This window comes from Mesorhizobium sp. M1006 (assembly GCF_040318825.1).
Taxonomy (GTDB): Bacteria; Pseudomonadota; Alphaproteobacteria; order Rhizobiales; family Rhizobiaceae; genus Mesorhizobium.
The window spans coordinates 1-55,403 of sequence record NZ_JAMYMZ010000028.1 but is presented as its reverse complement, the minus strand read 5'-3'; the positions used below and the strand labels follow the sequence as shown (position 1 = coordinate 55,403).

The window sequence follows — 55,403 nt, the reverse complement described above, 5'->3', positions numbered from 1 at the left end:
CAATCCAGTGCACTGGCGGCCATGGTCGCCCGCCGCTCTGGCCGAAGCAAAGGTGCTGCAGCGTCCGATCCTGCTCTCTGTCGGCTACGCCGCGTGCCATTGGTGCCACGTCATGGCGCATGAGAGCTTCGAGAACGACGACGTCGCCGCCGTCATGAACCGTCTCTTCGTCAATATCAAGGTCGACCGCGAGGAGCGCCCCGACATCGACCAGATCTACATGGCGGCGCTGTCCTCGATGGGCGAGCAGGGCGGCTGGCCGCTGACCATGTTCCTGACGCCGGAGGGCAAGCCGTTCTGGGGCGGCACTTACTTTCCGCGCGAAGCCCGCTACGGCCGGCCGGGTTTCGTCCAGGTGCTGGAGGCGGTTGACAAGGCTTGGCGGGAGAAGAAAGAAAGCGTTAACCAGAGTGCCGACGGGCTGACCACGCATGTCGAGACGCGGCTGGCGGGCAGCCATGCCAAGGCCGTGCTCGACCGCGGCATGCTGGCGAACCTCGCCAATGGCATTGACGGCATGATCGACCGCGATTTGGGCGGTCTGCGCGGCGCGCCGAAATTCCCCAACGCGCCGTTCATGCAGAGCCTCTGGCTGACCTGGCTGCGCGACGGCACCGCATCGCACCGCGACGCCGTTCTCCTCAGCCTCGAAAAGATGCTGGCCGGTGGCATCTATGACCATATTGGCGGCGGACTCAGCCGCTACTCGACCGACGCCGAATGGCTGGTCCCGCATTTCGAAAAAATGCTCTACGACAATGCCCAGCTCATCCGCTTGTGCAATTGGGCCTATGCGTCAACCGGCGAGGAATTGTTCCGGCTGCGAATCGAAGAGACCATTGCCTGGCTGTTGCGCGAAATGCGAGTCGAGGGCGATGCCTTCGCCGCCAGCCTTGATGCCGATAGCGAGGGCGAGGAGGGGTTGTTCTACACCTGGAGCAGGGATGAACTCGAGGCAGCCCCTGGCGACGATTCAGCATTGTTTTTCAAATACTTCACGCTTGCCGATCCGCATGGTTGGGAAGGCAAGCCGATCATTTGCCAGACTGATGCTCAACAGGCGCAGAGCGTCGTCGATCGTGACCTTCTGGTTCCGCTCAAGCAAAGGCTGCTGGCAGCGAGGGAACAGCGCGTGCGGCCCGGGCGTGACGGCAAGGCCCTGACCGACTGGAACGGCTTGATGATCGCAGCCCTTGCCGAGGCCGGACGGTCGCTTGGCCGATCCGACTGGATCGAAGCGGCGGCAACGGCCTTTGCCGCGATTGCGGCTGCCGGACGTGACGGCCGCCTGCCGCATTCGATGCTCGGCGCAAAGAAGCTGTTTCCGGCTCTGTCGAGCGACTATGCCGCCATGGCCAACGCCGCCATCTCACTGTTCGAGGCGACCGGCAATCCCGACTACATCGATCGCGCCGGGAACTTCATTGAGCAACTCGATCTTTGGCACCGGGACAGCGACAAGACCGGCTATTATCTGACCGCGTCCGACAGCGCGGATGTGCCGATCCGCATCCGCGGCGATGTCGACGAAGCCATTCCTTCCGCTACCGGCCAGATCATCGAAGCCCTGGTCCGATTGTCGTCGCTTTCGGGCGATCTCGATCTCTGGGAAAAAGCCTGGACAGTCGCAGAGCACGCGGGCGGGCGGGCGGAGCACCAGGGCTATGGCCAGGCGGGTATAGTCAATGCCTGTGCCTTGGCGCTTGAACCGCTGAAGCTAGTGATCGTGGATAGACCGGAGACTCTAAGGCTTGTTCCGGTTGCGAATCGAAATCCAGACCCGCGCCGGGTGGACGTCGTCGTGCCTGTTGGCTCGGCGACAAATCTGCCAGCCTTGCCAGGCGGCGTCCTGCCGCCAACGACCGAGCCCGGCGCCTGGCTCTGCACGGGGCAGGTCTGCCTGCCGGTGATAACCGACGCTGAGGAACTCGAGCGGCAGTTGCGCCGTCGATAGGTCGAGGTGCACAGAACCGGAACGCCGGCGGGACAGCGCCTTGCCCCCTTTACGTATTCATCGAATCGAAGAAATCCGCGTTGGTCTTGGTCTGCTTGAGCTTGTCGATAAGGAACTCGATGGCGTCGGTCGTTCCCATCGGCGCCAGGATGCGGCGCAGCACGAAGATCTTCTGCAGGTCCTGGCGCGGAACCAGCAGGTCCTCCTTGCGGGTGCCGGATTTGAGGATGTCCATGGCCGGATAGATGCGCTTGTCCGCCACCTTGCGGTCGAGCACGATTTCCGAATTGCCGGTGCCCTTGAACTCTTCGAAGATGACCTCGTCCATGCGGCTGCCGGTATCGATCAACGCCGTCGCGATGATGGTCAGCGAGCCGCCTTCCTCGATGTTGCGGGCAGCACCGAAGAAGCGCTTCGGCCGCTGCAGCGCGTTGGCGTCGACACCACCGGTCAGCACCTTGCCGGATGACGGCACGACGGTGTTGTAGGCGCGGCCGAGGCGGGTGATCGAATCCAGCAGGATGACGACGTCACGGCCGTGCTCGACCAGGCGCTTGGCCTTCTCGATGACCATTTCGGCAACCTGGACGTGGCGCACCGCCGGCTCGTCGAAGGTCGAGGATACCACCTCGCCCTTCACCGAGCGCTGCATGTCGGTGACTTCCTCCGGCCGCTCGTCGATCAGAAGCACGATCAAATAGCATTCCGGATGGTTGGTGGTGATCGAATGGGCGATGTTCTGCAACAGCACCGTCTTGCCGGTGCGCGGCTGCGCCACGATCAGGGCGCGCTGGCCCTTGCCGAGCGGCGCCACCAGGTCGATGACGCGCGCCGAAATGTCCTTCGAGGTCGGAACCTCCATCTCCATCTTCAGCCGCGAGGTCGGATAAAGCGGGGTCAGATTGTCGAAATGGATCTTGTGGCGGATTTTTTCCGGGTCGTCGAAATTGATCGTGTTGACCTTGAGCAGCGCGAAATAGCGCTCGCCCTCTTTCGGGCTGCGGATCGGCCCTTCGACCGTATCGCCGGTCTTCAGCGAGAACCGCCGGATCTGCGACGGTGAAATATAGATGTCGTCGGGACCCGGCAGATAATTGGCATTGGCGGAGCGCAGGAAACCAAAACCGTCCTGCAGCACTTCGACGACGCCGTCGCCGATGATCTCGATATCCTGGGTCGCCAGCCTCTTCAAGATCGCGAACATCAGCTCCTGCTTGCGCATGACGCTGGCGTTCTCGACCTCGAGCGATTCCGCATAAGCGATCAGCTCTGGCGGTTTCTTGTTCTTGAACTCTGTGAGTTTCATTTCTTGCATCATTAGACGGACTCTGAGTAAGCTTTGGGAAAAATATCGGCGGGATGCGACAAATGCCGGGCGCGGCCGAAGCGATAAATGGGCGGCGCATGACGGGAAGGAAGACCCGTCTTTTATCGTCGGTCGGTTGAAAGAGCAAGCCGCCTTTTGCGGGCAACCGAAGACGTCAGAACGGTTTCACGATTACCAGGACGACGATGACGATCATCAGCAATGTAGGGATCTCATTGACGATCCGCCAGTGCCTTGCCGATTTTTCATTGCGGTCTTCGGCAAATTTGCGGACGGCGCCGGCGAGATAGCCATGCACGGCCGACAGGCCAACCACCGCAGCGATCTTGGCATGCAGCCAGCCGCCTTGAAAACCAAAGCCTTTCCAGGCGAGCCAAAGGCCGAATGCCCAGGTGATCACCATTGCCGGATTGATGATGCCGCGCAGCAGGCGGCGCTCCATCACCTTGAAAGTCTCCGACTGGACGGAGCCTTTTTCGGCATCGGCATGATAGACCAGCAAGCGCGGCAAATAGAGCATGCCAGCCATCCAGGAGATGACGGCAATCACATGGATCGCCTTCGCCCAGGGATAGAAATCATCGGGCCCGAAGAAAAACAGCAGCCCGGCCAGCACCAGGAAAATGGCGATCGCGATTGCCGCGCGGCGCATCGCGCCCTTACCGGTGTTGGTGCCGTTCGCATTGTCCGCGCCCATCATCGTCACGATGCGCTCCGCACCAGCTTGACCATCCGCTCGACATGCGCCAGCGGCGTCTCGGGCGTGATGCCGTGGCCGAGATTGAAGATCAGCGGCCCGTCGCCCAGCGCCTTCAGGATCGCCCCCACGCCGTCGTCAAGCGCCTTGCCGCCGGCTACAAGCCGCAGCGGATCGAGATTGCCCTGCACGGCGCCGTCACGCTGCAATTCCTTCGCGCTCGACAAGGGCACGGTCCAATCGAGGCCCAGCCCGGTCACGCCGGTCTTCTGGCGATAGCTTCGATAGTGATCTCCCGCGCCCTTGGGAAAGCCGATGATCGGAACATTGGGATGGACAGCCTTCACTTGCCGGACGATCGAGGCCACCGGCTCGACGCAGAACAATTCGAAAGACGCTTCGTCGAGCACGCCTGACCACGAATCGAAGATCTGCACCACGTCGGCGCCGGCCGCGATCTGGCGGATCAGATAGGCAGCCGAATGATCGGCGAGCACCTTCAGCAGCCGAAGAAAGGCCGCCGGCTCGCGATAGGCGAACAGCCTGGCCGGCGCCTGGTCGGGCGTACCGTGGCCGGCAATCATGTAGGTCGCCACCGTCCAGGGCGCACCGCAGAAGCCGATCAGCGTCGTTTCATCAGGCAGTCTGGCGCGCAACCGCCGCACCGTCTCGTAGACCGGCTCGAGATTCACGTGAAACGTTTCGCCGTCGAGAGCCGCAATTTCCGCAGCCGTGATCGGCGTCAGCAGCGGGCCGCGTCCTTCCTCGAAGCGCACGTCGCGGCCGAGCGCATGCGGCACGACAAGAATATCGGAAAACAGGATCGATGCATCGAAGCCGAAGCGTTCGATCGGCTGCAGCGTCACTTCGACGGCGAGATCCGGGTCGTAGCAAAGATCGAGGAAGGATCCGGCCCGTCTCCTCGTCTCCCGGTATTCCGGCAGATAGCGGCCGGCCTGGCGCATCATCCAGAGCGGTGGCGGAAACGCCCCCTTGCCTCTCAACACGTCCAGCACGATCCGGTCTTGAGGCATTGAGCGCTCGCCTTTCCAGGCTTCCCTATAATTAAATATTCTATTTTTAGGAATCTTATGATTCTAAGAGTCTGTTGGTTGTGGTGGTTGTCTGCTGTCCCGCTTTGCCCTCGAAAAGACCAGCCAGCATATTGTCGCGCGCTTCTCCAACGGGATTGCAGGACTTTGTGGAAAACCGCGAATTTACGACTGGAGTCAATGCGTTGCCGCCAGGCCAGGGAAATTGCCCCTGTGGATGAAGCGAAGGCAAAAAGCTCCGTCCCCGGACTTGTCCCCAACCGCCCGGAGAAGCCGACAGCACATCGAATTGTGGACAAACCGCCATCTGATACAGTCGCTTTGCGGTGGCCGAGTTTCCCGCCCGGCTTATCCACATCGGCCCACAGCCTGGAATGTATCCTGTGAACAAACCGCAGAGCTTCTTTCACCTTCACCTGATTTCCGACGCCACCGGCGAAACGCTGCTGGCCGCCGGCCGCGCGGCTTCCGCGCAATACAAGGACGCGCGCGCCATCGAACATATCTACCCGCTCATCCGCACCGAAAAGCAGGTGACGAAGGTGTTCGAGGATATCGAGGAGGAGCCGGGCATCATCCTCTATACGGTGGTCGACCAGAAGCTTGCCCGCGGCATCGACGAACGCTGCGCGGCCATGGGCCTGCCTTGCGTCTCGGTGCTGGAACCGGTGCTGACGGTGTTCCAGTCCTATCTCGGCACGCCGGCCGGCCGCCGCGTCGGTGCCCAGCATGTGCTGGACGCCGAATATTTCCGCCGCATCGACGCGCTCAACTTCACCATGGAGCATGACGATGGCCAGCTGCCGGCCAATATGGATGATGCCGACATCGTGCTCGTCGGCATCTCCCGCACCTCGAAGACGCCGACCAGCATCTATCTCGCCAATCGCGGCATCAAGACCGCCAACATCCCGATCGTGCTCGGCGTTCCGGTGCCCGAAAGCCTGGTCAATGCCACGAGGCCGCTGATCGTTGGCCTGGTCGCCACCGCCGAACGGATCTCGCAGGTCCGGCAGAACCGCATTCTCGGCACCAGCGCCTACGAACCGACCGACTATGTCGACCGCGCCGCGATCGCCGAAGAGCTCGCCTATGCCCGCCAGATATGCACGCGGCACGGCTGGCCGATGATCGACGTCAGTCGCCGTTCGATCGAGGAGACGGCGGCGGCCATCGTTGCCCTGCGCGGCAAGACGCGGTAGGGCGTGTGATATTCAGGTGATGCCGGCCTGCAAACGGCGGTTTCCTGCGCTTCCGGTGCTCACGTACGAAAAGTACGCTCCGCTCCGGTTCTCGGAAGCCACCGTTTTCGGCTCGGCCTGACCTGAATCTCGACACACCCTAGTGTCAGGAACCGGGTGAAAAAATGGCTGAAAAAATCATCCTTGCCTCGGGCAGCCCGTTCCGCAAGGCGCTGCTCGTCAATGCCGGCGTCACTGTCGAAGCGGTTCCGGCCTCTGTCGATGAGCGCGCGCTCGAGGCGCCGCTGCAGAATACTGGCGTGTCGCCGGAGGACGTCGCCCTGGTGCTCGCTGAAGCCAAGGCCACCGACGTCAGTGAGCGCAAGCCCGGCGCCCTGGTGCTCGGCTGCGACCAGACGCTGTCGCTCGGCGACGAGCTGTTCCACAAGCCGGCCGACATGGAAGGAGCGCGCCGTCATCTGCTGGCGCTGTCGGGCAAGACGCATCATCTCAACAGCGCCGTCGTGCTCGGCCGTGACGGCCAGGTTCTATGGCGGCATGTCGGCATCGCCAGCCTGACCATGCGCAAGCTCGATCCGGCCTTCATCGGCCGCCATCTGGCGCGCGTCGGCGCCAAGGCGTTGTCCAGCGTCGGCGCTTACCAGATCGAAGGCGAAGGCATCCAGCTGTTCGAAAAAATCGAAGGCGACTATTTTACTATTGTCGGCTTGCCACTTTTGCCGGTGCTGGCCAAGCTGCGTGAGTTCGGGGCGATCGATGGCTGAGGCCCCAAAAAAAGCCTTCGTCACCGGCCACCCGATCGCGCATTCCAGGTCTCCGAAGATCCACGGCCACTGGCTGGTGAAATACGGCATCGACGGCGTCTACGAGGCCATCGACGTTGCACCGGAGGCCTTTGCCGAATTCCTGCAGGCGCTGCAGGCACAAGGCTATCGCGGCGGCAACGTCACCATCCCGCACAAGGAAGCCGCCTTCGCACTGGCGGCGCGACGCGACGCCGACGCCGAACAGATCGGTGCGGTCAATACGCTGTGGTTCGAGAATGGCGAATTGTGCGGCGGCAACACCGATGCCCATGGCTTTGCCGCCAATCTGGACGAATATGCACCGGGCTGGGCGGCCAACGGCCCCGCCGTGGTGCTCGGTGCCGGCGGCGCCGCTCGCGCGGTCATCCATGCGCTGAAGCAGCGCGGCGTCAGCGACATCCGCATCGTCAACCGGACGCTTGCGAGGGCGCAGGAGCTGCGCGACCGCTTCGGTGCCGGCGTTTCCGCCCACAACCTCGCGGCGACCGGCGAATTGCTCGAAGATGCCGGCCTGCTGGTCAACACGACAGCGCTCGGCATGCATGGCAATGAAGGCCTGTCCGCGGATCCAGGCAGACTGCCGGACCGCGCCATCGTCACCGACATTGTCTACGTGCCGCTGGAGACGCCGCTGCTTGCTACCGCCAAAGCGCGCGGCCTGAGAACCGTCGATGGGCTCGGCATGCTGCTGCACCAGGCGGTGCCCGGCTTCGAGCGCTGGTTCGGCATCAGGCCAGAAGTCACCGCCGAACTGCGGCAAATAATTATTGCCGATATCGGCGCGATAAAATGATCGTGCTCGGCCTCACCGGATCGATCGGCATGGGCAAATCGACCGCGGCCAAGATGTTCGCCGAAGCCGGCGTGCCGGTCCATGATTCCGACGAGGCTGTGCATCGGCTTTATGCCGGCAAGGCCGCGCCCTTGGTCGAGGCGGCCTTTCCCGGCACCACCAGATCCGGTGCGGTCGACCGCGCGGCACTGGCGGAGCGGGTGCTCGGCGACGCCGCCGCGCTGAAACGGCTGGAAGCGATCATCCATCCGCTGGTCCGTGCCGATGCCGATGCCTTCCTGGCTGAACATCGTGCCGCCGGCGCGCCGCTTGCCGTGCTCGATATACCGCTGCTGTTCGAGACCGGCGGCCGCAACCGCGTCGACAAGGTCGTGGTCGTCACCGCGCCGCCCGAAGTCCAGCGCGCCCGCGTGCTGGCGCGGCCGGGTATGAACGAGGAGAAACTGGCGTCGATCCTGGCCAGGCAGGTTCCTGACGCCGAAAAGCGCCGGCGCGCCGACTTTGTCATCGACACCGGTCAGGGCTTTGACGCCACTCGCGCGGCCGTCAAGGCCATCATCGCCGAACTAGTCGTGGATAAGGCAGCCAGACCTGGTTAGGAGGCTTGCAGCCCGCATTACTTGTTGCCATTTTGTTCCTGGCGTGATTCGGCTAGAATGATGCCGGCACCAGTGGACTGATTCGATGCGTGAGATCATCTTCGATACGGAAACCACCGGCCTCGACACGCGCGAGGACCGCGTCATCGAGCTTGGCGGCGTCGAGCTGGTCAACCGCTTCCCGACCGGCCGAACCTTCCACAAATACATCAACCCGCAAGGCCGCCAGATCCATCACGAGGCGCAGGCCGTGCACGGCATCAGCGCCGCCGATCTTCAGGGCAAGCCGACTTTCATGGAGATCGCCGAGGAGTTTCTGGCCTTCATCGACGGCGCCAAACTGGTCGCGCACAATGCCGGCTTCGACATCGGCTTCCTCAATCTCGAATTCGGCCGGCTTGGCCATCCGGCCATCGATCCGGGACGGATCGTCGACACGCTGGCGCTGGCGCGCCGCAAGCATCCGATGGGCCCCAATTCGCTCGACGCGCTCTGCCGCCGCTACGGCATCGACAACGGCCGCCGCACCAGGCACGGCGCGCTGCTCGATTCGGAATTGCTGGCCGAGGTCTATATCGAGCTCATCGGCGGCAAGCAGGCAAGCCTTATCCTCGACAGCATCCTGACTCCGGCGGGCGGCAGGCAGGATGTCGACGACATCGATATTTCGATCGGTGTGCGGCCGATCGCCTTGCCGTCGCGCCTGACCGATGCCGAGCGCGCAGCACACGCAGGCATGGTTGGCAGCCTCGGCGAAAAAGCGCTGTGGCTGCGCGTCCCCCCGGAAGCGAGTTCCGCGGCACAGTGATTTTGACCGGAGTGATCCTTCGCGCCCCCCTCTGTCCTGCCGGACATCTCCCCCTCAGGGGGGTGTTTGGACCGGAGACATCGCGAACAGGTGTGCGAGGACATCGCGAACAGTTTGGCGCGCTTTGCGCCGGGAGGTTCGGGATGCCATTCGAGGACACGAGCGCGATGTCTCCGGTCCAAACAGGGGGGGAGATTGGCAGACCCAGCGTCTCGCTCATTCCTGCGGCGATGAAGGATTGGCGAAGGCTGACGTGAAGTCCGATCTCCCCCCTTGTACTGCCCCGCCGGCGTCTCAAACAAAAAACCCGGCTTCGCGCCGGGTTTTTCAAACGCTGCGAGCCAACCAGCCTCAGCTCACCTTGACCTTGGCGGCGGCAGCTTGGTCCTCGGTCAGCTTCTGCTGGAACATCTGCGCGAAATCGATCGGGTCTAGCATCAGCGGCGGGAAGCCGCCGTTGCGTGTTGCCTCGGCGATGATCTGCCGGGCGAACGGGAACAGCAGCCGCGGGCATTCGATGAACAGGATCGGCAGCATGTGCTCCTGCGGGAAGCCGCTGATGGAGAAGACGCCGCCATAGACCAGCTCGACGTTGAACAGCACTTCCTGGTCGAACGACGCTTTTGCGTTCAGCGTCAAATTGACGTCGAACTGCTTGTCCGAAAGCGGGTTGGCGTTCACGTTGACATTGATGGCGATGCCCGGAGCCTTGTCGCGGCCGCGCAACGAGTTCGGTGCGCCGGGGCTTTCGAAGGACAGGTCCTTCACATATTGCGCAAGCACGTTGAGCGAAGGCTGCGCCGCATTTCCATTACCGTTGGCTGCGCCGGTCGGCGCGTCGTCGTTGCTGGCCATAAGCTGTGGTCCTTTTGCCTGGGCAGCGTTGCTGACCGGATTGAAATTCGGGCGTTCGCTATCATGGCCGGCCCGACAAGACAAGTTTGCAAAAGACACCGGTTGCCTTGCAGCTACTCGTCCTTGAGGCGGCGCCAGGGAGAACCCGGTCCGCGCGTATGGTCGTCGGCCCGCGAATAGTCGCCTTCGTCGAGATCGATGGTCTTGCCGCGTTGCCTTGCCCGCAAACCACTGCTGAAATCGGTTGCCAGCACGATGCGGCCTTTCAGCATCCGCCAGGCAAGATCGCGCACCGGCGGCAGGAACAGCAGAAGGCCGAAAATATCCGAGATGAAGCCGGGGATGATCAAAAGGATCGCTGCCAGCACGATCATGGCGCCATGCGCAAGCTGGCCGCTCGGATCACGCCCGGCATCCATTTCGGCACGGACCCTGGCCATGACGCCAAAACCCTGGTGCCGCAGCAGCAGGGCGCCGGCGACACTCGAGGCCATCACCAAGCCGACTGTCGCCAGCGCGCCGACCTGGCGGCCGACAATAACGAAACCCGCTATCTCCAGCAGCGGAAGCGCGAGAATGAACAGGGGAAGCAGCGAGATACGCAAATCTTGACCGATCGTTTCGATGTTTTGCCGGCCGGCGAGCAATCGCCGCTGGCACCAGAGCTGTTAGATAGGTATGGCTGCCTTTGATTTGAATGATTGCGCCATGCGTTCTATATGCTTTGGATACTGAACGCTATGTGATCGCGGCCCTTGCTTGGCCGCTGGTCCGGCCAAAGCAGGGATTGATTGGCGCAAGATATGGGCTTCTTCGACTTCGGCACGATTTTCTTTCTGATTGCGGCGGTGGTGATCTTCTTCCAGCTGCGCAACGTGCTTGGCCGACGCACGGGCAACGAGCGCCCACCCTTCGATCCATATACGGCAGCGCGCAAAAACGACAAGGATGCCGCCCAGAAACCCGAGAACGTGGTCTCGCTGCCGCGCAAGCGCCTGGCGGGAGAGCCGGCGGCCGATGCCTATGTGGCGATCGATGCCTTTGCCAAGCCGGACACCGATCTCAACCGGGGCCTGCGGGCGATCAAGGACAATGATCCGACCTTCGACCCGAAGACCTTCGTCGACGGCGCCAAGATGGGGTACGAGATGATCGTCATGGCCTACGCCGATGGCGACCGCAAAACGCTGAAGAACCTTTTGTCGCGCGAGGTCTATGACGGCTTCGTCGCGGCCATCGGCGACCGTGAGGCGAAAGCCGAAAAGATCCAGTCCTCCTTCGTCGGCATCGACAAGGCCGACATCGTTTCGGCCGAGATGAAGGGCAGCGAGGCCCACATCACGCTGCGCATTGTCAGCGAACTGATTTCGGCGACCCGCGACAAGGCCGGCGCCGTCATCGACGGCGATCCCGAAACCGTCGCCGAGGTCAAGGATGTCTGGACCTTCGCTCGTGACGCGCGCTCGCGCGATCCGAACTGGAAGCTCGTCGCCACCGAAGAAGAAGACTGAACTGGACGGCGGCGGAGGCTGTCGTGTCGCTTTCTCGAGCCTTCAGCGAAAAATCCTTTGGCGAATTGCCGGGCTGGGGTGAGGACGACCATCTCCCTGCCTTTGACGCCTTTCGCCGCTCAGCCTTTCATATCCTGAGCAAACCCTACCGCTCCGGCGCGCTCGGCGTCGACTACAATGGCTTTGCCGACGCCTATGCCGAAGCGCGCACCGTTTCGCCGGCGAATCGGTCGCAGGCTCGAAGCTTTTTCGAGCGCCATTTCGTTCCGGCCCGTATCGATGCCGAAGATGGTGGTCCCGGCCTGGTCACCGGCTTTTATGAGCCGGAGGTCGAAGCCTCGCCGGTACGCACGCAACGGTTTTCGGTGCCGTTGCTGGCGCGCCCGGCCGACCTAGTCGACATCGACGACGGCAATCGTCCTTCAGCCTTGGATCCTTATCTCGCCTTTGCTCGTGCGGCGCCGAACGGCCCGGTCGAATATTTCGACCGCGGCGAGATCGAACGCGGCTCGCTTGCCGGAAAAAGGCTGGAAATCGCTTGGCTCGCCGACAAGGTCGACGCCTTCTTCATTCACGTGCAGGGCGCGGCACGCCTCAAGATGACCGACGGCAGGCTTCGCCGCATCACCTATGCCGCCAAATCCGGCCAGCGCTTTACCGGACCGGGCAAGATCTTGAGCGAGGAAGGCGAGATCCCGCGGGAGAAAGTGACGATGCAGTCGATCCGTGCCTGGTTCAAGGCGCATCCGGAACGCGTCGACGAGATCCTTTGGCGCAACCGCTCCTACATCTTCTTCCGCGAGATGGGCGTCGACGACCCAGAGCTCGGCCCGATCGCTGCCGCCAAGGTGGCGCTGACACCCGGCCGCTCGATCGCCGTCGACCGACTGCTGCACACGTTCGGCACGCCCTTCCATATCGATGCGCCGTCGCTGACCGCTTTCGACGGAAAACCGTTCCGGCGGCTGATGATCGCGCAGGACACCGGCTCGGCGATCACCGGGCCGGCCCGCGGCGATCTGTTTGCCGGGTCGGGCGATGCTGCCGGCGAGATCGCCGGCGTTATCCGCAACGCCGCAGATTTTTATGCGCTGATCCCCCGGCCGCTGGTTTCAGGAGCAGGCCGATGACCCGGCGCATCGACAGGCTGAGCGAGGACGACCGGGTGCTGTGGAACCTGGTGGCGCACACGGCAAAACCGCTGAAGGGCAGAACCGCCGTCGAAATTCCGCACGTCGGGCCGGAGATCGACGAGACCAGGCAGGCGCCGCCGCCGGCACAGGTCGCGGGCAATGCTGCCACGGCCGCAAAGCCGAAGGCGCAGCACGTCTCCCACGCACTCGACGAACCGACGCTGGACAAGCTGTCGAAGGGCCGGCTGCCGATCGAGGGCCGCGTCGACCTGCATGGCCTGACCCAGGACGAAGCCTATTCGCTGCTGTTTTCCTTTCTGCACCGGGCGCATGCCGGCGGCATCCGCTACGTCCTGGTGATCACCGGCAAGGGCTCTTCGTCGGGCGGCGATGGCGTCTTGCGGCGCGCCGTGCCGTCATGGCTGTCGACACCGGCCTTCCGGCCCCTCGTCTCCAGCCACGACCATGCCGCCCGCAAACATGGCGGCTCGGGTGCGCTCTATATCCGCTTGCGGCGGGCGCGCTCATGAGGACACGCCGATCAGGGACGCACCTATGAGGATGCACCCATGAAGGTGCGCTTGTGACCCCATTCGGCGAAAAGCTTCGCGTGCTGCGAAACGAGCGCGGCGTCAGCCAGAAGGACATGGCCAAGGCGATCGGCGTCAGCGCAGCCTATCTCTCGGCGCTGGAACACGGCCGCCGCGGTGCGCCGAGCTGGACGCTGATCCAGAAGATCATCGGCTATTTCAACATCATCTGGGACGACGCCGAGGAACTGGCGCGGCTGGCCGAAACCTCGCATCCGCGTGTCAAGCTCGACACGTCGGGCCTTAGCCCGGCGGCGACCGAGCTTGCCAACCTTCTGGCCGACAACATCGAAAAGCTTGACGAAGCCGAGCTTCGCCGCATCATTGCGTCGCTCCGCGCCGCACTGGCACGACCGAAATGAGCTGCCTTGTTACTGGACAGAGCCGACCAGCACCTGCTGGCCGCCGCGGATCGACACCCAGCGGCCGGTATTGTCGATCGCCTGCCGCTTGAGGAAACGATAGCCGGTCTGGTCCCAGGAACGGACCTGGTCGGTCAGATTGTCAAGGATGTAGTCGCCCTTGTCGGTGCGCACCGTCAGCACGGCGTGGCCTTCGCCATCCGGCTTGCGCACGACGGTCATCAGCAGATCGGAAAACGAGACGCCCAGCCGGTTCAGCTCACGGCGCTTTTCCAGGACATAGTCCTCGCAATCGCCGACGCCCTTGTCGGGATAGGCCCAGACCTCGTCCTTGCCGTAGATGTCGAAGTCGCTCTCCGGCTTGACGGCGGCGTTGACCCTTGTCGTGACGCTGAGCAGCTTGCGCCACAGCGAGCCGGTCAGACTGGCGGGCGACAGATCCTTCGGGCGGATCGAACATTCGGACGCGTAGCTCTTGCAGAAATCATAATGGCCGATCGGCTGCGAGGTCGGGCCACCTGTTATCATCGGGCTGGCTGCCGAGGCCGAACCGGCCCAACCTGCCGCCACAGTAAGTCCGGCCAGCGCACACAGGCGCAGCGTTCTCGCCATTGGTGAGGAAATCATTGTCCCCGCTTGTCCCTTGTTGTTAACGAAACGTTAAGGGGTATTTACAGTCCGTGTCAATTATGAGGATGGATTGATTTTTGCGGCATGGTTACCCGCGTGGCGCCAACGCGACTATTGTGCAACAGGTCGACCGGCCGCACGGCCCCGCCAACCGATGATTTTGGCATTGACCGACCTGATGCGGATTGACGGGCATCATCACTGGTCGCCTATTTCTTGCCGGTCCTGACCAGCTTGGGCTTGACCGCAACACGGTTCTGACGGCCGTAGCTGGTAATGAAGTCGACGATGCGCGGCACGATTTCGGAGCGGAAGCGCGAGCCGTTGAACACACCATAATGGCCGACCGCCGGCTGCATGTAATGGGCGTGCCTGTCGGCCGGGATGTTGATGCACAGGTCGTGCGCAGCCTTGGTCTGGCCGAGGCCGGAGATGTCGTCGTTCTCGCCCTCGACCGTGAACAGGGCGACATTGCGGATCGCCGAAGGGTCGACCGCCACGCCGCGATGCGTCATCGTGCCCTTGGGCAAGGCCTGGCGGACAAACACGGTGTCGACGGTCTGCAGGTAGAATTCCGCCGTCAGATCCATCACCGCCAGATATTCGTCGTAGAACTCGCGGTGCTTCTCGGCATTGTCGCCGTCATGCTTCACCAGATGCATGAAGAAGTCCTTGTGGGCGATGATGTGGCGGTCGAGGTTCATGCTCATGAACCCCGAAAGCTGCAGGAAGCCGGGATAGACCTCGCGGCCGAAGCCCGGCACCGGCCAGGGCGCGCGCATGATGACGTTGTCGCGGAACCAGTCGATGCCCTTTTCCTGCGCCAGCAGATTGACCGCCGTCGGATTGCGGCGCGTGTCGATCGGCCCGCCCATCAGCGTCATCGTCGAGGGCACGAACGGATCACCCTTGGCTTCCATCAGTGCCGCCGCCGCCAGCACCGGCACCGAAGGCTGGCACACCGCCATCACATGGGTGTCGGGACCCAGCGCATGCAGCATGTCGACGATGTAGTCGATATAGTCGTCAAGATCGAAGCTGCCGTCGGCAAGCGGCACCATGCGGGCGTCGACCCAGTCGGTGATATGCACGTCGGCATAGGGCAGCATCGCCTCAACCGTGCCGCGCAGCAGCGTCGCGTAGTGGCCAGACATCGGCGCGACGATCAACAGTTTCGGATCCGGTCGGCGCCCAGCAGGAACCGCCCGCTCGAAACGGACCAGGTTGCAGAACGGCCGCGACCAGACGGTATGTTCGCTGACCTCGACGGTTTTCCAGTCGACCACGGTCTTGGTCAGGCCGAATTGCGGCTTGCCGTAGCGGCGCGTCGTGCGCTCGAACAGTTCGGCCGTTGCCGCAACCGAGCGACCCCAGGACGTGTGTGAGACCGGGTTGAGCGGATTGGAGTAGAACAGGCGCACCGCATCGGCATAGAGGCGCGCCGGCTGCAAGGCGGCGTGGTTCAGTTCGTAGAGCTGGTAGAACATCGAGAACCCCGCTGCCGACTGCGATCGAAGGGCCGACGAGCAGCGCCGAGCCTTGAATGCCTTGCGGGGAAGTTAGCAACAATCTGCTGCGATGCAATACGTCAACTTGCGTGATTTAGGCTCGTTCTTTCGTCCAAGGCGTTGAGAATCCGCCTGGAACGGCAACAGCCGGCTCAATGTGCACCTGCGAAGGCCAGGCAGGCAGCACGGCTATTGGGGACGAGCGTCGGAGGCGGTGTCCGGCCGTGGCGGCCGTTAGACCCGTGCCATGCAGACAGCGGTGTGACCCGAGCTGATGAAGCCAAGCTGACTGGCGGCGCCCTTCGACAGATCGAGCATCCGCCCCTTGATGAACGGGCCGCGGTCGTTGATGCGCACGACGACACTGCGGCCATTGTTGCGATTGGTCACCTTCAGCTTGGTGCCGAACGGCAGGCTGCGATGCGCGGCGGTCAGCGCCGACGGGTTCATGCGTTCGCCGGAAGCGGTTCTGGAATGCAGTGAGTACCAGGACGCACGGCCGCACTGAGCGGCGGCGCTGGCAGTGGATGCGCCGACCATCAGGCCAGCCGCGATCGTGGCCGCGACAAGCGCGGTCTGGTTGCTTTTGTTCATGTGTTGGGGACTGGCTCCGTTGACAGACCCGCAGCGGTTAGGGACGAATGAGGCAGCAAATGCGGCAATGATCTGTCGGTTCCATGGCAATGTTACACGTTTGGAGTCGACGCGAAACAATTTGTCAGAGATTTCCCGCAGCGCGGCACAGCTTCCTTGATGATCTTTCCACCGATCTCCGCATGTCTTGCGCAGGATCAGAGGTTAGCATCTAAGTAGAAGTTGGCGTGATTGGGCTGCTTCTTTTAGCTGTTCCATTTCGGCCGGAATGCGGCTGATGATCGACTTGGAGAGGAGTTCTAGCGATGAGATTGATCAAAAATCTGCTGGCCTTGATTGTGCTCGCCATCGGCGTGCTGTGGTCATTGCAAGGCATCGGTTGGGTCCAGGGCAGCTTCATGACCGGCCAGTCGCAATGGCTCTATGCCGGCATCGTGACCGTGCTGGTCGGCCTGGTCGGTCTCGCCTGGGCAAACCGTTCGCGCGGTTGAGCAGGCGTCCATGCTCAGGCGCCCGCCGGAGCAGCACACAGCGGACCCGTGGCGGCCGCTCACCGCGACCAGTACTGCCAGCCCCAGTAGAAACTTTCGTCGCGCGGCGGCAGGCGGTTGCGCTCGGCATCCAGCTGGACCGGCGTCGGCGTTTTGCGTTCGCCGTCAGGCGGCTGTTTGTCTCCGGCCTTGATCAGGCGGAGCCAATGGCCGAAATGCGCAAACAGTACAGCGGTGGAATGGGGCATCGTCACGTCTCCGGTCCGGTTACTCCCGCCCCGCCCACGGGACGAGAACCCGCTCGATCCTGCGGATGATGAATTCGAGCACGAAGGCAATGGCAGCGATCACCAGTATGCCCATCACCACCACGTCGGTGACGAGGAACTGGGCAGCGGACTGGATCATGAATCCGAGCCCGCGCGTCGCGGCCACCAGCTCGGCGGCGACCAGCGTCGACCAGCCGGCGCCAAGCGCGATGCGCAGCCCCGTCAGGATCGAGGGCAGCGCGCTGGGCAGGATGACGTGCCTGATCACCTGGCGCTGCGTGGCGCCAAGCGAGCGCGCTGCACTGATGCGCTCCTGCGAGACGCCGCGAACACCCGATGCCGTCGACAGCGCAACCGGCGCCAGCATGGCAATGGCAATTACCAGGATCTTGGATGGCTCGCCAATGCCGAACCAGATAATGATCAGCGGCAGATAGGCGAGCGGCGGGATCGGCCGCAGGAATTCGAGCAGCGGATCGAAGATGCCGCGCCCGATCGTGCTGATGCCGATAGCCAGCCCGATGGGAACGCCGACGAAAACGGCCGCGACCAGCGCCGCAAACACCCGCCACAGGCTGGCGGCGATATGCTGGAGCAGCGTTGCGTCGACAAAGCCGTCACGGGCGACGACGACAAATTTGTTCCAGACTGCCACAGGCGACGGCAGGAAAACCGGCGACACCAATTGCAGGCGGGCCGATGCCGTCCACGCCGCCAGCATCATCAGAATGGTGATCGCGCTAACCACGCGGGCCGAAACGCGGCTGCGTCTCGGCCGCGGCCGCGACCATGGCACCGACAGCGCGTCGGCTCCGTCGTCGACCTTGCGCTGCGGCCGCTCGGCATAGGAGGTAACGGTCATGCTGCCTCCCCTTCGAAGATCGCGTCGGTCAGCTCGCCGCGCGCTGCGGCGAAGGCGGGATCGGCCTTGATGCTGCGAATGGCCTCGCCGGCTGCATAGCGCCGGCTGAAGCCGGTCTCGAAGCTCCACACCACCCGGCCAGGGCCGGGAGCGAGCACAATGATACGGGTTGCCAGCACCAGGGCTTCCTCGATGCCGTGCGTGACCATCAGCACGCCGACCTGGCTCGCCGTCCACAGATCGAGCAGCGTTGTCTGCATGCGTTCGCGTGTCAGCGCATCGAGCGCGCCCAGCGGCTCGTCGAGCAGCAGGAATTGCGGCTCGGCCGCCAGCGCCCGGGCCAGGCCGACCCGCTGGCGCATGCCGCCGGAAAGCTCCCAGATGCGCTTGTCGCCGGCGCCGTCGAGTTTCACCAGCGCCAGAAGGTCGTCGGCAGTCCGCGCCCGTTCCGCGGCCCTGACACCGCGCAGCCTGAGCGCAAAGGCGACATTTTCCCGCGCGGTCAGCCACGGAAACAGCGCGTCGTTCTGGAACACGACGGCGCGGTCAGAGCCTGGCGCCGTGATCGGCCGGCCGCCAATCGTGGCGCGTCCGCGCACAGGCTCGACCAGGCCCGCAGCGACGTTGAGCAACGAGGTCTTGCCGCAGCCGGAGCGGCCGACCAGGACAACGAAGTCATCCTTGGCGATCTCAATCGACACATTTTCGACCGCCGGCGCCGGCTGACCGTCATAGTGGACCGAGACCTTGTCGAGCACGAGATGCGTCATGGGAACCTCGCCGATATTCCGAATCTGTCTGCCCCGAAGCCGCTCCTCGCAAGCGGTTCGGGGCAGGGAGCACGCGGCGTCAGGGAAGGAGAACCGCGCGCGTTGGCGTCAGTTCGAGGCAAGTGCTTCGCTGACATATTTCGACGACACGTATTCCGAATAATCCGGCAGCACGGCGTCGATCTTGCCCTGCTCCTTGAGGAAGGCCGATGTCGCCTCGACCGCTTTGACCGTGCCGCCACCGAGGAACTTGTCCGAGGCTTGCTCCTCGAGCGTCGGGAAGACATAGCCCCTCAATAGTTGCGGCACGTCCTCCAGCTTGGCCCCGGTGATCGTGGCGATCTTCGCCGCTTGCGGCGACGTCACCGACCAGGCGTCCGGCTTGGCCAGGAACTCGGCATAGGCCGCGCCCGTCACCTTGACGAAGTCGCGCACCGCTTCCGGGTTCCTTTCGGCGAAATCGGTGCGCACGATCCAGGCGTCGAAGGTCGGCGCGCCCCAGGCGGCGACCTGCGAGGAATCCAGCACGACCTTGCCCGAAGTCTTGATCTGACCGAGTGCCGGATCCCAGACATAGGCGGCGTCGATGTCGCCGCGCGCCCATGCCGCCGCGATCTCCGGTGGCCGCAAATTGAGAATATCGATCGACTTCGGGTCGACACCCTCATGCTTCAGCGCGGCAAGCAGGCTGTAATGCGTCGTCGAAACGAAGGGCACCGCCACCTTCCTGCCGGCAAGGTCGGCGGCCTTCTCGATGCCGGCGCCGTTGCGGGCGACAAGGGCCTCGGATTCGCCGATCAGCCCGACAATGAAGATTGTCTGGATTGGAAGCTCGCGGCTCGCCGCCGCCGCCAGCGGGCTCGAACCGACATAGCCAATGTCGACCGATCCGGAAGCGATGGCGGCGATCACGTCGGCGCCGGAATCGAATTTCCGCCAGTCGATTGCCGCCTTGGTCGCGCTCTCATAGGCGCCGTCGGCCTGCGGCACCTTCGAGGGCTCGACGACCGTCTGGTAGCCGATAGTGATCTTGAGGTCCTGCGCATCGGCTGGGCCGAGAAAGGCGGCGCCAGCCAAGGCCGCCGAGGACAAGAGAACGATACGTCGCGAAATGGTGGACATGAAACGCTCCTTGGAAACGAGGAAAACCCGGATTGCGTTTCATAGTCATCTAACTCTATCGTTCTTGTAGAGTTAAATCCTTCCAATCGGTGCGGTCTTGTTAGAAAAATTCATCTGGCTATGGCAGTTCGCGCGCTTCTGGGTGACGGCTCGGGTGAGAACTATCGTCCTTGCCCGGGAACCTCTTCCACGTCGTCCTTGCGCGCAACAAGGATTTTCCCGTTTTCGCCCCTGCATCGGCAAATCCATACTGTGGATAGCCAAGAAATTGGAAACAAGTTCCCTGTGTTCGCGGTTAAGTCTAGTATCCTTATCGACATTGAAGGATTGGAGAGGACGATGAGCGACGCCACCCTCCTTGTTGCCGCGCGCGGCATGCTTTGGCCTTCAAATTCAGGGGCAGAAGCTGCTGTTGGTATTCTCGCCGATCGGGACATTCCTGCCGCCGGCCAGTTTGCCGGTGTGTCATTCGCGGTGGCTCCTGTGCTCGCAAGAGCACAAGCCCCGGCCAAAATGGCCATTGCGGCGTGAAAACGAAGCAAAATCAACGTTTCTCGGCTTGTATATCATGTCACTAGAATTTATCTGTAGTGACAGCTTGGACGCGGCGGGGAGGCACGCCAGGCGTTTCGCAACCGGTGGCCTTGCGCCATCGCATGACAGAGAAACGTGCGGGTTATGCTCACGAAAAAAGGTAAATACGGCCTCAAGGCGCTCGTCCATCTGGCGCGCCTGCCGGTTGGACAGCTCGCCTTCGTCAACGACATCGCCACAGGAAACAATATTCCGAAGAAGTTCCTCGATGCCATCCTTGGCGAATTGCGCAATGCCGGTTTCGTTCAGAGCCGCAAGGGCAAGGAAGGCGGCTACCGGCTGGCACGCCCAGCGGACGAGATCAAGGTCGGCCACGTCGTGCGCGTGCTCGACGGGCCGCTTGCCCCCATTCCTTGCGCCAGCCGCACCCAGTATCAGCGCTGCGAAGACTGCAACGAGGCGACATGCCAAGTCCGACACCTGATGCTGGAGGTCCGGCAGGCCATCGCCGAGGTGCTGGATCAGCGCAGCCTCGCGGAAATGCGCGACATCGCCGGCGACGAGGATTTTTCGGCGGCGTTGAAAATCCAGGCCTGAACCAATCTCTCCTGAGCCGGCGACGATCGCCAGGACAGCTGGTGTGCGCATGACCGGGCGCGCTACGCCAAGTTCGATCATCATTGTCGGCGGCGGCGCCAGCGGTGTCGTGCTTGCCGCTCATCTGCTGAAGTCGCCCAATCCCGATCTACGTGTCAGCCTGATCGAAAAACGCCCGCATTTTGGGCAAGGCATGGCCTATTCAACGCTGCTGTCGGCGCATGTGCTGAATGTCAGCGCGTCGGGCATGAGCGCCTATGCCGACGATCCCGGCAATTTCTCGCGCTGGCTGCTTGAACGCGGCCTGGCAACGCCGGAACAGGCGCCGGTCTATGCGCCGCGCAGCGTCTACGCCCGCTATCTCAAGGAGTTGCTCGACGAGCTCGAGGCGCGTGAGCAGCAGACGGGCCGGCTGCGCTTGATCCGCGAGGAGAGCCTGTCGATCTCGCCGACCGCGTCAGGCGTCGAAGTGGCGCTGGCCAACGGCACCAGCGTGGTTGCGCATCTTGCCGTGCTCGCCACCGGCCACGACGAAGAGCCGGGGGCGGGGCAGGGGCATGCGATCAGGATGGGATCCGAGGCGGACACTGCGCTCGACCCCGAAGCCCGAGTCCTGGTGCTGGGCACCGGCTTGAGCATGGTCGATGCCTTCCTGTCGCTCGAGCAGCGCGGCCACCGCGGCGCGATCGTCGCGGTGTCGCGGCGCGGCCTGCTGCCTTCGCCGCATCGCAAGGGCAATCCGATCAAGCTCGACGTTGCCGACATTCCGCTCGGCACCCAGCTTTCCTATTTCGTCGGCTGGTTCCGCGACCTGATCCGGGAAAACCAGAAGGCCGGCATCGACTGGCGCGACGTCGTCGACGGTCTGAGACCCTTCAACCAGAAGATCTGGCAGAACTGGCCGTCCTCGGCCAAGCGCCGCTTCGTCGAGCACACCAAGGCCTGGTGGGACATCCACCGCCATCGCATGGCGCCGGAAGTCTACGCCCGCGTTGCCGAGGCGGTGCAAGCGGGCCGCATCCGCCTTGTCGCCGGCCGCGTCGTCGAGATCGCCGCCGGCGACGGCTTCAGCCTACAGGTCCAGTCGCGCCACACGCAGCAGCTCGAAAGGTTCGACGTCACCCGCATCTATGATTGCACAGGCATCGCCAGGGACATCTCGACCACCTCGAACAGCGTGGTGCGGTCGCTGGTCGAGCGTGGACTGGCACGGCCGGATCCGCTGCGCCTCGGCCTCGACGTGACCGCGAACTGCGAGGTCATCGCCGGCGACGGCACGGTATTCGCCAATATCCTCGCCGTCGGGCCACTGACGCGCGGCACCTTCTTCGAAATCGACGCCATTCCCGATATTCGCGTGCAGTGCGCGCGGCTGAGCAAGCGCTTGCTCGGATGAGGCCGCCTCTGTCTTGACGCGATCTCGGATGCAAGACCGCTGTCGCCGGGTGAAAAGATCTCGACCGCATAGCCGCGTTCGGTGAAGGCGAACCAGGGGTGCGGGAGCTCGCTCCACCAGAGCCGACCAGCAGCCTGTGGTGGTCGAGACAGCCAGGCGATGACGCCACACGTTTCGGCCGTCTCGCATCGACCGGATTGATGTCGCGCACGCTCGTCTTCGTTCTCCTCCATGGATTTTGTAGTCGGCGAGGCCGTGAGCCGCGACCCTGGCCAGATGGCCGGGCAAATTCTGCTTTCGTCGTCACCGTGCCTTGCCTACCATGGCGCATGACCCAACGCGGAAGACTCTACGGCTGTCCGGTCGAGTTCGCGCTCGACGCGCTCGGGGGCAAATGGAAGACGGTGATCCTGGCGCGCATCAAGGAACAGCCGATGCGCTATTCCGACCTGCGCCGGCTGATTCCCTCACTCTCGGACAAGATGCTGACGCAGCGCCTGGCCGAGCTTGTCGAGATCGGCTTCGTCACGCTCCAGACGTCGCCCGACGGCAAGGGGCGCTACGCCTTGACCGGGCGCGGTGAAGATCTCGCCGCCGCGCTCCAGGCGCTCTACGACTGGGGTAGCGTGCACGGTCGCGCCGAAGGCGTGCGCTTTCGCACCGACAGCGCAGCCACCACCTAGATCAATTCCGGGAAAGCGCGGAGCGGTTTTCCGTCCGCAATTGCGTGAAACCGTGAATGGCTCCAGCAAGCCGATTGCCCTCAACCCGCGCCGGCAAGGGCGCTGCAGAAGCTTGCGACGTTGGTGACGACGGCTTCGCCGAGGAAGCGTAGCGTCGCCATCGAGCGGTCGCGCGCTTCGCGGTTGCCGAAGCCACAGGCATCCTCGATTACCACGGAGACAAAGCCATTGTCGGTCGCCTGGCGAACGGTCGGCTCGATGCCGATCTCCATGGCGATGCCAGCGAGCGCTATCGTGCGCACGCCGCAATCGCGCAAGGCAAAGCCGAGCGCGGTGGAATCGAAGGCCGACATCGTGAGCTTGTCGAATACCGCCTCGTCCGCGCGGGGGTCCAGCTCGGGCACGATCCGCGTCGCTTCGGCGTCGCGCGGGAACCACGGCTCGACCGTGTCGGGGCTGTCGCGCCGCTGCCAGGCCATGGCGGTGCGCAGCTGCGTCGCGCCCATCCATTTGCGCGGCAGCGACAGGTGGCGCGTGAACGCCACCCGCATTCCGGCCCCGCGCGCCGCTTCCAGCACCGTGCCGGTACGCTCGACGATGGTCGCGGCGCCGGCCACCTGCCGGCAGATGCCGACCTGCATGTCGTAGACCACCAGCGCCGTGCGGCGCGGATCGCACCACTCAGCCAGGCTGGCCGGGATTTCGATCCCGTCGCTCGACCGGATCATGCCGCAGTCCGGTCCCATGGCTTGGCGATATCGACCGTCGGATCGAACAGGAATTCCAGCGGCAATGGCGCGTCGAAGGCGATGAAGTGCCATTCTAGCAGCCCGGCCTTGGACAGCGGGAAGTCCTCGGTGTAGCGCCGCGCTTCCGCGACGCTGTCGAGCTCGAAGACGATGATGACGCCGCCAATATCGGCGCGCGCATAATTCTCGCGCACGATCCCCGCCTTCCAGAGCCGCCAGACATTCGACACTTCGTCGCGCAGATAAGGCCGCAAATCGTCGAGCGTGACGCCGGGCTTGAAATTGTCATAGGCAAGAATCTTCATCGGCCGTTCCTTGTATTGCTGTTCGCCCAGCGCCGGGTAGCATGGCCGAATCGGCGGCCGCAACGAACGAGATGGTGCGTTGAAACGCCCGCACGATTGCCGTTGATCCTATGGGCGGCCGCGGGATAATTTTTGCTGAAGAGGAGGAAAAAGTGCGGTGACCATCGAAAGGCTGAACCCCGAGGGCATGCACAGCAATCCGGCCTATTCACAAGGCGTGTCGCTGCCGGCATCCGCGCGCATCGTGCTGGTCGGCGGCCAGAATGGCGTCGACGCGCAAGGCCGGATCGTCGCCAGGGACGATCTCCCTGCGCAGACCGCTCAGGCGCTTTCCAACCTGGCAAAGGTGCTGGAAGCCGGTGGGGCAAAGCCTGAAGACCTCGTCAGCCTCTCGGTCTATATCGCCGGCGACCTGGACATAGGGCCGGCCTTCGGCGCCTGGATGGCGTTCTGGGCAAACCGTGGCGCGCCGCCGATCATCAAGGTGCTGCGCGTCGCCGGCCTCGGCAATCCGGATTTTCTGATCGAGATCGAAGCCCAGGCCGCGATCGCCTGAACCCTAAGCGGGTTCTGCAAATCTTTTGCCCCTGCCTGCAGGCCGACGAAGCTTTCGCGAAATTCCATTCCCCTGCTGGCGGCCGGATTGGCACGATCTATCTTCTTTCCAACTGCAAACGGCTGGAAAAGACGGTAGGTTGCCGTCTTCCAGGGCGGTTGCTCATTCTGGCAACGGAGCATCTGACATGAGCAAGCACAAGATCGTGGCATCGGACGATGCATCGTCCCGCCTGCGCCCGCCTTATGCCTCGGTTCTCGACCTGATCGGGCAGACGCCGGTCGTCGAGCTGACCAAATTCGACATCGGCAAGTGCCGGCTGTTCATCAAGCTCGAAAGCCAGAATCCCGGCGGCTCGATCAAGGACCGCATCGCGCTGTCGATGATTGCCGCCGCCGAAAAACAGGGCAAACTGAAGCGCGGCGGGACGATTGTGGAGGCGACCGCCGGCAACACCGGTCTTGGTCTCGCCCAGGTCGGCATCCCCAAGGGCTACCGCATCATCCTGGTCGTCCCCGACAAGATGTCGCGCGAAAAGATCCAGCATTTGCGGGCGCTCGGCGCGGAGGTGCGGATGACGCGTTCCGATGTCGGCAAGGGTCATGCCGAATATTATCAGGACATGGCCGAAAAGATCGCCGCCGAGCTGCCCGGCGCCTTCTATGCCAACCAGTTTGCCAACCCGGCCAATCCGCTGGCTCATGAAACCACGACCGGACCGGAAATCTTCCAACAGCTCGAAGGCGACGTCGATGCGGTTGTCGTCGGCGTCGGGTCCGGCGGCACGCTGACCGGGCTCGGCCGCTACTTTGCGAAAGTCTCGCCAAAGACCGAGATGATTTTGGCCGATCCGGTCGGCTCGGTGCTGGCGCCGTTGATCAAGACCGGCAAGATGATAGAGGCCGGGAGCTGGACCGTCGAAGGCATCGGCGAGGATTTCGTCCCGCCCAATGCCGATCTGTCGCTGGTCAGGAAGGCCTATTCCATCCCCGACAAGCAGAGCATGCTGGCGGTGCGCGACCTGCTTTCGAAGGAAGGCATCCTCGCCGGCTCGTCGTCCGGCACGTTGCTTTCGGCAGCGCTCCGCTATTGCCGCGAGCAGACCGTGCCGAAGCGCGTCGTCACCTTCGTCTGCGACAGCGGCAACAAGTACCTGTCGAAAGTGTTCGACGACTTCTGGCTGGCCGAGCAGGGCCTTGCCGAGCAGGAGCAGCATGGTGATTTGCGCGATCTGGTGATGCGTTCGCACCGCACCGGTGACACCGTGTATGTCGGTCCGGACGAAAGCCTGCTCAACGCCTATGGCCGTATGCGCCGCTCGGACGTCTCGCAGCTGCCGGTGCTGGACGAGGGCAAGCTCGTCGGCATCATCGACGAAAGCGATATCCTCGCCAAGGTCGAAGGCCCCTATGACAGCCGCTGGGACCGCTTCAAGGCTCCGGTCAGTACGGCCATGACCTCTACCCTGCACACGCTGCAAGCCAGCCAGACGCTGGACGCGTTGCTGCCGGTGTTTGATCGCAACGAGGTCGCCATCGTCTTCGACGGCGACGAATTCATCGGGCTGATAACACGCATTGACCTGATCAACCATCTGAGGCGCGCCCGATGACCGTCAAAGCCACCGTATCGGGCAAAAACCGCCTCGCCTTTTCGACGCGCACCATCCATGGCGGCCAGAGCCACGACCCGACGACGGGCGCGGTGATGGTACCGATCTATGCCACTTCGACCTACGGTCAGCAGAGCCCGGGCGTGCACAAGGGCTTTGAATATGCCCGCAGCCAGAACCCGACCCGCTTCGCCTTCGAACGCGCTGTGGCCGATCTCGAAAGCGGCACAGCCGCCTTCGCCTTCGCTTCGGGGCTGGCAGCGATCGCCACTATTTTCGAACTGCTCGATTCCGGCGCCCACATCGTCGCCACCGACGACATCTATGGCGGCACGTTTCGGCTGCTCGAGCGGGTGCGCAAGCGCTCCGCCAACCTCCAGGTCGACTTCGTTGACTTCACCGATCTTGCCGCGGTCGAGGCGGCGATCCGCCCGGAAACCAAAATGCTCTGGGTCGAGACGCCGACCAACCCGCTGCTGCGTGTCGTCGACCTCGAAGGCGTCGCAGCACTTGCCAGGCGCAAAGGCGTGCTCTCAGTCGCCGACAACACTTTCTGCAGCCCCTATCTGCAGCGGCCGCTGGAGCTCGGCATCGACATCGTGGTCCATTCGACGACAAAATACCTCAACGGCCATTCCGACATGGTCGGCGGCGTCGCCGTGGTCGGCGACAACAAGGATCTCGCTGACCGGCTGAAATTTCTGCAGAACGCCATCGGCGCCATTTCCGGGCCGTTCGACAGTTTCCTGGCGCTGCGCGGACTGAAGACGCTGGCGCTGAGGATGGAGCGTCATTCGTCGAACGGCCAGAAGATCGCGCACTGGCTGGAAAGCCGTCCCGACATCCGCCGTGTCATCTATCCCGGCCTGCCCAGCCACCCGCAGCACGCCATCGCCAGGCGGCAGATGCACGCCTTCGGCGGCATGATCACGGTCGAGCTCGACCGCGACCTCGCCGGCACCAAACGCTTCCTCGAACATACGCAACTGTTCACGCTGGCCGAAAGCCTCGGCGGCGTCGAAAGCCTGATCGAGCACCCGGCGCTGATGACGCACGGCTCGATCCCGGCGAAAAAACGCGCCGAGATCGGGATTTCGGATTCGCTGGTAAGGCTGTCGGCCGGGATCGAGGATGGCGACGATCTGATCGCGGATCTGGATCAGGCGCTGGCGAGCTGAGCCCGCCAACAAGAACCTGCGAGACGTCGGCAGGACAGTGCCCCCCTCTGCCCTACCAGGCATCTCGGCCACGAGGGGGGAATTTGGCCGTCATCTTGCGCTGAAACACGCACGGGACGGCGAAGCTGCCGATCTCCCCGCTTGTGGGGGAGATGTCCGGCAGGACAGAGGGGGCGTGAAGGATCGCGAACGAGCGGCGCTTATTCTGCATCCATATCCATGTGTCTTACATTCTATTCCGTTGACCTTGGCGCCATCTGGCAGAATTGTAGCTTCCTGATCCACCTTGCTGCCTGGCTCCGGAAGCTATGAACAACCGACAACGCAACCAACCGACGGCAAGCGATACCCCGCTCACCTTCGCCATCCTGGTCTTCCCAGGCTTTCCGATGATGGCGTTCAGCTCGGTGATCGAGCCGCTGCGCGCGGCGAACGTGCTGGCCAAGCGGGACTGGTACCGCTGGATCATCGTCGGCGCCGCCGAAGGCCCCGTCGAGGCCTCGAATGGCGTCGTCATTCAGCCCGGCTTTTCCGCCCATGACGCGCCGAAGGTCGATCGCATCGTCGTCTGCTCAGGCGGTGACGCCGATCATCTCGTCGCCGAGGATGCCGTGAGCTGGATCCGCAAAAGCCTGCGCGGCGGTGCCCATATCGGCGCGGTGGCGGATGCCGCCTTCTTCCTGGCTCGGGCCGGCCTGCTCGACGGTCATGCCTGCACCTTGCACTGGACCAGCCAGGCTGCCTTCACCGAAGCGTTTCCGGACATCGAGCTGAGGCGCGATCTCTATGTCATCGACCGCAAGCGCTTCACTTCGGCCGGTGGCGTCGGCAGCCTCGACATGATGCTGGAGATCATCACCGGCGATTATGGCGCCGAACTGGCCGCCGGCGTCGCCGAATGGTTTGTGCACAGCCCGCTACGCTCCAGCGTCGACCGCAAGCTGATGCCGCTCAGGCTGCGGACCGGCGTGCAGAACGAACTGGTGCTGTCGGCCATCGCCATCATGGAGGATGCGGTGGAGGAGCGGCTCGGCATGGCGGAACTGGCGGGGCGACTTGGTATCTCCTCCGATAAGCTCGAACGCAATTTCCGCTCCGAACTCAGTATCTCGCCCAACGGCTATTACCGCCGCCTGCGGCTGAAGCGTGCCGCCGACCTCCTGGCGCATTCGACGCTGATGGTGCGCGACGTGGCGCTGGCCTGCGGCTTCGCCTCGATGTCGAGTTTTGCGCGGGCGTTTCGGGAGGAGCATGGCCATGCGCCGAAGGTGATGCGGAGGCATTAGGTATTTCGGACGTTGGCGGGACAGCGCCCGGGACAGCGCCCCCTCTGTCCTGCCGGACATCTCCCCCACGAGGGGGGAGATTGGCAGCTTCGATGCTCCGCTCCTCCTGCGACGGTGGAAATTCACGAAAGCGGCGATGACGAGCCGATCTCCCCCCTTGAGGCAGGGCTATCGCAGATGGAAAGCCGAGGCTTTCGCTCTACGACGTACCCCCACCCCTAACCCCTCCCCACAAGGGGGAGGGAGACTTCCGTTGGCGCTGACCTCGGCAAATTGCCTGCCTTTCGGCGCCAAAAGGGGAAGTAAGGGCGGGCGGCAGCGTTCCCTCCCCCTTGTGGGGAGGGTTAGGGTGGGGGTCCATCTTCGTAAGAATCCAAATGCGATTGCCCTGCCCCTTGAGGGGGGATGTCCGGCAGGACAGAGGGGGGCGCCGTAGAACGCTACGGAACGACTTCAAGCGGTATTTCGCACAACATCTGCGGTATCTCGCACAGCCTCTACGCGGCGCATGGCCCATCCTCGCCGCTTCCAGGAGGCACCCATGAGCATCGTCGTTTTTGACCCCGACAGCACCGAGGATGTCGACTTTAGGGATCGCATGCGCCATCCGGCGGCGGCGGATCCGGCCGGCGGTATGTGGCTGTCGGACACCGAGCCGTCCTTCATCGACGCCGACGCGCTGCGCAAGGGCCGGCTTGCCAGGCTGCGCGCCTGGATGCGCGAGGCCGGCTATGGCGGCGTCGTTTTGTTCGATCCCTACAACCAGCGCTACGCCACCGGTTCGCGCAACATGTTCGGCTATTTCCTGCGCAACTCGACGCGCTATTTCTTCATACCCACCGAAGGGCCGATCGTGCTGTTCGAATATCCGCAGAGCTACCATGTCTCGATGGTGCTCGACACGATCGACGAGGCGCGTCCGTCCAAGCTGGTCTGGTCGTCGGTGTCAGGCCGCGACGACGAGACCGCCGGCCCGTTCGCCGATGAGATCGCCGAATTGCTCAAGGTGCATGGCGGCGGCTCGATGAAGCTCGGCCTTGACCGCTGCAGTCATCTGCAGGCACTGGCGCTCGAAAAGCGCGGCTGCGAGGTGCGGGATTGCCAGGGCGAGATTTTGGCGGTGCGCGCGGTCAAGACGCCCGAGGAAGTAAAATGCCTGCAGGTGTCGATGGCTGGTGCCGAGGCTGCGGTCTATGCCGTGCGCGAGGCGATCAAACCTGGCGTTTCCGAAAACGAGCTGTTCGCCATCATGTATGGTGAGGTCATCCGGCAAGGCGGCGAGTTCATCGAGACCCGGCTGCTGACCTCGGGCCAGCGCACCAATCCGTGGTTCAACGAGGCGAGCGGCCGCAAGATCAGGCCGGGCGAACTCTTGGCGCTCGATACCGATACGATCGGCTGCTACGGCTATTATTCGGACTTTTCGCGCACCTTCCGTTGCGGACCGGGCAAGCCGACGGATTATCAGAAGTCGCTCTACCGCATGGCGCACGACCAGGTTCAGCACAATATCGGGGTCGTCAAGCCGGGCATGGCGTTTCGCGAGATTGCCGAAAGGGCCTGGAAGATACCGGACCGCTTCGTCGACCAGCGTTATACCTCGGTCATGCACGGCGTCGGCATGCATGGCGAAACGCCGTTCATAGCGCACGCCATGGACTACGAGACCTATGGCCGCGACGGTTTCATCGTGCCCGGCATGGTGGTCAGCGTCGAAAGCTATATCGGCGAGAAGGGCGGCCGCGAGGGCGTCAAGCTGGAAGACGAGATCCTGATCACCGAGACCGGCACCGAGCTCCTGTCGCGCTTCCCCTATGAGGATGATTTCCTTGACAGACACGTTTGAGTGCTGACAGGCAGTTTTGCATGAAAAGCCCGATCTCGATCAAGCGCGGCAAGGCGGCGGCGGTGTTTATCGATCTCCAGGAGGAGCATCGGCGGGACAAGCGCTATCTGGTCGAAGGCTATGGCGATATCCTCGCCAACGTCCAGCGCCTGCAGACAGCAGCACGGGCCAATCATGTGCCTTTGTATCACTGGGCCTATATCGTCGATCTCGCCACGGCGCGGCCGTTCCACCCGGTCGAGGCCAGCGGCAAGTCGGCATTTTCCGACAAGGACGATCCGCTGACTGCGATCTGCGCGGAAGTAGGCCCGGCGACAGGCGAGATGATGTTGGTCAAGACCGATGCCAGCGCCTTCCGCGCGGGGCCTGCCGCCGAGCGGCTGAAGGCCGATGGCATCGAGTGGCTGGTCGTTGCCGGCGTCTGGACCGAGGCCTGCATCGATGCCACCGTCAAGGATGCGGTGGCGCTCGGGTTTCGAGTGCTGCTGGTCAAGGATGCCTGCGGCAGTGGCAGCACGGCGATGCACCAGACGGCCATCCTCAACCTTGCCAACCGGCTCTATGGCGGTGCCGTCCCCACCACCGACGGCGCCTGCCGGCTGCTGGCAGGCGAGACGGTCGAAGCCTGGCAGGTCGAGGGCTCGGTGCCGCTGCGCTTCAGCTATGAAAATGCTGCCCGGCTCTACGCCGAGCTCTGAGCGGGATCGCGCAGCGATGATCACCGAGGCCGAGCGACCCGGAACGAGAGGGCGCGGAAAATACCAGACGCTGCTCGATCCGGAGCTGTGGGCCTATATCGATCGGGTCAACGAGTGGTATCCGCCCGAAATCGTCTACATGCCGATCGACAGGCAGCGGGCGGTCTATGATGCCATGTGCCGGGCGTTTCGCGAGCCCTATCCACCCGGCGTCAAGGCCAGCGACAGCGCGGTTCCTGCCGGCGACCGTGCGATCCCGGTCCGGCGTTACCAGATGGCGGGCACGGCGCCGCAGGCGATGGTTGTCTATTATCACGGCGGCGGCTTCGTCCTTGGCGGCCTCGACAGCCATGACGACATCTGCGCCGAGATATGCGCCGGCACCGGCTTTGCCGTGCTGTCCGCCGATTACCGGCTGGCGCCCGAGCATCTGCATCCGGCCGCCTTCGACGATGCGCTGGCCGTATTCGAATGGGCGACGGCGACGGCCGGCCTGCCGATAGTGCTCTGCGGCGAAAGCGCCGGCGGCAATCTGGCCGCTGCGGTGGCACAGGCGACACACCGCCATCCTCGCCATGCGATCGGCCAGGTGCTGATCTATCCCGAGCTCGGCGGCCCGGAACCAGTTGGCAAAGAGAGCGCCGGCTCCTGTGTCGAGCACGCCGAAGCGCCGCTGCTGACGTTGCGCGATATCGAATTCTATCGCAACGTGCGCTCCGCAAAGGCACAGTCGCCCGACGATCCGACCTTTTCGCCACTCCGAGGCAGCAATTTCTCCGGCCTGCCGCCGACCTTCATCATCACGGCCGAGTGCGATCCGCTGTCCTCCGACGGCGAGGCCTATCGCGACTGCATCCTCGCCGCCGGCGGCCGCGCCTGGTGGCGCGAGGAGCCGCGTCTGGTGCACAGTTTCCTGCGCGCCCGCAAAACCGTTCCGCGCGCCGGTGAAGCCTTCGCCCGCATCATTGCGGCCATCGCCGCGCTTGGCAAAGGCGACTGGCCTTACTGAGGTTGCGAAGGCCCCCTCATCCGGCCGCTTCGCGTCCACCTTCTCCCCGCTGGCGAGAAGAGCCTGGCATCAACGCAGGCGACCTCCTCTCCCCCCGGGGGCGAGGTCGGATTGCCCCGAACTGCCCTTCGCAATTCGGTTGGCGATCCGGGTGAGGGGGACCTTCCGCTTGCGGAACAGCGCACAAGAACTGCGGAAGTCCGAACACTCCCCCACGGGCGCTCGCCCTATCATCCCCGAGGCAATGGCGCTCCGGCGATCGCATCCGTCCCCCGCGTTTGGCGATCGGCAGAGGTGCCCAACAACAGGGGAATGACGACAATGAAGTTCATGCTGACCGATCGAAAACTGCATCCGCAGGCCGAGCCCGTCGCCGATGGCTTCAAGAAAGGCCAGATGAACCGGCGCGAATATCTCGCCACCATGGCTGCGCTCGGTGTCAGCGCTGCCGGCGCGCTGGCGCTTGGCGGGCTTGCTCCGTCACCGGCCAGGGCCGAGGAGGCGAAGCGCGGCGGCGTCTTGCGCGTTGCCATGAATGTCAAGGGCTGGAAGGATCCGCGCACCTTCGACGGCGTCGAGATGTCCAACGTCGCCCGCCAGTGCAACGAATATTTGGTGCGCTGGAAGCGCGACTTCACCTTCGAGCCATGGCTGCTCGAGAGCTGGGAGACCAGCGACGACGCCCGCGTCCTGACCCTGCATATCCGCAAGGGCATCACCTGGTCGAACGGCGACACCTTCAACGCCGACGACGTGATCCACAATCTGACGCGCTGGTGTGATGCGTCCGTCGCCGGCAATTCAGTCGCCGCGCGCATGGGCGCACTGGTCAACGCCGATACCAAGAAGCCCGTCGACGGCGGCATCGAGCGCGTCGACGACGTCACCGTGCGGCTCAATTTGCCGAAGCCCGACATTTCGCTGATCGCCGGCATGGCCGACTACCCGACGCTGATCATGCACCGCAGCTATGAAGGCGACGGCGATCCGCTGAAGGCATTGGCGATCACCACCGGGCCTTGCGAACTCGTGGCATGGGACGCCGAGGTCGGCGCCGAAGTCCGCCGCAAAGACAAGCCATGGTGGAAGGGCGAGTTCTACCTCGACGGCATCAAATGGGTGGACTACGGCTCCGACCCCAATGCGATGCTGTCGGCCTTCGAATCGGGCGAGATCGACACCGATCACGAAACCGCCTCCGACACGGTTGCGCAGACCGACTCCATGGGCCTGAGCAATTCGGAAATCGCCACCGGCTCGACCATCGTCGCGCGGTTCAATATCGGCAATCCGCCCTATGACGACATCAAGGTGCGCCGCGCCGCCCAGCTCGCCGTCGACAACGCCGCCGTGCTGAAGATCGGCATGGACAACCGCGGCAAGCCTGCCGAGAACCATCATGTCGGGCCGATGCATCCCGAATATGCCGATATCGGCCCGGCCGTCCGCAACATTGATCAAGCCAAGGCCCTGCTCGCCGGGGCCGGCAAGGCCGACCACGAATACGAACTCATCTCGGTCGACGTGGACTGGCAGAAGAGCTCCGGCGACGCCATCGCTGCGCAGATGCGCGAGGCCGGGCTGAAGATCAAGCGCACCGTGCTGCCGGCCGCGACCTTCTGGAACGACTGGAGCAAATATCCTTTCTCCTGCACGGAATGGCTCGGCCGGCCGCTCGGCGTCCAGGTGCTGGCGCTCGCTTATAAGTCTGGCGCCGCGTGGAACGAGACCGCCTACGCCGATCCGGAATTCGACAGTCTGCTCGACAAGGCGCTGGCGATGCCCGATCCCGGCGCCCGCAAGGAGCTCATGGCCAAGATCGAACAGAATCTGCGCGATTCCGGCGTCATCATCCAGCCCTACTGGCGCTCGGTCTACCGCACCTACCGCAAGGGCGTGCATGGCTGCGAGCAGCACCAATCGCTCGAGCAGCATTTCGAGAAGGTCTGGCTCGAGGCGTAGCCTTGCAGACGACCAATTGTCGGGGCCAGCGCCGCTCTTTCTTCCTTCTCCCCTTGTGGGAGAAGGTGGATTGGCGCGCAGCGCCAAGACGGTTGAGGGGTGCGGACGGAGTGCCGTCAGTATCAAGCTGGAACACCCCTCATCCGGCCGCTTCGCGTCCACCTTCTCCCACAAGGGGAGAAGGAAGAGCCACGCCAGGCCTTGAAATCTCCAGTCCAAGCCGCACGGTCTCCCGCACCAGCAGGTCCAGATCGTCGCGCCGGGTGCGGTGGTTGTTGATCGCCACCCTGAGGCTATGCTGGCCATGCACCGTCGTGTCGGAAATGGCGGCGATGCCTTCTTCCTGCAGCCTCAGCATGATCTCGGTATTGAGCGCTTTCAGGCGCTCCCCGCCCAGTCCGTCCGCGCGGTAGCGAAAGCACACGATGTTGATGCTCACCGGCGCTACCAGTTCGAGTGCCGGTTCGGCCGCGATCAGCGCGCCGAGATAATGCCCTTGCGCGATGTTCTGGTCGATCAGCCGGCTCCCAAAATCGCGCAAGCTGTGTGCGCTGCTCGCCTATCTGGCGCTGGCGCCGCATCCGGTCGGCCGCAGCCGCCTCTGCGAGCTTTTGTGGGATGTGCCGCCCCCACTGTGCCTCTATTTGGCACTCCGCAGCGTTGAAAAGTCGGGCAAAGGGCACGTTTCTTTCGGCCCTCGCAAGGGTTGGCTGGGTTCGACAAAATACCACAATAGATCGCGATTGGGGTGGGTTCGTCGCGCCCTTTTTGTAGAGCTGGCGCAAAATTCACAACAGCATAGAATATTGCTTGTACTAACTCGGCTTAATGAGAACAAACCTAAGGAAGCATTCCTGAATCTTGCTGCTGGTCACATTTCAGTATCTGCTAAGATAGCCCGTGCTGATTCCGAATTATTAAGCATTTGCAAAATTCAATCCTGCGATATTGGGATTTGTCCTTGTCATAGGCTGACTTGGATGCATTTCTTGGAAGCACAGCCGCGTCAGCGGATCGTTGAAACATGCTTGGGCGGACGGGGCACTAAGCATGGAGAGGAATATTGACACTCGCTAATGCGGCGGCCCCGGCCGGGAGCGTTCGACCCGACGCAAGAGACTACGGCAACCGTCGGCTAAGTCGTCGAATGCATCGCCCACAGCCTGGCTCTCGTTTGATGGCCGGCGAAGCTTTGCCCTCCTCCGATTGGCGCCAGCCTTCGCGGCAAAAGCGGGGATCGCCGCCTGCAATGGCCTTCCGAAATGGACGATGTCCGCCGCCAGCCAGTCGGAGGAATGAATCATGAAATTCGTAATCTATGCGGCCTTGGCCACTGCTTTGATGGCGATCGCCGGTTGTACCACCGACGACTACGGCGGTTGTCGCGGAAAGGGCTGCCTGGCTGATCGGCCCCATAAAGGTGGCCGACAGATTGACTATCGGCCGCAGTTCGACAGGAACGGCAATCCCAACTTCGATACCAGGGGCCGTTACATCGGCTGCCATGGGCTCGGATGTAAAGTCGACGATCCTGATGACGGGGATCAAAGTATCGACGACAGACCGCAGTACGACAGAGAAGGCAATCCCAACTTCGATACGCAAGGCAACTACCAAGGCTGCCGCGGCATCGGCTGCGAGGTCGATACACCGGACGATGACAATTCATCCGACGATGACGATTCCGATTAACGGACTCGGGGGCGAACAAGGAGGAAGCCAATCATGTCTGAATTCAGCGGCCTGGTCCGGCGACATGCCAAAATCGTTATGGTCGGCCTTGCGGGGTTGGGAATGGCGCTGACGTCCGCTTTCGCTGCGAATAACGCCTGTGACGGTATAAAGGTCGAAGTGACGAAGGCGCGCAAGCAGGAATATGCCCCTCTCGTCGTCTCGGCGATGACCAATAAGTTCAAGCCCGCTCAGGCAAAGTTCTTCACGATCATGGAGAGCGGCAGCTGGAGCGCCGCCTACGTCTCCACGCCGGTGAGCGACGACGGCGTGATGTTCTTCCAGACAGTCGACGGAAAGAAGCAGTTTCGCGACGTGTGGGGCGGCTATGCCGAGCCGTCGGAAAAACCTGAACTGGTATCCTGGGCGAAGAAGCTCGGAGCGCCGCAAGACCTGGCAAAGTGTTTTGCCGAGGAAGTTACGGAACGACGGTGATGATCGCTGGAAATTGCCGCTGACCGTTGGTGCAGGGGGAGAATGATTGGTGAGCGCTCCGGGGCGCCGGGGCTCTGAGATCGACTCCAATCATCAGCTGCAGGATGTGCAAAATGCAAACCGTTCGAAAATCCAGACTGATAATGCAGCTCGCCCGTGCATTGGCAACTTCAGTGAAAATGACGGCTGTTGTGAGTGTAGCTGTCCCGCACACGATCAATGTTGCGTATGCCAGCAAATATGATCTGCCGAAACCCTATGTTTCCCGGGCTCTTAACGCGGTTCTGATACCGATCAATCACGCCTCTCGGCACCGCTACCAGATCCCGCCCAAGCTTCGCGGCGTGTATGTCCTGGCCGTTGCACCCCACGGTGTTGCCGCGCGGCAAGGCATCCGACCGGGTGACGTGCTTGCCACAGTGCGGCATCAGCCGATTTCGACGCCGCGCGATGTCGATAGGTTCGTTTGGGCCGCCCTTGCCGCGAGTGCCACCAGTTTCCTGTTTGGCGTGAACCGCGGGACAGAAGTCACAGACGTCGTCGAGGTCAACACCAACATCACCGTCAACAACTTCAACACCAACATCTCGGTCAACAATATCTCCCAATGGACGAGTGTCGACAATCGAGAGGAATGGACGCAGATCGTCGATGAGTATGACGAGGAGATGGAGACGGGCCTCAATGACACAAGCTATCGCGGGGACGACTCGCAGCCTGGGGACGCCAGTCAGGACGCAGAAACGTCTCCTCCCGATGCCGATGACAAAAGTTCCGATGATCAGGACGATCCGAGCGATCAGAACGACGACACTGACGACGATAGTACGGATAACGATGCGTCGGATGACAGCACTGACAACAATAGTTCCGACGATCAGGACGATTCGAGCGATCAGAATGACGATGCAGACCCAACGGACGGTGGTGATGGCGACAACAACACCGACACTGACGACAACAGCTCGGATGACGATGCGACGGATGACAGTACCGACGACGCTGCCGGATCGAACGACGACGATGCCAACTAGCAGCCGACCGGGCCGGCAGTTCTAAACAGAGGTCAACCGATGAAAACCGCGACGCTGACCATTGCCATGGTCCTGGCCATGCCGGCTTTCGTTTTTGCCCAGGACAAGTGCTACGACGCCGCCAAGGATCAGGCCGCCGCGAACGAGTGCGCCGATGCCGCGTCCAAGAAATCCGACAACAAGCTCAACGAGCTTTACAAGCAGATTGAAACCCGCGTGAAGGATGATGTGGATACCAAGACGCTTTTTGTTCAAGCACAGCGCGATTGGGTCAAATTTCGCGACGCGGAGTGCAGTTTCCAGACCGTGGGAGCGGCCGGAGGAAGTGTAATGCCAATGCTCGTCGCGCAGTGCATGGACAGCCTGACGCAATCCCGTGTCAAAGACTTCGAGGATTACCTGAAATGCCAGGAAGGCGATCCGAGCTGCCCCGTTCCGGCAGCGAACACATCACATGCTGCACCTGCGGTGGCCGAAGAGACCGTCCCTGTCCAGGCTGCCGGACCGATACTTATTCCATTGCAACACGTCAGGGAATACGGAACCGACGGTGGTTATCACAAACTCGGGATCATGGTGGGCATCAATAGTGCCAAGCCTCGTCTGTTCGAATTCGACACCGGGTCGGATGAGTTCAACGCGGAGATCGATTCGAGCGTCCCTGGCGTAAAGCCGGTGCCCGGCAGCAAGCCCGCAATGTACGCCTATGGTGACGGCACCTATGGCGATTGGGTACAACAGGTACGGTTCGACAGCCTGTCTTTTTACGATCCGGATGATGCGTGGGAGCCTGTCGTAACCTTCGACGGCGGCTTTAGCGCTGCTCGGGTGGTGGATTACGTCTACACCAAGGGTTTCGGCGACCTCGAGGATGTGAAATTGATGCAGAAGCCCGTTGGTCAATACGGCGATACGCCAGTCTACGCGGATCTTAATGCGCGCGAGAGAATGCAGAAAGGCGAACCCGGTGGTTCGACGACGTTTTACGGCATCTTTGGAGCCGCCGATTTTATCTTTCCAGGAGACCAGACCAGTGCCCCCGGCGGTCAAACCCGAAGCGGCTATGTGGTCTCTGCCAATGCAAATCTTGGAAAAAGGAAGACGACACCGGGCTGCGGTCCGTGCCTGACGCTGAATTTGTCCCCCAGTCTGAGATCCCAGTTTACGGCCCTGACGCCGTGGGGCGAAGGGGATTTTCAGGCTTACCAGAGACGATTCCCGCGATCAGGCGCGAATGCATCCAATGAGTACGAGGGGTCTTACCGTTATACGATTTCTTTTGACCATAAGGGAAAGAAGCAATCGGTTGATTTCAGCGGACCCGTCTTATTGGATACAGGAACAGCGACATTTGTTCATATTACGAATGAAGATACTTTAAATAAGCTCAAGTCGAAAGGTTTTAAAATTGATAAATACAGTTCTGGCATAATAAACTTCAAGTTTTTTGGATTTGACGATAGTTTCAACAACAGGGAATACAGCGATGTCGTTATCGATCGCCAAAGCGATGAGGAGAGAGGCCATGGAATTTGGGTCGGCCTACCCTTCTTTCAGTCCAATTCCGTGATGTATGATCTGGAGAACAAAACAACCGCCTATTCACCCTATTTTGTCAGCGCTGCCGACTTTACGACAGACGCGGCTGTCAAGGATCAAGTGCAGCTCAACCGAGTGAACGGCGAAATGGGCAGCGACGGATGGCTCGGATTGGCCGGGAACATCTTCGGCGCCGGCGACTTCACGATCGAGAAGGACGCGGACGTGCGCATGACCGGGGCCAATACCTACACGGGCACAACCCACATCGCGGCCGATGGCTATCTTACTCTGGCCGGGCCGGGCAGCATCGAGCATTCCTCGCGCGTCATAGTCGACGGTGTGCTCAACATCGATCAGAAAGGAAACCACCTGAAGCCCTGGGGAGTGGCGCACTCCCTGAACGATACGGCCATTCGCAACCTTGGCGGTAAAGGCGAGGTCTATCTGGGCGCGGGCAGACTGATCCTGACAGCAGCCGACGGGCAATTTGATGGAACCATCGCGGACTTTGATGACGCCGGCGACAGCGGCGGCCTCGTTGTTGCCGGTGGCAAGCTGACGCTGAGCGGCAAGAACAAATATTCGGGCATGACGGAAGTGGTGGCGGGAGCGGAGTTGCACGTGACCGGCTCTTTGACCGGTGACGTTTCCGTCTCGGGACTGCTTGTCGTTGACGGAGAGGTCTCCGGCGAAGTCATGGTCAAGGAGGGCGGCACGCTGACCGGCTCAGGAAAGGTCGGCAACGTCACGGTCGCCGAAGGTGGCAAAGCTGATCCAATGAAAACCAGATAATCGGGCCATGGGCCGATCGTGGCAATAACGGACAGCTGACGAGAACATAGGGCGGGGCTGAGCAACTTAAGAGCTTGACTGCAATCGGAAAGGGAAATCGATGAAAATAGCGATATTGACTGCTGCCGTGGTTCTGGCTGCGCCGACATTCGCCCTTGCCAAGGACAAGTGCGCCGATGCCAAGGATCAGGCCACCATGAATCAGTGCTTCGGTGCCGAGTTCCAGAAATCCGACAAGAAGCTCAATGAGCTTTACAAGCAGATCGAAGCCCGCCTGAAGGACGATGCGGATACCAAGAAGCTTCTTGTTCAGGCACAGCGGGATTGGGGCAAGTTTCGCGACGCGGAGTGCAGTTTTCAGACTGCTGGATCGGCCGGAGGAAGCGTAATACCGATGCTCATCGCGCAATGCATGGACGGCCTGACGCAATCCCGTGTCAAAGCCTTCGAGGGTTACCTGAATTGCAAGGAAGGCGATCTGAGTTGCCCCGTTCCGGCCGCGAACTGACACGTGCTGCAACTTATTTGATCATGATGAAGCCGGCGGCGAGCATGACGTCGCTGCCAGATATGAACAATGCGAGGGGCATCATCACTGCGTGGGGACTTGAAGGAGGTGGATTGTGAAACGCTGCGGATCATCGCTCGCAATGGCGATTGCGGCATCTGTGCTGCTGGCATCTGCCGTGCCGGCAACAGCCCAGGATGACATGGGCTTCGACGTCAACGTCACGCTGTCCAAGAAAGCAGCCGCCAAGCTCGCGGCTGAAAAGGAGGGAATCGTCGTCTTCGCCTCCTATTACGGCGACCCCAAGCCGAGCGCCGCGAAGCACGCCAACGAAGTCGGCCTGATCGATCTCACACCGCACGACGAAGAGGTGGAGATACCGGGCACAGGCGGCCACGCCCGCATCAGCGGCGCCAAGGTCGACGCAAAGCGTCTCGACTGGCTTGCCGGCCCTCCCGATGTCAACGTCAACGTTGCGTCGGCGCGCAAGAGCAGCTCGGTCAATCTGCTCGGCTGCGATTTCATCGACGGTCCACTCAGCAACGTCCAAAGGGCGCCCGTGACGCTTCATTGCGGATTGATCGAAGAACATGTGGACACGAAGTTGAAGCCATAAGGCTCGCAAAAGTCATGCGCGCCCCCGCGCCAACGGATCGGCGGCACGACCTGACCTACTTCAGGGAGGAGATATTCATGCGCCCACTGTTCGCTATCTGTGTCTGCCTGGCTATCATGTCCTTGTCTGCAGCCGCCCATGCCGAGCGCCGTTGTGGCTGGTACTCCAGCCCGACCCCCGGCAACCTCGTCCTGACCGACAGTGACGGGGATTGGTGGATCCAGATGCAGGGACGCCCGGATCCCAAGGGCATCGACAATGTGCCGGCCTTTGACGAGCGGCAATTCGTCGAGACCAATGTGCCTGGTTCGGGTCACGGCTACGGATGTGCGTGCATGAACGTCGTAACCAACGCCAAGCAACAGAAGATCACCAGAGTGATCTCGGGCCAAATCCTTCCGCTGCTGCGCTGTCGCAACGACAGATCGCTGCCTAACCCGGACGGATAATTGTTGGATATCTTGTGGATACCATGGCTGACGGTAGGCAGCTTAGAGCATTGGATCAAGAAAAAGCCCGGCAAACCGGGCTTTTTCTTGGGTCTCTGAAACCGCATCAATCGGTTCGAAACGGGAATTTGGTGCCCAGAAGAGGACTCGAACCTCCACTCCTTGCGGAACACGGACCTGAACCGTGCGCGTCTACCAATTCCGCCATCTGGGCTGGTGCGCGCTCATTAAGCGGGCGAGGGATGAGTGTCAACGCGCTTTTTTGAAAGCCGCGTTCCTTCTCCGGCTCAATGCTCCAGCACTTCCTTCGACGCCACCGTGGAATCGGCGTTGAGCGTGTAGATGATCGGCACACCGGTGCCGAGCTCGAGCTTGACGATCTCCTCGCCCGATTTGCCGTCCAGCGCCATGATCAGCGCGCGCAGCGAATTGCCGTGCGCCGCCACCAGCACGGTGCCGCCGCGCAGCACATGCGGTTGCAGATCGTGCAGGTAATAGGGCCAGACGCGCGCGCCGGTGTCCTTCAGGCTTTCACCGCCGGGCGGCGGCACGTCATAGGAGCGGCGCCAGACATGCACCTGCTCCTCGCCCCATTTCTTGCGCGCATCATCCTTGTTGAGGCCGGAGAGATCGCCATAGTCGCGCTCGTTCAGCGCCTGGTCGCGAATGGTCTCGAGGTCGCTCTGGCCAACGGCGTCGAGAATATGCTGGCAGGTCTTCTGCGCCCGGATCAGCGACGACGTGAAGGCGATGTCGAACTTCATGCCGCGCGCCCTGAGCTTGGCGCCGGCCGACTTGGCCTCGGCATGGCCCAGTTCGGTCAGGTCGACGTCGCGCCAGCCGGTAAATAGGTTCTTCAGGTTCCATTCGCTCTGGCCGTGGCGCACGAGCACGAGAGTTCTCGACATATTTGCTCCTTCAAATCTTGTGGATCAGCCAAATCTTGTGGATCAGCCAAATCTGTGGATCAGCTTGTCAGGCCGAGCACGTCCCGCATCGAATAGAGGCCCGGCTTGCGGCGGCGCGCCCACAGGGCTGCCTTGACCGCGCCGCGGGCAAAGATCGCCCGGTCCTCGGCATGATGGGCAAGCGTGATGCGCTCGCCGGTACCGGCCAGCACCACACTGTGGTCGCCGACCACCGAGCCGCCGCGCAAGCTGGCGAAACCGATCGAGCCTGCCTTGCGCACGCCGGTATGGCCGTCGCGCACGCGAACATCGTTGCCGGCAAGTGCTACGCCGCGCCCGGCAGCGGCGGCCTCGCCGAGCAGCAGCGCCGTGCCCGACGGAGCATCGACCTTGTGCCGGTGGTGCATTTCCAGGATCTCGATGTCGAAATCGTCGGCATCGAGCGCGCGCGCCGCCTGCTCAACCAGCACCGCCAGCAGATTGACGCCGAGGCTCATATTGCCTGACTTGACCACCGTCGCGTGCCGCGCCGCCGCCGCGATCCTGGCATTGTCTTCAGCCGAGCAGCCGGTGGTGCCGATGATATGGACGATGCGCGCCTGCGCCGCATAGCCGGCGAATTCGACGGTCGCTGCCGGCGTGGTGAAATCGAGCACGCCGTCGGCCTTGGCGAAGGCCGGCAGCGGATCGTCGCCGATCGCCACGCCGAGCCTGCCGACGCCGGCCAGCTCGCCGGCATCCTTGCCGAGATGTGGCGAACCGGCCGGCGCGATGGCGCCGGCGACACGCGCGCCCGGTATCGTGTGGATGGCGCGGATCAGCGCCTGGCCCATGCGGCCAGCCGCGCCCACCACCACCAGGCCCATTTCACTCACGGTCGGCGTGTCGCTCATGAATGTCTCCCGACCGCCTTTTTCGCGTGATCATTTTGCGCCGCAGTCTGGATTGGCTTGGCGTCATCGACAAGCCCCAGCCCTTTCCTGCCTTGCACCCGATGGAACCGCGCATAGACGCTGTGCGGGTCGGCCATCAGCGAGGCATGCGTGCCCTGTTCGACCAGCCGGCCCTGCTCCAGCACGATGATATGGTCGGCATTGACCACCGTCGACAGCCGGTGCGCGATGACAATGGTGGTGCGCCCTTCCATGACATGGGTCAGCGCTTCCTGGACGCGGGCCTCGGCCTCGTTGTCGAGCGCCGAGGTCGCTTCGTCGAGCAGCAGGATCGGCGCCTGCCGAACGATGGCGCGTGCAATCGATACGCGCTGGCGCTGGCCGCCCGACAGCGTCACGCCATTCTCGCCGACCGGCGTGTCGTAGCCTTGCGGCTGCTGACGAATGAAATCGTGTGCCGCGGCCTGTTGGGCGGCGCGTTCAATCTCTGCGTCGGTGGCGCTCAGCCTGCCGTAGCGGATGTTGTCGCGGATGGTGCCTTCTAACAGATAGGGCTGCTGCGATACATAGGCGATCGAGCCGCGCAGCGAATGCTTGGTGACCTTTGAAATGTCCTGGCCGTCGATTTCGATCCTGCCCGACTCGACATCGTAGAAGCGCTGCAGCAGCGCAACCAGCGTCGTCTTGCCGGCGCCCGAGGCTCCGACGATGGCGGTCACCTTGCCGGCGGCGGCGACAAAGGTCAGATCCTGCAGGACCGGCGCCTCTTCGACATAGCGGAAGGACACGTTGTTGAAGCGCACTTCGCCAGAGGTGAATTTCGCCTCGGCGGCTGCCGGCACGTCACCTTGCTGCGGCTCGAGGTCGAGAAGCTCGTAGATCATGCGCGCATTGACCAGCGACTTTTCCATGCCAACCTGCATACGCGCCAGCCGCCTGGCCGGATCATAGGCAAGCAGCAGGGCGGTGATGAAGGCAAACACCGCGCCCGGCGGCTGGCCGCCGACGGTCGCCCGGTAGCCGGAATAGGCGATGACGCCGGCGACGGCGAAGCCGGCCAGCATTTCGGAGATAGGCGTCAGCCGTTCCGAGACGCGGGCGATCTTGTTTGCCCGCTGCTCGGCGCCCGCGACGAGGCCGCCGATGCGGCGCGACAGCTCGTCTTCCAGGGTGAAGGCCTTGACGATGGCGATGCCTTGCGTCGCTTCCTGCATGGCGCCGATCAGCCGCGAGTTGATCTGCACCGATTCACGGGTGATGCGACGCACCCGGCGCATCAGATAGGTGACACTGTAGATCAAGGGCGGGCCGATCAGCAGCGACATCGCCGAGAGCATCGGGTCCTGCCAGATCATGACGCCGACTAGCGCGACAAGCGATACCGCATCGCGCGCCAGCGATGTCAGCGTCATCGACAGGAGATCGCGGATGCCGTTGACGTTCTCGTTGATCTGCGCGGCGAGCCGGCCCGAGCGGGTGTCATTGAAGAAGCCGACGCCGAGCTTCATCAGATGGTCGAAGATGCGGCGTTGATAGCGCGCCACCAGATTGTTGCCGATTTTGGCCAGCGTCACTGCCTGGCCGTAGCTGGCCAGGCCGCGCAGCATAAAGGCGGCCAGGATCGACACGCTGATCAGCGCGATAAGATCGCCGCGCCGTTGGTAGAAGATCTGATCGATGACATCCTTCATGATCCAGGCTGTGAAGGCGGTCGTCGCCGCGATCGTCACCAGGCACAGCACGGCAAGAGCATAGTACCAGCGATAATCGCGGCTGTTCTCGGCGATGATGCGGCGGATCACCGCCACGATCTCGCTGGGACGGACTTTCCCTTTGGTTGGTGCTGGAATTGTCACGTTGGAGCGCTTTGTGGTTTCGGTTCGGCCGGACTGCAATTCGGCAACCTCTTAACGCCCCGATGGCGGCTTGCCTATGGCCGGGGACGGCGAAACTTCGTCGCGGCGCAGCTTGTGTCCTAAACCCGCCAGCGCCGCCCCGCCGTCTGCACGCCGAACAGCGACGGATTTCTGGCATAGGCGGCCAGCCCTAAAAGCGCCGCAAGCGGATGGGTGATGACGTAGACCGGCATGCCGCGCATCAGGGCGCTGTGCGGCGCCTTGTCCTCGAAGGCGGCGCGGAAATTGCCGGTGCGCAGCGCCGGCAGGATTTTTTGCGCGATGCCGCCGGTGAGAAACACGCCGCCGCGGCTCATGAACACCAGAGCGAGATCGCCGGCGGTGCGCCCCAGGCAAGTGACGAAGATCGACAGCGCCTCTTCGGCCACCGGATCGTTCTTTGCCAGCGCCGCGGCGGTGACCTCGGCAGGCGTTGTAAAGGGCGACGGCTTGCCGTCCGCCTTGGCCACCGCCCGGTAGGCATTGACCAGGCCGCGTCCGGACAGGATCTGTTCGCCGGAGATGCGGCCCTCGAGCTTCTCGATATGCGGAAACACCTGGAAATCGCGCGGCGAGCGCGGGCCGATATCCATATGGCCGCCCTCACCGGGTACCGGTATCCAGTGATGCAGCGCATAAACCAGCCCGGCGACACCGAGCCCGGTTCCCGGGCCGAGCACCACCCGCCCGGAATTCGGTTCCGGCTCGTCGCCGCCGATCTTCTCCATATGCTCTTCGCCGAGCGCGACGACAGCCAGCGCCTGTGCCTCGAAGTCGTTGAGCACCACGACGTCGCTGAGACCGAGACTGGCGAACATCTGTCTCGGCTTGACGATCCATGGGCAATTTGTAAGCGGGATCTCGTCGCTTTCGACAGGACCGGCTACCGCCAGCACAGCTGAATTCGGCCGGACCGACGAGCGGTCGAGCACGGCCGACTGGATCGCCTCGTCAATCGTATTGAAGTTGGCGGTCTGGACGATGGTCGGCTCGCCGGCCTCGGAATTCGCGTCTAGTACGATCGAGAAGCGCGCATTGGTGCCGCCTATATCGCCGATCAGGATCGGAAATCGCAACAGAGTGTCGTCGTCGCTTACGCCTGGCATGCTCTCGTCCGTTCCCGACGCGTATCGCCGTTCTCTCGTTGACTAGCGCATGACCGCAAAAAGGGAAATCGGTTTTCGAAGTGGAGATGCACGGATGCAGACGGCGAACACGCTGCCCGCATCAGTGCCCCGGTCGTGGCCGCGGCAGCGGAATGCCGATCTCGGGCGTCGCCACAAAGGCGTTCGCCGAGGCCGGAAGCGCTGCCGCGCCGGCTGCGACCGTCGGCGGCGGCGAAGACTCTGCCGCGGGAGCAGGTACGGCCGCGATCGGCACGCCGTCGCCATAGTAGGTGACTGCTTCCGCCGACGGCGGAGCTGGCGCGTCGAGCACGAACTGGCATTGCCTGGGCAGGTTCGCCATGGTCATCAGGTCGCGTGCCTTCGGCTTGTCCGGGTTCTTGTTGGGGCGCCACGGCTCCTCGGTGAACCACCAGGCCAGCGCCTGGTCGCAGCCATCGCCTGGCGCCGTCGCTTCCTGTGCCTTGCAGTCGGGTGATCCAGCCTGGCAGCCGATGCGAATGTGGAAGTGGTAGTCGTGGCCCCAGAACGGCCTGACCTTGCGCAACCAGCTACGGTCGCCTTTGACCGTGTCGCAGAGCTTCTTCTTGATCCCGGGATTGACCAAGATGCGCTCGACTTCGGGATAGCTCGCGGCGCGCTTCAACAACCGCGTGTGCATCGGCGTCCACAGCCCGTCCTTCACCAAATGGGTCTTTTCATCGACCATCAAGGTAGCGCTGATGTTTTCGCGCTCTTCGGCCGAGAGCTTACGGTCGGGCATCGGCGTCAGCCAGATGTCGGCGTCGAGGCCGATCTGGTGCGAGGCATGGCCGGTCAGCATCGGACCGCCGCGCGGTTGCGAGATGTCGCCGATCAGCAAGCCAGGCCAGCCGTCGGCAGCGGCATCGCGCGACAGTTTCTCGATCAGCGCGATCATTGCCGGATGGCCCCAGCGACGATTGCGCGACGGTCGCATCACCTCCCAGTGCCGGCCGTCCATGGGTAGGGCGACGCCGCCGGAAAAACAGCCTTTGGAATAAAAGCCGATCGATTGCGCTGCTGCGAGTGCCGGCAGCTTTTTGGCGCCGAACAGGTCCTTTGCCCGTTGCTCGGCGCTCCCTGGCTGCGTTGCAAGCGCCGCCAAGCCGGCGATGGCCAGTACTGCCGTCAGCAGCAGCGTTTTGCCCGGCAAGGCTCGCGCTAACGTCTTCCCCAAGCTGGACCCCTCCGCGATTTGAACCGCATCATACCATAGCCCGCGCAACGTATCGATCATGACCGTTTCATCGGGCTGCGCGCCTCGCCGTCGCGCCAGTCGCCGCTCGCCCACATGGCATCGAGCGCCGAGCGATAGTCGGGAAAGCGAAAGCCATAACCGGCCGCCTTGATTGCCGCATTGGCGACACGCTTGTTCTCGCTGTAGAAAGACCGCGCCATGGGCGAAAGTTGGGCGGTCTCGAACGGAATTTCGGGCGGCGGCTCGATGCCCATCAATTGGGCGGCATAGGCGACGACGTCCTGCGGCGGCGCCGGCAGGTCGTCGGTGACGTTGAAGATGCCGCCGCGATTGCCCTCGGCGAGATGCCAGAGCGCACCGGCAATATCGTCGCAATGGATGCGGTTGAACACCTGGCCCGGCTTGACCAGCCGCCGCGCAGTGCCGTTTTCCAGGTTGACCAGGGCGTTGCGGCCCGGCCCGTAAATGCCGGAAAGCCGCAGGATCGCCACCGGCCGGTGGATGTCATGGCCCAATTGTAGCCAATCCTGCTCGGCTGCAACACGCATCACCGACCGCTTCGACAACGGCCGGCATTCGGCGGCCTCGTCCACCCAATTGCCGCCACGGTCGCCATAGACGCCGACGGTGGAGAGATAGGCGATCCATTCGAGCTCCGGCATGTTGGCCGCGATCTCCTCGCGTGCCGCGCCCAGCATCGGGTCGCCGGCCTTGTCCGGCGCGACCGAGACGACGAGATGGGTTGTCTTCCCAAGGGCATCGCCGATTTCGGAGGTCAGCGTGCCATCGAAACGCAGCGGCACGATACCGGCTTGCCGCAGCGCCGCGAATTTTTCCAGCGACCGTGTTGTACCGAAGATCGTTGTGTCGGCATCCCTGTTGGCGCGGGCGAAGGCCCTGCCCGAATAACCGGCGCCGAAGATGAAAATCTGCTTTTTTGTCATGTATGCGCCTCGATCGGCTTTGGCAGGGCCAGAAGCCATTCGCCTCTCACCGCCTCTTCATGTTCTGCTTGCAAAGCGGCTGCGGCACGTTCGGCGAACTCCCGACCCGGCACCAGCCGCGACAGCGCCCATACCGCAGCTCCGCGAACCAGGGGCGAGGCGTCGTCGAGCAGCGCGCGAACGGCGCCGGCCAGCGACAAGTCCTGGGAATTGCCGGCCGCTATCAGCACGTTTCGGATAAAACGGTCGCGGCCGATGCGCTTGATCGGCGAGCCCGAAAAAAGCGTGCGGAAGGCAGTGTCGTCGAGACGCAGCAGCTCGGCGAGCGGCGGTTCGCGCAAGTCCGCGCGGGCGGCAAGCTTTGCCTCCGAAGCGGCTTGGGCGAACTTGTTCCACGGGCAGGCGGCCAGGCAGTCGTCGCAGCCATAGATGCGATTGCCGATCTTTTCCCGGAACTCATGCGGGATCGGTCCTTTGTTCTCGATGGTGAGGTATGAAATGCAGCGCCGCGCATCGAGCCGGTAAGGCGCCGGAAAGGCGTCCGTCGGGCAGGCGTCGAGGCAGGCCCGGCAGGAGCCGCAATGATCGTTCTCAGGCGCGTCCGGCACCAGCTCGGCCGTCGTGAAGATGGTGCCGAGGAACAGCCAGGAGCCATGCGCGCGGCTGACCAGGTTGGTGTGCTTGCCTTGCCAGCCGAGGCCGGCCGCCTCGGCCAGCGGCTTTTCCATCACCGGCGCGGTGTCGACAAACACTTTCACGTCCCCGCCGGCGCGCGCCACGATCTTGCCGGCGATCTCCTTCAGCCGGCCTTTCATCACGTCATGATAGTCGCGGTTCTGCGCATAGGCCGAGATCGCGCCGCGGTCGCGCTTTGCCAGGATGTCGCGTGGGTCGTGGTCGGGGCCGTAATTCATCGCCAGCACGATGATCGAGCGGACCTCTGGCCAAAGCGTCGTCGGTTTGCCTCGCCGCTCGAGCGTTTCGGCAATCCAGCCCATCGAGCCGTGAAAGCCGTCGGCAACGAATTCGGCCAGCCGTTCCGGCGCCTGCGGAATCGCATCGGGCGTGGTGACGGCAACGGCGTCGAAGCCGGCATTCCGCGCCTCGCGGTCGATCAGCGCGCGCAGCTTTGCCGTATCAGAAATCGAGGTCCGCATAATGTGACACCGGCGACAGGCCGCGCACCCGGTCGGACAGAAGCGGCCGGAACGAAGGCCGTGATTTCACCCTTGTATACCATTCGCGCGCGGCGCTGTGTTCGCGCCAGTCGATCTCGCCGAGATAGTCGAGCACCGACAGTGCCGCCGCCGCCGCGAGATCGGCATAGGTGACCTTGTTGCCGGCCAGCCAATGACGGGTGCCGGCCAGCCAGTTGGTGTATTTCATGTGCTGGCGGATATTGGCGCGGGCGGCGCGGATCGCCGCCGAATCGGGCGAGCCGCCGCCTGCCGTTTCCGGCATGACCGGCTTCAGGACGCGCTCGCGCACTAGGTGCCGGGTAACCTCGCTTTCCGCCTTGTTGAGGTACCAATCGGTCAGCCGTCGGATTTCGGCGCGCTCCATCGGATCCTCGGCGAACAGCCGCTTGTCGCGCTTGAGTACCCCGCGCGTCTCGTCGAGATATTCGGCAATGACCACTGCGCCGACGATCGGCACGTCGCCTTCGGCGAGCAGGATCGGCAGCGTGCCGGCCGGGTTCAGCGCCAGGAACTCCTTGCGCCGCGTCCACGGCTTCTCTTCGATCAGCGCCAGTTCCTCGCCATACTCGCCAAAGGCGAGGCGGACGAAGCGGCAGCTGGCGAACATCGGATGGTGGAAAAGCGTCAGCATGGTCCCGCGATAATAGAGCGCACTGGCAAATCGCCGGCTGCGCCGGTAAGTCTTGGCCGCCCGATTCAGGGGCTGTCAGGGTGCTGCGACCTATAGGGGGAGTTCCGCGCCGTGACAAGCAAGCCCTTTTCTCACGCCCTCACTCCAACGCCGAGGTTGCCATGGAAAGCCAGACCGTCGTCGAAGCGCTGCTGCTCGGCATGCTCGAGGGCCTGACCGAGTTTATTCCGGTGTCTTCAACCGGTCATATCCTGCTTGCCGGCCATTTCCTCGGCTTTCATTCGACCGGCAAGGCCTTCGAGATCCTGATCCAGCTCGGCGCCATATTGGCGATTCTCAGCGTCTATTTCCGCCGTCTCTGGAAGATGCTGCTCGAGCTGCCCTACGATCGGCTGACGCGGCATTTCGTCCTTGGCATCCTCATCGCATTCCTGCCGGCGGCCATTATCGGCGCGCTGGCGCACGATTTCATCAAGACGGTGCTGTTCGAATCGCCGCGGCTGATCTGCATCATGCTGATCATCGGCGGTGTCATCCTGCTGCTGGTCGATCGCATGAAGCCGAAGCCCTATTACCAGGATGTCGAGCGGTTTCCGACCAGGCTTTATCTGCAGATCGGGCTGTTTCAGTGCCTGTCGCTGATCCCCGGCACGTCGCGCTCGGGTTCGACCATCGTCGGCGCGCTGCTGCTCGGGGTCGACAAACGGGCGGCGGCGGAATTCTCCTTCTTCCTTGCCATCCCGACGATGGTCGGCGCCTTCGCCTTCGACCTGTTCAAGAACCGCAATGTGCTGAGCAGCGCCGACCTGCCCATCATCGCCGTCGGTTTCGTCGCCGCCTTCGTCACCGCGCTAATCGTCGTGCGCTTCCTGCTCGACTACGTCTCGCGCCATGGCTACGCGCTGTTCGGCTGGTGGCGGCTGGTCGTCGGCATCGTCGGCCTGGCGGGGCTGGCCATCTGGGGATGAGCCGGCGCGGATAGCGCAATCCCAGCCGGAACTCTATTCTTGCCCGAAGTCGAGCCATACGATCTTGTGGACGTATGGTTGGCAGGGGGAATGCGTGAGCGAAGTTCTTGACGCCCTCGTTATTGGCGCCGGTCCGGCGGGACTCGGCGTCAGCTACTTCTTGAAACGGCAGGGCCGCGACCACCGTGTACTCGATCGAGGCCGGATCGGCGAAACGTGGCGAACGCAGCGGTGGAACTCGTTTCGACTGAATTCGCCGACCATTCGCTCCATCTTACCCGGTGATTCCTACGAGGGGCCCGAGCCGTGGGGCGCGATAACCCACCACGAATTTGTCGCGTATCTCGAAGGCTATGCCGAGCGGCACCGCCTGCCGGTAAGCACCCAAACTCCGGTGCAAGAGCTGACGAGAGACGACGGGATCTTTCGCATCACCACGACGGACGGGGCATTTCTGGCGCGCAATGTGGTGATCGCCACCGGCGACCAGAATCGGCAGGTCCGGCCAGCAGGGTCGGCGGATTTGCCAACCGCAATTCGCCAAGTCGATTCCTCGGCTTATCGCAACCCGGCCGAGTTAGAGAGTGGCGCGGTGCTGGTGGTCGGCAGCGGTCAGTCGGGCGGCCAGATCGCCGAGGATCTGGCGCTGGCCGGACGTGCGGTCTTTTTGGCGACCAGCCGCAACGGCCGTTGGGTGCGGCGCTACCGCGGGGGCAACATACTTAAATGGCTGACGCTGTCCGGTTTTCTCGACGTTCCGCGCAAGGAACTCGTCCTCCCCTCCGGCAAGCTGCAGGCCCGCGCGCTGGTCGGCGCGACCCATACGATCAGCCTGCAATCGCTGAGTGCACAGGGCGTGGTGCTGCTCGGCCGCTTCAGGGGTGTGGAGAACGGCAACCTCGTCTTCGGCGACGAGCTCGACGACCATATGCGATTTGCCGACGAGGTCTCCGCGAATGCCAAGCGCCTGGTTGACGAGTACATCGAGCGCGCCGGCCTCGAAGCGCCACTGGCCGAGGATGATCCAGCCGAGACGATTGAACCGCGCTTGCCCGATCCTCCGATCCGCTCCCTCGACTGGACGGCGAGCGGCATCAGATCAGTGATCTGGTGCACCGGCTTCACCGGCGATTTCTCATGGGTTCGGCTTCCCGGCGCGCTCGATGCAGCCGGCCAGCCCGTCCACGAGGATGGCGTCGGCGTTGTTCCAGGTCTCTTTTTCGCCGGCCTCGATTTCGGATCGACGCGGAAGTCGGGCACCATACCGGCCATTCCAGAGGAGGCGGCCGCCGTCGTGGAGCGACTCGTCCAAGCGGGAGCCGACTTGCCACGGAACGACGTCTAAACGAGCCGTCGAACGCGGGTTCTTGAACGTGCAAGAACATGACAGCTCTGGCGCGATCAAGACGACGCACGCTGCCTTTTGTCGAAGCGCACCGACAATTTTCCGTAGTCCGATTGGTGCGACAGCCAGAAATCGCCGGCACCTTCGATACGGCGCTCCGATTCGTGGCCGACTGCATCCATTGCCTCCATCAACGTGCGGCGGCCTTGACCTCGGCGTCTTGACCTCGGCTGGTCGTCGTCGTGCTGACAGCACTGGCAATATGGGGTGAGCCGGCGCAGTCGTTCGGAATGGTCGACCCGGAGACGCCAAAGGAGGTGCATCAAGGCGCGCGATCGGTCAGCGCGTTCGCACCTTCCTCCGCGGCGCAATGTGCGCAGCAGTAGATGATGTCATCCTGTTCGACGCCATGTCCGATGATCCGGCATCCGCAATGCGGACATATCGGAGCAAGTTTCTGGACCGCGCATTCGAAGCTGTCGAACGTGTAGGTCTCCTCGGCCATCGTCACTTTGAAAGCCTTGTCGTAGTCATTCCCGCATTGATCGCATCTGGCCATAGTTCGTTTCCTTCTTTCACGGCTTCAAGCTCGACCAACCTGTCGCGCGGCGATAGGTTCCCGCCAGGATCAGGGGGCCGTCCTAAGGCGGAGACGAGCGCGAGCCTACGCCACGGCGCTGTTCGATCGCACGGATCACCTCGTCGATATCCCGCGGCTCGATGTCGAGTTCCTTCAGGCCAGGCGCGTCGATTGCTGCCACATTGTCCTGACGCATAAGATCGATCTGGTTGCGCGTTATGGGGGCAGCCGGGAGGAGTTCCGCGACGCCAGCCAAGGCGTTCCATACCGCAAACGGCACCGGCATCAGCTTGACGTGCGTATCGAGCTGTCGGGCGATCTCCCGAAGCAGTTCCTTATAGGTATAGATGCGCGGGCCACCGAATTCGAATATGGATGAACCCGTGTGGGTTCGCCCGTCGATCAGCCGGCTCACTGCTTCGGCGACGTCTGCCACATGGACCGGCTGAAGCCGTGTGCCACCATCGCCGAACAGCGGATAGACCGGCAGGAGGCGTATCATCCTCACAATGGTCGTGAGGAAAGCGTCGTCAGGTCCTGTCATGACGGCGGGACGCACAATGAAAGCGCCGGGAAATGCGCTTTCCACGGCACCTTCTCCGCGCCCACGCGCCCTTATGTAATTCGAATCCGATTGAGGATCGGAGCCGATCCCTGAAATCAGCACGAACTGGTCGATCGCGCGGTCGCGCGACGCGGCAGCGAGATCGGCCGCGGCTTTCACATGCACGCGTTCAAAGGTCTGGACGCCGTGCTCGACGTAAAGACTGACAGCATTCACGACCGCCTGTGATCCGGTAATGGCCGACCCGATCGAGGACGCATCCAATATATCCGCCTCGACTGCCTCGGGCATCCTTGTAATCGAGGAAAAGACCAGGGCCACGCGAGCTGGATGGCGAGATGCAGCGCGCACCGTGAAACCTCTTTCCAGGAGCCGCTTCACGATCCTGCGCCCGAGAAAGCCGGTTCCGCCGAACACGGTGACGATCCGTACCGGGTTGAGATCGTCGGGATCCATTTGCCTCGCCATCCCTTTGTCCTCGCATAGCTGCCACGAGGATTGCCCTGGCCGGCATTTGAACCAGCCCGTCGAACATCAGGACGATTGGGGAACAACGCAGGAACGCTTTTGTTCCAGTCAGCGCTGGGCGGATGCTTGACAGATCGGCAAACCATGATCTGAACCGCAGGCGCAGCAAAACGGCCCCACTTCGGGAATAGCCTAGTTCCGCCCGTAGAAAACGTTCTCGACATGCACCGGCCAGCGCCACGGCAGCACCGCCACCATGTCGAAGCGCACCGATAATTTTCCGTAGTCGGATTGGCGCGACAGCCAGAAATCGGCGGCGCCTTCGATGCGGCGCTCCGATTCACGGCCGACTGCTTCCATTGCCTCTATCAGCGTGCGGCGCGCCTTGACCTCGACGATCAGCACCAGATCGCCGCGCCGCGCGATCAGGTCGATCTCGCCGAACCTGGTGCGGTGGCGGCGGGCCAGAATTCGGTAGCCTTTCAGCATCAGCGCCGCCGCCGCCAGCCATTCGCCGTGATGGCCGCGCCGGTAGGCCTTTTGTCGGCTGGCGCTCGGCCGTTCAGCCATCGCCGTCTCCGCCGGTCCCGTCTCTTCCGGCATTCTTGAGGTCGAGGAGCCGACGATAGAGCGCCTGCTTCTGGCCACCCGTCATCTTGGCGGCTTCCGCCGCTGCCTTGGAGGCCGGCATCTCGGCGGCGAGCGAAAGCAGCAGCCGGTCGATGTCTTCTGGCTCATCAGCGACCGCATCGGCCGGGCCGACGCAGATGACGATTTCACCCTTGGGCGTATCGGCTCCCGCATAATGGCTGGCGAGCGATTGCAGGGTGTCGGTCCGCATCTCCTCGAAGGTCTTGGTCAGCTCGCGGCCGATCGCCGCCTTGCGGGCACCGCCCAGCACCTCGACCATGGCACTGAGCGTCTCGGCCAGCCGGCGCGGCGATTCGAAGAAGATCAACGTTGCCGGCACCGCCTTCAGCGCTTCCAGCCGCGTCAGCCGCTGCCCGGTCTTCACCGGCAGGAAGCCGGCAAACAGAAACGCGTCCGAGGGCAGGCCGGATGCCGTCAACGCGGCAAGTGGCGCCGACGGTCCGGGGATCGGCACGACACGAATGCCGCGATCCAGCGCCTCACCAACCAGCCGGTAGCCGGGGTCGGAGATGAGCGGCGTGCCGGCATCAGAGATCAACGCTCCGCTTTGTCCGGCCTCC

General features: G+C 62.9%; 59 protein-coding genes and 1 tRNA gene (1 of these 60 running past the window's edge). 32 read left to right on the top strand and 28 right to left on the bottom strand.

Annotated features, from left to right (window positions below):
- Positions 1-1,954: the 3' portion of a thioredoxin domain-containing protein gene (locus NKH60_RS23400; RefSeq protein WP_352837260.1), read on the top strand. 65 nt of this gene lie to the left of the window's left edge; only the last 1,954 of its 2,019 coding nucleotides appear in the window; its start codon lies off the left edge, out of view; its stop codon occupies positions 1,952-1,954.
- 49 nt (positions 1,955-2,003) lie between these two features.
- On the opposite strand, the gene rho is transcribed toward NKH60_RS23400, so the two are convergent.
- The 3 genes from rho to hemE form a co-directional block, all read right to left on the bottom strand.
- Positions 2,004-3,269 carry a transcription termination factor Rho gene (gene rho, locus NKH60_RS23395; RefSeq protein ID WP_023675925.1) on the bottom strand — a complete coding sequence of 422 codons (1,266 nt, stop codon included), beginning with the start codon at positions 3,267-3,269 and terminating at the stop codon, positions 2,004-2,006.
- A 166-nt stretch (positions 3,270-3,435) separates the two neighbouring features.
- A complete protein-coding gene (hemJ, locus tag NKH60_RS23390) occupies positions 3,436-3,981 on the bottom strand; it encodes a protoporphyrinogen oxidase HemJ (RefSeq protein ID WP_502898648.1) in 546 nt (181 codons plus the stop codon).
- A 2-nt stretch (positions 3,982-3,983) separates the two neighbouring features.
- Entirely contained in the window at positions 3,984-5,012 is a 1,029-nt protein-coding gene (gene hemE / locus NKH60_RS23385; protein WP_352837257.1) for a uroporphyrinogen decarboxylase, read from the bottom strand.
- Between the two features lie 401 nt (positions 5,013-5,413).
- Between hemE and NKH60_RS23380 the strand changes: the two genes are divergently transcribed.
- The 5 genes from NKH60_RS23380 (at position 5,414) to dnaQ (ending at position 9,238) form a co-directional block, all read left to right on the top strand.
- Positions 5,414-6,232: a pyruvate, water dikinase regulatory protein gene (locus NKH60_RS23380; RefSeq protein WP_254817949.1), complete on the top strand. Its 819-nt coding sequence runs from the start codon at positions 5,414-5,416 to the stop codon at positions 6,230-6,232.
- A 164-nt stretch (positions 6,233-6,396) separates the two neighbouring features.
- Positions 6,397-6,996 carry a Maf-like protein gene (locus NKH60_RS23375; RefSeq protein WP_352473997.1) on the top strand — a complete coding sequence of 200 codons (600 nt, stop codon included), beginning with the start codon at positions 6,397-6,399 and terminating at the stop codon, positions 6,994-6,996.
- Complete coding sequence (locus tag NKH60_RS23370) at positions 6,989-7,831, top strand: shikimate dehydrogenase (protein ID WP_352837254.1); 843 nt, start codon at positions 6,989-6,991, stop codon at positions 7,829-7,831. Before NKH60_RS23375 ends, NKH60_RS23370 begins: the two co-directional genes overlap by 8 nt.
- Positions 7,828-8,430, top strand: coding sequence for a dephospho-CoA kinase (coaE, locus tag NKH60_RS23365; RefSeq protein WP_352837251.1), 603 nt, complete (start codon positions 7,828-7,830; stop codon positions 8,428-8,430). Before NKH60_RS23370 ends, coaE begins: the two co-directional genes overlap by 4 nt.
- A gap of 85 nt (positions 8,431-8,515) precedes the next feature.
- Positions 8,516-9,238: a DNA polymerase III subunit epsilon gene (gene dnaQ / locus NKH60_RS23360; protein ID WP_352837248.1), complete on the top strand. Its 723-nt coding sequence runs from the start codon at positions 8,516-8,518 to the stop codon at positions 9,236-9,238.
- 351 nt (positions 9,239-9,589) lie between these two features.
- Here dnaQ and secB read toward each other — a convergent pair whose 3' ends face one another.
- Both secB and NKH60_RS23350 read right to left on the bottom strand, forming a co-directional pair.
- Positions 9,590-10,093: a protein-export chaperone SecB gene (gene secB / locus NKH60_RS23355; protein ID WP_352491249.1), complete on the bottom strand. Its 504-nt coding sequence runs from the start codon at positions 10,091-10,093 to the stop codon at positions 9,590-9,592.
- 113 nt (positions 10,094-10,206) lie between these two features.
- The gene (locus NKH60_RS23350) at positions 10,207-10,698 is read right to left on the bottom strand and encodes an FxsA family protein (RefSeq protein WP_352873463.1); all 492 of its coding nucleotides are present in this window, start codon (positions 10,696-10,698) and stop codon (positions 10,207-10,209) included.
- Between the two features lie 198 nt (positions 10,699-10,896).
- Here NKH60_RS23350 and NKH60_RS23345 point away from each other — a divergent pair, with 198 nt between their 5' ends.
- Genes NKH60_RS23345 through NKH60_RS23330 form a run of 4 tightly spaced genes read left to right on the top strand, consistent with a single transcriptional unit; the run spans position 10,897 to position 13,689 of the window.
- On the top strand, positions 10,897-11,604 hold the full coding sequence (locus NKH60_RS23345; RefSeq protein ID WP_352873472.1) for a Tim44/TimA family putative adaptor protein: 708 nt from the start codon (positions 10,897-10,899) through the stop codon (positions 11,602-11,604).
- Between the two features lie 23 nt (positions 11,605-11,627).
- Positions 11,628-12,734, top strand: a complete 1,107-nt coding sequence (gene mltA / locus NKH60_RS23340; protein WP_352836181.1) for a murein transglycosylase A — start codon at positions 11,628-11,630, stop codon at positions 12,732-12,734.
- Positions 12,731-13,267 (top strand): Smr/MutS family protein, encoded by a 537-nt coding sequence (locus tag NKH60_RS23335; protein WP_352473990.1) that lies wholly within the window; start codon positions 12,731-12,733, stop codon positions 13,265-13,267. The genes mltA and NKH60_RS23335 overlap by 4 nt, the downstream gene beginning before the upstream one ends.
- A 53-nt stretch (positions 13,268-13,320) precedes the next feature.
- On the top strand, positions 13,321-13,689 hold the full coding sequence (locus tag NKH60_RS23330) for a helix-turn-helix domain-containing protein (RefSeq protein WP_352473989.1): 369 nt from the start codon (positions 13,321-13,323) through the stop codon (positions 13,687-13,689).
- 9 nt (positions 13,690-13,698) lie between these two features.
- On the opposite strand, the gene NKH60_RS23325 is transcribed toward NKH60_RS23330, so the two are convergent.
- The 3 genes from NKH60_RS23325 to NKH60_RS23315 form a co-directional block, all read right to left on the bottom strand.
- Positions 13,699-14,316, bottom strand: a complete 618-nt coding sequence (locus NKH60_RS23325) for a transglutaminase-like cysteine peptidase (protein WP_352473987.1) — start codon at positions 14,314-14,316, stop codon at positions 13,699-13,701.
- Between the two features lie 212 nt (positions 14,317-14,528).
- Positions 14,529-15,806 (bottom strand): polyhydroxyalkanoate depolymerase, encoded by a 1,278-nt coding sequence (locus NKH60_RS23320; RefSeq protein WP_352473986.1) that lies wholly within the window; start codon positions 15,804-15,806, stop codon positions 14,529-14,531.
- Between the two features lie 255 nt (positions 15,807-16,061).
- A complete protein-coding gene (locus NKH60_RS23315; RefSeq protein ID WP_352473985.1) occupies positions 16,062-16,421 on the bottom strand; it encodes a septal ring lytic transglycosylase RlpA family protein in 360 nt (119 codons plus the stop codon).
- A gap of 305 nt (positions 16,422-16,726) precedes the next feature.
- Between NKH60_RS23315 and NKH60_RS23310 the strand changes: the two genes are divergently transcribed.
- Positions 16,727-16,912: a hypothetical protein gene (locus tag NKH60_RS23310; RefSeq protein ID WP_352491244.1), complete on the top strand. Its 186-nt coding sequence runs from the start codon at positions 16,727-16,729 to the stop codon at positions 16,910-16,912.
- Between the two features lie 59 nt (positions 16,913-16,971).
- On the opposite strand, the gene NKH60_RS23305 is transcribed toward NKH60_RS23310, so the two are convergent.
- The 4 genes from NKH60_RS23305 to tauA all read right to left on the bottom strand — a co-directional run bounded on the left by NKH60_RS23305 (position 16,972) and on the right by tauA (position 19,935).
- A complete protein-coding gene (locus NKH60_RS23305) occupies positions 16,972-17,160 on the bottom strand; it encodes a hypothetical protein (RefSeq protein WP_352453651.1) in 189 nt (62 codons plus the stop codon).
- A gap of 19 nt (positions 17,161-17,179) precedes the next feature.
- A complete protein-coding gene (locus tag NKH60_RS23300; RefSeq protein ID WP_352836176.1) occupies positions 17,180-18,043 on the bottom strand; it encodes an ABC transporter permease subunit in 864 nt (287 codons plus the stop codon).
- Positions 18,040-18,813 (bottom strand): taurine ABC transporter ATP-binding protein, encoded by a 774-nt coding sequence (locus tag NKH60_RS23295; RefSeq protein WP_352686551.1) that lies wholly within the window; start codon positions 18,811-18,813, stop codon positions 18,040-18,042. The genes NKH60_RS23300 and NKH60_RS23295 overlap by 4 nt, the downstream gene beginning before the upstream one ends.
- A gap of 108 nt (positions 18,814-18,921) precedes the next feature.
- The gene (tauA, locus tag NKH60_RS23290; RefSeq protein ID WP_352614697.1) at positions 18,922-19,935 is read right to left on the bottom strand and encodes a taurine ABC transporter substrate-binding protein; all 1,014 of its coding nucleotides are present in this window, start codon (positions 19,933-19,935) and stop codon (positions 18,922-18,924) included.
- Between the two features lie 339 nt (positions 19,936-20,274).
- On the opposite strand from tauA, the gene NKH60_RS23285 reads away from it, so the two are divergent.
- The 4 genes from NKH60_RS23285 (at position 20,275) to NKH60_RS23270 (ending at position 23,145) form a co-directional block, all read left to right on the top strand.
- Positions 20,275-20,466 carry a hypothetical protein gene (locus NKH60_RS23285; protein WP_352458582.1) on the top strand — a complete coding sequence of 64 codons (192 nt, stop codon included), beginning with the start codon at positions 20,275-20,277 and terminating at the stop codon, positions 20,464-20,466.
- A gap of 147 nt (positions 20,467-20,613) precedes the next feature.
- Positions 20,614-21,066, top strand: coding sequence for an RrF2 family transcriptional regulator (locus NKH60_RS23280; RefSeq protein ID WP_023675902.1), 453 nt, complete (start codon positions 20,614-20,616; stop codon positions 21,064-21,066).
- A gap of 49 nt (positions 21,067-21,115) precedes the next feature.
- On the top strand, positions 21,116-22,462 hold the full coding sequence (locus NKH60_RS23275; RefSeq protein WP_352473976.1) for an FAD/NAD(P)-binding protein: 1,347 nt from the start codon (positions 21,116-21,118) through the stop codon (positions 22,460-22,462).
- A gap of 329 nt (positions 22,463-22,791) precedes the next feature.
- Entirely contained in the window at positions 22,792-23,145 is a 354-nt protein-coding gene (locus tag NKH60_RS23270; protein WP_352473975.1) for a winged helix-turn-helix transcriptional regulator, read from the top strand.
- 80 nt (positions 23,146-23,225) lie between these two features.
- Here NKH60_RS23270 and NKH60_RS23265 read toward each other — a convergent pair whose 3' ends face one another.
- Together NKH60_RS23265 and NKH60_RS23260 are read right to left on the bottom strand one after the other, a co-directional pair.
- A complete protein-coding gene (locus tag NKH60_RS23265; RefSeq protein WP_352614702.1) occupies positions 23,226-23,873 on the bottom strand; it encodes a cysteine hydrolase family protein in 648 nt (215 codons plus the stop codon).
- Positions 23,870-24,199: a hypothetical protein gene (locus tag NKH60_RS23260; RefSeq protein WP_352458586.1), complete on the bottom strand. Its 330-nt coding sequence runs from the start codon at positions 24,197-24,199 to the stop codon at positions 23,870-23,872. The genes NKH60_RS23265 and NKH60_RS23260 overlap by 4 nt, the downstream gene beginning before the upstream one ends.
- Positions 24,200-24,356: 157 nt before the next feature.
- On the opposite strand from NKH60_RS23260, the gene NKH60_RS23255 reads away from it, so the two are divergent.
- From NKH60_RS23255 to NKH60_RS23220, 8 genes are all read left to right on the top strand, one after another.
- Complete coding sequence (locus tag NKH60_RS23255) at positions 24,357-24,755, top strand: RidA family protein (protein WP_352614704.1); 399 nt, start codon at positions 24,357-24,359, stop codon at positions 24,753-24,755.
- Positions 24,756-24,942: 187 nt separating this feature from the next.
- The gene (locus NKH60_RS23250; protein WP_352542812.1) at positions 24,943-26,367 is read left to right on the top strand and encodes a pyridoxal-phosphate dependent enzyme; all 1,425 of its coding nucleotides are present in this window, start codon (positions 24,943-24,945) and stop codon (positions 26,365-26,367) included.
- On the top strand, positions 26,364-27,545 hold the full coding sequence (locus tag NKH60_RS23245; RefSeq protein WP_352458589.1) for a cystathionine gamma-synthase: 1,182 nt from the start codon (positions 26,364-26,366) through the stop codon (positions 27,543-27,545). Before NKH60_RS23250 ends, NKH60_RS23245 begins: the two co-directional genes overlap by 4 nt.
- A gap of 308 nt (positions 27,546-27,853) precedes the next feature.
- Positions 27,854-28,831: a GlxA family transcriptional regulator gene (locus NKH60_RS23240; RefSeq protein WP_352458590.1), complete on the top strand. Its 978-nt coding sequence runs from the start codon at positions 27,854-27,856 to the stop codon at positions 28,829-28,831.
- Between the two features lie 541 nt (positions 28,832-29,372).
- Complete coding sequence (locus NKH60_RS23235) at positions 29,373-30,677, top strand: M24 family metallopeptidase (RefSeq protein ID WP_352539769.1); 1,305 nt, start codon at positions 29,373-29,375, stop codon at positions 30,675-30,677.
- A 20-nt stretch (positions 30,678-30,697) separates the two neighbouring features.
- Positions 30,698-31,375, top strand: coding sequence for an isochorismatase family protein (locus NKH60_RS23230; RefSeq protein WP_352873455.1), 678 nt, complete (start codon positions 30,698-30,700; stop codon positions 31,373-31,375).
- A gap of 16 nt (positions 31,376-31,391) precedes the next feature.
- Positions 31,392-32,384, top strand: coding sequence for an alpha/beta hydrolase (locus tag NKH60_RS23225; RefSeq protein ID WP_352539771.1), 993 nt, complete (start codon positions 31,392-31,394; stop codon positions 32,382-32,384).
- Between the two features lie 321 nt (positions 32,385-32,705).
- The gene (locus tag NKH60_RS23220) at positions 32,706-34,346 is read left to right on the top strand and encodes an ABC transporter substrate-binding protein (protein ID WP_352851037.1); all 1,641 of its coding nucleotides are present in this window, start codon (positions 32,706-32,708) and stop codon (positions 34,344-34,346) included.
- Between the two features lie 139 nt (positions 34,347-34,485).
- On the opposite strand, the gene NKH60_RS23215 is transcribed toward NKH60_RS23220, so the two are convergent.
- Positions 34,486-34,887, bottom strand: coding sequence for a hypothetical protein (locus NKH60_RS23215; protein ID WP_352683973.1), 402 nt, complete (start codon positions 34,885-34,887; stop codon positions 34,486-34,488).
- A gap of 761 nt (positions 34,888-35,648) precedes the next feature.
- On the opposite strand from NKH60_RS23215, the gene NKH60_RS23210 reads away from it, so the two are divergent.
- The 7 genes from NKH60_RS23210 (at position 35,649) to NKH60_RS23180 (ending at position 41,453) form a co-directional block, all read left to right on the top strand.
- Positions 35,649-36,038 carry a hypothetical protein gene (locus NKH60_RS23210; RefSeq protein WP_352836172.1) on the top strand — a complete coding sequence of 130 codons (390 nt, stop codon included), beginning with the start codon at positions 35,649-35,651 and terminating at the stop codon, positions 36,036-36,038.
- A 33-nt stretch (positions 36,039-36,071) separates the two neighbouring features.
- Positions 36,072-36,512: a hypothetical protein gene (locus tag NKH60_RS23205; protein WP_352473549.1), complete on the top strand. Its 441-nt coding sequence runs from the start codon at positions 36,072-36,074 to the stop codon at positions 36,510-36,512.
- A gap of 113 nt (positions 36,513-36,625) precedes the next feature.
- Complete coding sequence (locus NKH60_RS23200) at positions 36,626-37,546, top strand: Do family serine endopeptidase (RefSeq protein WP_352473550.1); 921 nt, start codon at positions 36,626-36,628, stop codon at positions 37,544-37,546.
- A gap of 39 nt (positions 37,547-37,585) precedes the next feature.
- The gene (locus tag NKH60_RS23195; RefSeq protein WP_352822452.1) at positions 37,586-39,880 is read left to right on the top strand and encodes a lysozyme inhibitor LprI family protein; all 2,295 of its coding nucleotides are present in this window, start codon (positions 37,586-37,588) and stop codon (positions 39,878-39,880) included.
- 100 nt (positions 39,881-39,980) lie between these two features.
- Positions 39,981-40,388: a lysozyme inhibitor LprI family protein gene (locus NKH60_RS23190; protein WP_352473552.1), complete on the top strand. Its 408-nt coding sequence runs from the start codon at positions 39,981-39,983 to the stop codon at positions 40,386-40,388.
- A gap of 115 nt (positions 40,389-40,503) precedes the next feature.
- On the top strand, positions 40,504-41,004 hold the full coding sequence (locus NKH60_RS23185; protein WP_352614725.1) for a hypothetical protein: 501 nt from the start codon (positions 40,504-40,506) through the stop codon (positions 41,002-41,004).
- A 77-nt stretch (positions 41,005-41,081) separates the two neighbouring features.
- A complete protein-coding gene (locus NKH60_RS23180) occupies positions 41,082-41,453 on the top strand; it encodes a DUF4087 domain-containing protein (RefSeq protein WP_352473554.1) in 372 nt (123 codons plus the stop codon).
- Between the two features lie 129 nt (positions 41,454-41,582).
- Here NKH60_RS23180 and NKH60_RS23175 read toward each other — a convergent pair.
- The 9 genes from NKH60_RS23175 to NKH60_RS23135 form a co-directional block, all read right to left on the bottom strand.
- A tRNA-Leu gene (locus NKH60_RS23175) sits at positions 41,583-41,667 on the bottom strand.
- 73 nt (positions 41,668-41,740) lie between these two features.
- Positions 41,741-42,361, bottom strand: coding sequence for a 2,3-bisphosphoglycerate-dependent phosphoglycerate mutase (locus NKH60_RS23170; protein ID WP_352473555.1), 621 nt, complete (start codon positions 42,359-42,361; stop codon positions 41,741-41,743).
- Positions 42,362-42,420: 59 nt separating this feature from the next.
- Complete coding sequence (dapB, locus tag NKH60_RS23165) at positions 42,421-43,254, bottom strand: 4-hydroxy-tetrahydrodipicolinate reductase (protein WP_352817860.1); 834 nt, start codon at positions 43,252-43,254, stop codon at positions 42,421-42,423.
- Complete coding sequence (locus tag NKH60_RS23160; protein WP_352817863.1) at positions 43,251-45,110, bottom strand: ABC transporter ATP-binding protein; 1,860 nt, start codon at positions 45,108-45,110, stop codon at positions 43,251-43,253. Before NKH60_RS23160 ends, dapB begins: the two co-directional genes overlap by 4 nt.
- Before the next feature lie 119 nt (positions 45,111-45,229).
- The gene (locus NKH60_RS23155; RefSeq protein WP_352473558.1) at positions 45,230-46,255 is read right to left on the bottom strand and encodes a glucokinase; all 1,026 of its coding nucleotides are present in this window, start codon (positions 46,253-46,255) and stop codon (positions 45,230-45,232) included.
- A gap of 121 nt (positions 46,256-46,376) precedes the next feature.
- Entirely contained in the window at positions 46,377-47,471 is a 1,095-nt protein-coding gene (mepA, locus tag NKH60_RS23150; RefSeq protein WP_502895684.1) for a penicillin-insensitive murein endopeptidase, read from the bottom strand.
- Between the two features lie 56 nt (positions 47,472-47,527).
- Positions 47,528-48,436 carry an SDR family oxidoreductase gene (locus tag NKH60_RS23145; RefSeq protein WP_352822460.1) on the bottom strand — a complete coding sequence of 303 codons (909 nt, stop codon included), beginning with the start codon at positions 48,434-48,436 and terminating at the stop codon, positions 47,528-47,530.
- Positions 48,433-49,593 (bottom strand): tRNA epoxyqueuosine(34) reductase QueG, encoded by a 1,161-nt coding sequence (queG, locus tag NKH60_RS23140; protein ID WP_352836169.1) that lies wholly within the window; start codon positions 49,591-49,593, stop codon positions 48,433-48,435. Before queG ends, NKH60_RS23145 begins: the two co-directional genes overlap by 4 nt.
- Positions 49,574-50,266 (bottom strand): glutathione S-transferase family protein, encoded by a 693-nt coding sequence (locus NKH60_RS23135; RefSeq protein ID WP_023678968.1) that lies wholly within the window; start codon positions 50,264-50,266, stop codon positions 49,574-49,576. The genes queG and NKH60_RS23135 overlap by 20 nt, the downstream gene beginning before the upstream one ends.
- Before the next feature lie 161 nt (positions 50,267-50,427).
- Between NKH60_RS23135 and NKH60_RS23130 the strand changes: the two genes are divergently transcribed.
- A complete protein-coding gene (locus NKH60_RS23130) occupies positions 50,428-51,234 on the top strand; it encodes an undecaprenyl-diphosphate phosphatase (protein WP_352873449.1) in 807 nt (268 codons plus the stop codon).
- A 94-nt stretch (positions 51,235-51,328) separates the two neighbouring features.
- The gene (locus NKH60_RS23125) at positions 51,329-52,579 is read left to right on the top strand and encodes a flavin-containing monooxygenase (protein WP_352822463.1); all 1,251 of its coding nucleotides are present in this window, start codon (positions 51,329-51,331) and stop codon (positions 52,577-52,579) included.
- Between the two features lie 322 nt (positions 52,580-52,901).
- Here NKH60_RS23125 and NKH60_RS23120 read toward each other — a convergent pair whose 3' ends face one another.
- The 4 genes from NKH60_RS23120 to rsmI all read right to left on the bottom strand — a co-directional run.
- A complete protein-coding gene (locus tag NKH60_RS23120; protein WP_352926009.1) occupies positions 52,902-53,138 on the bottom strand; it encodes a metallothionein in 237 nt (78 codons plus the stop codon).
- Positions 53,139-53,220: 82 nt separating this feature from the next.
- Positions 53,221-54,192: a complex I NDUFA9 subunit family protein gene (locus NKH60_RS23115; protein WP_352539784.1), complete on the bottom strand. Its 972-nt coding sequence runs from the start codon at positions 54,190-54,192 to the stop codon at positions 53,221-53,223.
- A gap of 192 nt (positions 54,193-54,384) precedes the next feature.
- The gene (locus tag NKH60_RS23110) at positions 54,385-54,762 is read right to left on the bottom strand and encodes a YraN family protein (RefSeq protein WP_352822467.1); all 378 of its coding nucleotides are present in this window, start codon (positions 54,760-54,762) and stop codon (positions 54,385-54,387) included.
- Positions 54,755-55,403 (bottom strand): 16S rRNA (cytidine(1402)-2'-O)-methyltransferase (gene rsmI / locus NKH60_RS23105; protein WP_352873446.1); only part of this gene is annotated, 649 nt, incomplete at its 5' end. The genes rsmI and NKH60_RS23110, both read right to left, overlap by 8 nt.

What these genes read in the sequence shown, in the direction of transcription:
- NKH60_RS23210 (WP_352836172.1), top strand. Translation starts at nt 35,649, where the DNA reads ATGAAATTCGTAATCTATGCGGCCTTGGCCACTGCTTTGATGGCGATC.
- NKH60_RS23280 (WP_023675902.1), top strand. Translation starts at nt 20,614, where the DNA reads ATGCTCACGAAAAAAGGTAAATACGGCCTCAAGGCGCTCGTCCATCTG.
- hemJ (WP_502898648.1), bottom strand. Translation starts at nt 3,981, where the DNA reads ATGATGGGCGCGGACAATGCGAACGGCACCAACACCGGTAAGGGCGCG.
- NKH60_RS23135 (WP_023678968.1), bottom strand. Translation starts at nt 50,266, where the DNA reads ATGCTGACGCTTTTCCACCATCCGATGTTCGCCAGCTGCCGCTTCGTC.
- NKH60_RS23315 (WP_352473985.1), bottom strand. Translation starts at nt 16,421, where the DNA reads ATGAACAAAAGCAACCAGACCGCGCTTGTCGCGGCCACGATCGCGGCT.
- NKH60_RS23155 (WP_352473558.1), bottom strand. Translation starts at nt 46,255, where the DNA reads ATGCCAGGCGTAAGCGACGACGACACTCTGTTGCGATTTCCGATCCTG.
- NKH60_RS23220 (WP_352851037.1), top strand. Translation starts at nt 32,706, where the DNA reads ATGAAGTTCATGCTGACCGATCGAAAACTGCATCCGCAGGCCGAGCCC.
- NKH60_RS23260 (WP_352458586.1), bottom strand. Translation starts at nt 24,199, where the DNA reads ATGAAGATTCTTGCCTATGACAATTTCAAGCCCGGCGTCACGCTCGAC.
- NKH60_RS23120 (WP_352926009.1), bottom strand. Translation starts at nt 53,138, where the DNA reads ATGGCCAGATGCGATCAATGCGGGAATGACTACGACAAGGCTTTCAAA.
- NKH60_RS23295 (WP_352686551.1), bottom strand. Translation starts at nt 18,813, where the DNA reads ATGACGCATCTCGTGCTCGACAAGGTCTCGGTCCACTATGACGGTCAG.
- NKH60_RS23250 (WP_352542812.1), top strand. Translation starts at nt 24,943, where the DNA reads ATGAGCAAGCACAAGATCGTGGCATCGGACGATGCATCGTCCCGCCTG.
- NKH60_RS23265 (WP_352614702.1), bottom strand. Translation starts at nt 23,873, where the DNA reads ATGATCCGGTCGAGCGACGGGATCGAAATCCCGGCCAGCCTGGCTGAG.
- NKH60_RS23270 (WP_352473975.1), top strand. Translation starts at nt 22,792, where the DNA reads ATGACCCAACGCGGAAGACTCTACGGCTGTCCGGTCGAGTTCGCGCTC.
- dapB (WP_352817860.1), bottom strand. Translation starts at nt 43,254, where the DNA reads ATGAGCGACACGCCGACCGTGAGTGAAATGGGCCTGGTGGTGGTGGGC.
- NKH60_RS23110 (WP_352822467.1), bottom strand. Translation starts at nt 54,762, where the DNA reads ATGGCTGAACGGCCGAGCGCCAGCCGACAAAAGGCCTACCGGCGCGGC.
- NKH60_RS23180 (WP_352473554.1), top strand. Translation starts at nt 41,082, where the DNA reads ATGCGCCCACTGTTCGCTATCTGTGTCTGCCTGGCTATCATGTCCTTG.
- NKH60_RS23240 (WP_352458590.1), top strand. Translation starts at nt 27,854, where the DNA reads ATGAACAACCGACAACGCAACCAACCGACGGCAAGCGATACCCCGCTC.
- tauA (WP_352614697.1), bottom strand. Translation starts at nt 19,935, where the DNA reads ATGTCCACCATTTCGCGACGTATCGTTCTCTTGTCCTCGGCGGCCTTG.
- secB (WP_352491249.1), bottom strand. Translation starts at nt 10,093, where the DNA reads ATGGCCAGCAACGACGACGCGCCGACCGGCGCAGCCAACGGTAATGGA.
- NKH60_RS23345 (WP_352873472.1), top strand. Translation starts at nt 10,897, where the DNA reads ATGGGCTTCTTCGACTTCGGCACGATTTTCTTTCTGATTGCGGCGGTG.
- dnaQ (WP_352837248.1), top strand. Translation starts at nt 8,516, where the DNA reads ATGCGTGAGATCATCTTCGATACGGAAACCACCGGCCTCGACACGCGC.
- queG (WP_352836169.1), bottom strand. Translation starts at nt 49,593, where the DNA reads ATGCGGACCTCGATTTCTGATACGGCAAAGCTGCGCGCGCTGATCGAC.
- NKH60_RS23335 (WP_352473990.1), top strand. Translation starts at nt 12,731, where the DNA reads ATGACCCGGCGCATCGACAGGCTGAGCGAGGACGACCGGGTGCTGTGG.
- coaE (WP_352837251.1), top strand. Translation starts at nt 7,828, where the DNA reads ATGATCGTGCTCGGCCTCACCGGATCGATCGGCATGGGCAAATCGACC.
- NKH60_RS23300 (WP_352836176.1), bottom strand. Translation starts at nt 18,043, where the DNA reads ATGACCGTTACCTCCTATGCCGAGCGGCCGCAGCGCAAGGTCGACGAC.
- NKH60_RS23230 (WP_352873455.1), top strand. Translation starts at nt 30,698, where the DNA reads ATGAAAAGCCCGATCTCGATCAAGCGCGGCAAGGCGGCGGCGGTGTTT.
- NKH60_RS23225 (WP_352539771.1), top strand. Translation starts at nt 31,392, where the DNA reads ATGATCACCGAGGCCGAGCGACCCGGAACGAGAGGGCGCGGAAAATAC.
- NKH60_RS23245 (WP_352458589.1), top strand. Translation starts at nt 26,364, where the DNA reads ATGACCGTCAAAGCCACCGTATCGGGCAAAAACCGCCTCGCCTTTTCG.
- rho (WP_023675925.1), bottom strand. Translation starts at nt 3,269, where the DNA reads ATGCAAGAAATGAAACTCACAGAGTTCAAGAACAAGAAACCGCCAGAG.
- NKH60_RS23195 (WP_352822452.1), top strand. Translation starts at nt 37,586, where the DNA reads ATGAAAACCGCGACGCTGACCATTGCCATGGTCCTGGCCATGCCGGCT.
- NKH60_RS23200 (WP_352473550.1), top strand. Translation starts at nt 36,626, where the DNA reads ATGCAAACCGTTCGAAAATCCAGACTGATAATGCAGCTCGCCCGTGCA.
- NKH60_RS23235 (WP_352539769.1), top strand. Translation starts at nt 29,373, where the DNA reads ATGAGCATCGTCGTTTTTGACCCCGACAGCACCGAGGATGTCGACTTT.
- NKH60_RS23275 (WP_352473976.1), top strand. Translation starts at nt 21,116, where the DNA reads ATGACCGGGCGCGCTACGCCAAGTTCGATCATCATTGTCGGCGGCGGC.
- NKH60_RS23310 (WP_352491244.1), top strand. Translation starts at nt 16,727, where the DNA reads ATGAGATTGATCAAAAATCTGCTGGCCTTGATTGTGCTCGCCATCGGC.
- NKH60_RS23320 (WP_352473986.1), bottom strand. Translation starts at nt 15,806, where the DNA reads ATGTTCTACCAGCTCTACGAACTGAACCACGCCGCCTTGCAGCCGGCG.
- NKH60_RS23285 (WP_352458582.1), top strand. Translation starts at nt 20,275, where the DNA reads ATGAGCGACGCCACCCTCCTTGTTGCCGCGCGCGGCATGCTTTGGCCT.
- NKH60_RS23190 (WP_352473552.1), top strand. Translation starts at nt 39,981, where the DNA reads ATGAAAATAGCGATATTGACTGCTGCCGTGGTTCTGGCTGCGCCGACA.
- NKH60_RS23375 (WP_352473997.1), top strand. Translation starts at nt 6,397, where the DNA reads ATGGCTGAAAAAATCATCCTTGCCTCGGGCAGCCCGTTCCGCAAGGCG.
- NKH60_RS23370 (WP_352837254.1), top strand. Translation starts at nt 6,989, where the DNA reads ATGGCTGAGGCCCCAAAAAAAGCCTTCGTCACCGGCCACCCGATCGCG.
- NKH60_RS23205 (WP_352473549.1), top strand. Translation starts at nt 36,072, where the DNA reads ATGTCTGAATTCAGCGGCCTGGTCCGGCGACATGCCAAAATCGTTATG.
- hemE (WP_352837257.1), bottom strand. Translation starts at nt 5,012, where the DNA reads ATGCCTCAAGACCGGATCGTGCTGGACGTGTTGAGAGGCAAGGGGGCG.
- NKH60_RS23305 (WP_352453651.1), bottom strand. Translation starts at nt 17,160, where the DNA reads ATGCCCCATTCCACCGCTGTACTGTTTGCGCATTTCGGCCATTGGCTC.
- NKH60_RS23325 (WP_352473987.1), bottom strand. Translation starts at nt 14,316, where the DNA reads ATGATTTCCTCACCAATGGCGAGAACGCTGCGCCTGTGTGCGCTGGCC.
- NKH60_RS23170 (WP_352473555.1), bottom strand. Translation starts at nt 42,361, where the DNA reads ATGTCGAGAACTCTCGTGCTCGTGCGCCACGGCCAGAGCGAATGGAAC.
- NKH60_RS23130 (WP_352873449.1), top strand. Translation starts at nt 50,428, where the DNA reads ATGGAAAGCCAGACCGTCGTCGAAGCGCTGCTGCTCGGCATGCTCGAG.
- NKH60_RS23115 (WP_352539784.1), bottom strand. Translation starts at nt 54,192, where the DNA reads ATGGCGAGGCAAATGGATCCCGACGATCTCAACCCGGTACGGATCGTC.
- NKH60_RS23145 (WP_352822460.1), bottom strand. Translation starts at nt 48,436, where the DNA reads ATGACAAAAAAGCAGATTTTCATCTTCGGCGCCGGTTATTCGGGCAGG.